The 57,037-nt window shown below is 69.9% G+C and carries 51 protein-coding genes and 2 riboswitches (2 of these 53 cut by a window edge); of the genes, 28 read left to right on the top strand and 23 right to left on the bottom strand.

The window, feature by feature from the left end; all coding sequences use genetic code 11:
• Positions 1–1,339: the 3' portion of a DNA polymerase Y family protein gene (locus ACYVHG_RS05370; protein ID WP_461166386.1), read on the top strand. The gene continues 386 nt to the left of window position 1, outside the view; only the last 1,339 of its 1,725 coding nucleotides appear in the window; its start codon lies off the left edge, out of view; it ends in the stop codon at positions 1,337–1,339.
• Between the two features lie 21 nt (positions 1,340–1,360).
• Here ACYVHG_RS05370 and ACYVHG_RS05365 read toward each other — a convergent pair whose 3' ends face one another.
• The 3 genes from ACYVHG_RS05365 to ACYVHG_RS05355 are packed head-to-tail and all read right to left on the bottom strand — an operon-like array spanning position 1,361 to position 3,975.
• Positions 1,361–2,659 (bottom strand): serpin family protein, encoded by a 1,299-nt coding sequence (locus ACYVHG_RS05365; RefSeq protein WP_461166385.1) that lies wholly within the window; start codon positions 2,657–2,659, stop codon positions 1,361–1,363.
• Positions 2,660–2,683: 24 nt separating this feature from the next.
• Positions 2,684–3,592, bottom strand: a complete 909-nt coding sequence (locus ACYVHG_RS05360; protein WP_461166384.1) for an amidohydrolase family protein — start codon at positions 3,590–3,592, stop codon at positions 2,684–2,686.
• A gap of 53 nt (positions 3,593–3,645) precedes the next feature.
• Positions 3,646–3,975: a YnfA family protein gene (locus ACYVHG_RS05355; RefSeq protein WP_461166383.1), complete on the bottom strand. Its 330-nt coding sequence runs from the start codon at positions 3,973–3,975 to the stop codon at positions 3,646–3,648.
• A 94-nt stretch (positions 3,976–4,069) separates the two neighbouring features.
• Here ACYVHG_RS05355 and ACYVHG_RS05350 point away from each other — a divergent pair, with 94 nt between their 5' ends.
• The 4 genes from ACYVHG_RS05350 (at position 4,070) to metE (ending at position 10,811) form a co-directional block, all read left to right on the top strand.
• Positions 4,070–7,351 carry an error-prone DNA polymerase gene (locus tag ACYVHG_RS05350; RefSeq protein WP_461166382.1) on the top strand — a complete coding sequence of 1,094 codons (3,282 nt, stop codon included), beginning with the start codon at positions 4,070–4,072 and terminating at the stop codon, positions 7,349–7,351.
• Between the two features lie 20 nt (positions 7,352–7,371).
• Positions 7,372–7,782 carry a nuclear transport factor 2 family protein gene (locus ACYVHG_RS05345; RefSeq protein ID WP_461166381.1) on the top strand — a complete coding sequence of 137 codons (411 nt, stop codon included), beginning with the start codon at positions 7,372–7,374 and terminating at the stop codon, positions 7,780–7,782.
• A gap of 80 nt (positions 7,783–7,862) precedes the next feature.
• Positions 7,863–8,096: a DUF167 domain-containing protein gene (locus tag ACYVHG_RS05340; protein ID WP_461166380.1), complete on the top strand. Its 234-nt coding sequence runs from the start codon at positions 7,863–7,865 to the stop codon at positions 8,094–8,096.
• Positions 8,097–8,206: 110 nt separating this feature from the next.
• Positions 8,207–8,365: riboswitch (cobalamin riboswitch) on the top strand.
• 157 nt (positions 8,366–8,522) lie between these two features.
• Positions 8,523–10,811: a 5-methyltetrahydropteroyltriglutamate--homocysteine S-methyltransferase gene (metE, locus tag ACYVHG_RS05335; protein WP_461166379.1), complete on the top strand. Its 2,289-nt coding sequence runs from the start codon at positions 8,523–8,525 to the stop codon at positions 10,809–10,811.
• Between the two features lie 14 nt (positions 10,812–10,825).
• Here metE and ACYVHG_RS05330 read toward each other — a convergent pair whose 3' ends face one another.
• From ACYVHG_RS05330 to prpD, 4 genes are read right to left on the bottom strand one after another with little or no spacing between them, the layout of a single operon-like run.
• Positions 10,826–14,212 carry a pyruvate carboxylase gene (locus tag ACYVHG_RS05330; RefSeq protein ID WP_461166928.1) on the bottom strand — a complete coding sequence of 1,129 codons (3,387 nt, stop codon included), beginning with the start codon at positions 14,210–14,212 and terminating at the stop codon, positions 10,826–10,828.
• A gap of 4 nt (positions 14,213–14,216) precedes the next feature.
• Positions 14,217–15,332 (bottom strand): bifunctional 2-methylcitrate synthase/citrate synthase, encoded by a 1,116-nt coding sequence (locus tag ACYVHG_RS05325; RefSeq protein WP_461166378.1) that lies wholly within the window; start codon positions 15,330–15,332, stop codon positions 14,217–14,219.
• The gene (gene prpB, locus ACYVHG_RS05320) at positions 15,332–16,264 is read right to left on the bottom strand and encodes a methylisocitrate lyase (protein ID WP_461166377.1); all 933 of its coding nucleotides are present in this window, start codon (positions 16,262–16,264) and stop codon (positions 15,332–15,334) included. The genes ACYVHG_RS05325 and prpB overlap by 1 nt, the downstream gene beginning before the upstream one ends.
• The gene (gene prpD, locus ACYVHG_RS05315) at positions 16,264–17,766 is read right to left on the bottom strand and encodes a 2-methylcitrate dehydratase PrpD (RefSeq protein WP_461166376.1); all 1,503 of its coding nucleotides are present in this window, start codon (positions 17,764–17,766) and stop codon (positions 16,264–16,266) included. Before prpD ends, prpB begins: the two co-directional genes overlap by 1 nt.
• Positions 17,767–17,917: 151 nt before the next feature.
• Between prpD and ACYVHG_RS05310 the strand changes: the two genes are divergently transcribed.
• Together ACYVHG_RS05310 and ACYVHG_RS05305 are read left to right on the top strand one after the other, a co-directional pair.
• A complete protein-coding gene (locus tag ACYVHG_RS05310; protein WP_461166375.1) occupies positions 17,918–19,387 on the top strand; it encodes a short-chain fatty acyl-CoA regulator family protein in 1,470 nt (489 codons plus the stop codon).
• Positions 19,384–21,048, top strand: a complete 1,665-nt coding sequence (locus tag ACYVHG_RS05305) for an alpha/beta hydrolase (protein ID WP_461166374.1) — start codon at positions 19,384–19,386, stop codon at positions 21,046–21,048. Before ACYVHG_RS05310 ends, ACYVHG_RS05305 begins: the two co-directional genes overlap by 4 nt.
• Here ACYVHG_RS05305 and ACYVHG_RS05300 read toward each other — a convergent pair.
• Positions 21,045–21,509, bottom strand: a complete 465-nt coding sequence (locus ACYVHG_RS05300) for a tRNA (cytidine(34)-2'-O)-methyltransferase (protein WP_461166373.1) — start codon at positions 21,507–21,509, stop codon at positions 21,045–21,047. The two genes, ACYVHG_RS05305 and ACYVHG_RS05300, sit on opposite strands and share 4 nt — an antisense overlap.
• 94 nt (positions 21,510–21,603) lie before the next feature.
• On the opposite strand from ACYVHG_RS05300, the gene ACYVHG_RS05295 reads away from it, so the two are divergent.
• The 3 genes from ACYVHG_RS05295 (at position 21,604) to ACYVHG_RS05285 (ending at position 24,321) form a co-directional block, all read left to right on the top strand.
• Positions 21,604–22,470 carry a bifunctional methylenetetrahydrofolate dehydrogenase/methenyltetrahydrofolate cyclohydrolase gene (locus ACYVHG_RS05295; RefSeq protein WP_461166372.1) on the top strand — a complete coding sequence of 289 codons (867 nt, stop codon included), beginning with the start codon at positions 21,604–21,606 and terminating at the stop codon, positions 22,468–22,470.
• Positions 22,470–22,784 carry a DUF3017 domain-containing protein gene (locus ACYVHG_RS05290; RefSeq protein WP_461166371.1) on the top strand — a complete coding sequence of 105 codons (315 nt, stop codon included), beginning with the start codon at positions 22,470–22,472 and terminating at the stop codon, positions 22,782–22,784. The genes ACYVHG_RS05295 and ACYVHG_RS05290 overlap by 1 nt, the downstream gene beginning before the upstream one ends.
• 115 nt (positions 22,785–22,899) lie before the next feature.
• Positions 22,900–24,321, top strand: coding sequence for a hypothetical protein (locus ACYVHG_RS05285; protein WP_461166370.1), 1,422 nt, complete (start codon positions 22,900–22,902; stop codon positions 24,319–24,321).
• A gap of 6 nt (positions 24,322–24,327) precedes the next feature.
• On the opposite strand, the gene metX is transcribed toward ACYVHG_RS05285, so the two are convergent.
• Positions 24,328–25,476, bottom strand: coding sequence for a homoserine O-acetyltransferase MetX (metX, locus tag ACYVHG_RS05280; RefSeq protein ID WP_461166369.1), 1,149 nt, complete (start codon positions 25,474–25,476; stop codon positions 24,328–24,330).
• 9 nt (positions 25,477–25,485) lie between these two features.
• A riboswitch (SAM riboswitch) is annotated at positions 25,486–25,601 on the bottom strand.
• Between the two features lie 127 nt (positions 25,602–25,728).
• Between metX and ACYVHG_RS05275 the strand changes: the two genes are divergently transcribed.
• The 6 genes from ACYVHG_RS05275 to ACYVHG_RS05250 all read left to right on the top strand — a co-directional run bounded on the left by ACYVHG_RS05275 (position 25,729) and on the right by ACYVHG_RS05250 (position 30,689).
• The gene (locus ACYVHG_RS05275; RefSeq protein ID WP_461166927.1) at positions 25,729–26,874 is read left to right on the top strand and encodes an MFS transporter; all 1,146 of its coding nucleotides are present in this window, start codon (positions 25,729–25,731) and stop codon (positions 26,872–26,874) included.
• Positions 26,875–26,884: 10 nt separating this feature from the next.
• The gene (locus tag ACYVHG_RS05270; protein ID WP_461166368.1) at positions 26,885–27,346 is read left to right on the top strand and encodes a guanyl-specific ribonuclease; all 462 of its coding nucleotides are present in this window, start codon (positions 26,885–26,887) and stop codon (positions 27,344–27,346) included.
• Entirely contained in the window at positions 27,343–27,771 is a 429-nt protein-coding gene (locus ACYVHG_RS05265) for a barstar family protein (protein WP_461166367.1), read from the top strand. The genes ACYVHG_RS05270 and ACYVHG_RS05265 overlap by 4 nt, the downstream gene beginning before the upstream one ends.
• Positions 27,768–28,574, top strand: coding sequence for an exodeoxyribonuclease III (locus ACYVHG_RS05260; protein WP_461166366.1), 807 nt, complete (start codon positions 27,768–27,770; stop codon positions 28,572–28,574). The genes ACYVHG_RS05265 and ACYVHG_RS05260 overlap by 4 nt, the downstream gene beginning before the upstream one ends.
• Positions 28,575–28,635: 61 nt before the next feature.
• A complete protein-coding gene (trpS, locus tag ACYVHG_RS05255; RefSeq protein WP_461166365.1) occupies positions 28,636–29,661 on the top strand; it encodes a tryptophan--tRNA ligase in 1,026 nt (341 codons plus the stop codon).
• Positions 29,662–29,690: 29 nt separating this feature from the next.
• On the top strand, positions 29,691–30,689 hold the full coding sequence (locus ACYVHG_RS05250; protein WP_461166364.1) for a YhjD/YihY/BrkB family envelope integrity protein: 999 nt from the start codon (positions 29,691–29,693) through the stop codon (positions 30,687–30,689).
• A 4-nt stretch (positions 30,690–30,693) separates the two neighbouring features.
• Here the strand turns inward: ACYVHG_RS05250 and ACYVHG_RS05245 are convergent, their stop codons facing one another.
• Positions 30,694–32,184, bottom strand: a complete 1,491-nt coding sequence (locus tag ACYVHG_RS05245; RefSeq protein ID WP_461166363.1) for an APC family permease — start codon at positions 32,182–32,184, stop codon at positions 30,694–30,696.
• 1 nt (position 32,185) lies between these two features.
• On the bottom strand, positions 32,186–33,565 hold the full coding sequence (locus tag ACYVHG_RS05240; RefSeq protein ID WP_461166362.1) for a D-alanyl-D-alanine carboxypeptidase family protein: 1,380 nt from the start codon (positions 33,563–33,565) through the stop codon (positions 32,186–32,188).
• A gap of 32 nt (positions 33,566–33,597) precedes the next feature.
• Here ACYVHG_RS05240 and ACYVHG_RS05235 point away from each other — a divergent pair, with 32 nt between their 5' ends.
• Both ACYVHG_RS05235 and ACYVHG_RS05230 read left to right on the top strand, forming a co-directional pair.
• The gene (locus tag ACYVHG_RS05235; RefSeq protein WP_461166361.1) at positions 33,598–34,476 is read left to right on the top strand and encodes a sucrase ferredoxin; all 879 of its coding nucleotides are present in this window, start codon (positions 33,598–33,600) and stop codon (positions 34,474–34,476) included.
• A 4-nt stretch (positions 34,477–34,480) separates the two neighbouring features.
• Entirely contained in the window at positions 34,481–36,028 is a 1,548-nt protein-coding gene (locus ACYVHG_RS05230) for a DHA2 family efflux MFS transporter permease subunit (protein WP_461166360.1), read from the top strand.
• Here ACYVHG_RS05230 and ACYVHG_RS05225 read toward each other — a convergent pair whose 3' ends face one another.
• On the bottom strand, positions 36,029–36,601 hold the full coding sequence (locus tag ACYVHG_RS05225; RefSeq protein ID WP_461166359.1) for a TetR/AcrR family transcriptional regulator: 573 nt from the start codon (positions 36,599–36,601) through the stop codon (positions 36,029–36,031).
• Positions 36,602–36,653: 52 nt separating this feature from the next.
• On the opposite strand from ACYVHG_RS05225, the gene ACYVHG_RS05220 reads away from it, so the two are divergent.
• Complete coding sequence (locus ACYVHG_RS05220; RefSeq protein WP_461166358.1) at positions 36,654–37,646, top strand: DUF2867 domain-containing protein; 993 nt, start codon at positions 36,654–36,656, stop codon at positions 37,644–37,646.
• 85 nt (positions 37,647–37,731) lie between these two features.
• Here the strand turns inward: ACYVHG_RS05220 and ACYVHG_RS05215 are convergent, their stop codons facing one another.
• The 4 genes from ACYVHG_RS05215 to sdhC are packed head-to-tail and all read right to left on the bottom strand — an operon-like array spanning position 37,732 to position 41,170.
• Entirely contained in the window at positions 37,732–38,502 is a 771-nt protein-coding gene (locus ACYVHG_RS05215; protein ID WP_461166357.1) for a succinate dehydrogenase iron-sulfur subunit, read from the bottom strand.
• On the bottom strand, positions 38,502–40,253 hold the full coding sequence (gene sdhA, locus ACYVHG_RS05210; protein WP_461166356.1) for a succinate dehydrogenase flavoprotein subunit: 1,752 nt from the start codon (positions 40,251–40,253) through the stop codon (positions 38,502–38,504). The genes ACYVHG_RS05215 and sdhA overlap by 1 nt, the downstream gene beginning before the upstream one ends.
• A gap of 25 nt (positions 40,254–40,278) precedes the next feature.
• The gene (locus tag ACYVHG_RS05205) at positions 40,279–40,746 is read right to left on the bottom strand and encodes a succinate dehydrogenase hydrophobic membrane anchor subunit (protein WP_461166355.1); all 468 of its coding nucleotides are present in this window, start codon (positions 40,744–40,746) and stop codon (positions 40,279–40,281) included.
• A gap of 13 nt (positions 40,747–40,759) precedes the next feature.
• The gene (sdhC, locus tag ACYVHG_RS05200) at positions 40,760–41,170 is read right to left on the bottom strand and encodes a succinate dehydrogenase, cytochrome b556 subunit (protein WP_461166354.1); all 411 of its coding nucleotides are present in this window, start codon (positions 41,168–41,170) and stop codon (positions 40,760–40,762) included.
• A gap of 242 nt (positions 41,171–41,412) precedes the next feature.
• Between sdhC and ACYVHG_RS05195 the strand changes: the two genes are divergently transcribed.
• The 3 genes from ACYVHG_RS05195 to ACYVHG_RS05185 are packed head-to-tail and all read left to right on the top strand — an operon-like array spanning position 41,413 to position 44,346.
• On the top strand, positions 41,413–41,859 hold the full coding sequence (locus ACYVHG_RS05195) for a cytidine deaminase (protein ID WP_461166353.1): 447 nt from the start codon (positions 41,413–41,415) through the stop codon (positions 41,857–41,859).
• Positions 41,860–41,878: 19 nt separating this feature from the next.
• Positions 41,879–43,186, top strand: coding sequence for a thymidine phosphorylase (locus tag ACYVHG_RS05190; protein ID WP_461166352.1), 1,308 nt, complete (start codon positions 41,879–41,881; stop codon positions 43,184–43,186).
• A gap of 32 nt (positions 43,187–43,218) precedes the next feature.
• The gene (locus ACYVHG_RS05185; protein WP_461166351.1) at positions 43,219–44,346 is read left to right on the top strand and encodes an adenosine deaminase; all 1,128 of its coding nucleotides are present in this window, start codon (positions 43,219–43,221) and stop codon (positions 44,344–44,346) included.
• Between the two features lie 29 nt (positions 44,347–44,375).
• Here the strand turns inward: ACYVHG_RS05185 and ACYVHG_RS05180 are convergent, their stop codons facing one another.
• Genes ACYVHG_RS05180 through ACYVHG_RS05170 form a run of 3 tightly spaced genes read right to left on the bottom strand, consistent with a single transcriptional unit; the run spans position 44,376 to position 47,227 of the window.
• A complete protein-coding gene (locus ACYVHG_RS05180) occupies positions 44,376–45,689 on the bottom strand; it encodes a primosomal protein (protein WP_461166350.1) in 1,314 nt (437 codons plus the stop codon).
• 33 nt (positions 45,690–45,722) lie between these two features.
• Positions 45,723–46,913, bottom strand: a complete 1,191-nt coding sequence (locus ACYVHG_RS05175; RefSeq protein WP_461166349.1) for a C40 family peptidase — start codon at positions 46,911–46,913, stop codon at positions 45,723–45,725.
• A complete protein-coding gene (locus ACYVHG_RS05170; protein ID WP_461166348.1) occupies positions 46,910–47,227 on the bottom strand; it encodes a hypothetical protein in 318 nt (105 codons plus the stop codon). The genes ACYVHG_RS05175 and ACYVHG_RS05170 overlap by 4 nt, the downstream gene beginning before the upstream one ends.
• A gap of 64 nt (positions 47,228–47,291) precedes the next feature.
• Here ACYVHG_RS05170 and upp point away from each other — a divergent pair, with 64 nt between their 5' ends.
• Positions 47,292–47,921, top strand: a complete 630-nt coding sequence (gene upp, locus ACYVHG_RS05165) for a uracil phosphoribosyltransferase (RefSeq protein ID WP_461166347.1) — start codon at positions 47,292–47,294, stop codon at positions 47,919–47,921.
• A 27-nt stretch (positions 47,922–47,948) separates the two neighbouring features.
• Here the strand turns inward: upp and ACYVHG_RS05160 are convergent, their stop codons facing one another.
• From ACYVHG_RS05160 to ACYVHG_RS05150, 3 genes are read right to left on the bottom strand one after another with little or no spacing between them, the layout of a single operon-like run.
• Entirely contained in the window at positions 47,949–48,479 is a 531-nt protein-coding gene (locus ACYVHG_RS05160; RefSeq protein WP_461166346.1) for a hypothetical protein, read from the bottom strand.
• Positions 48,476–50,092, bottom strand: a complete 1,617-nt coding sequence (locus ACYVHG_RS05155; RefSeq protein ID WP_461166345.1) for a phospho-sugar mutase — start codon at positions 50,090–50,092, stop codon at positions 48,476–48,478. The genes ACYVHG_RS05160 and ACYVHG_RS05155 overlap by 4 nt, the downstream gene beginning before the upstream one ends.
• Complete coding sequence (locus ACYVHG_RS05150) at positions 50,093–50,929, bottom strand: purine-nucleoside phosphorylase (RefSeq protein WP_461166344.1); 837 nt, start codon at positions 50,927–50,929, stop codon at positions 50,093–50,095.
• A 32-nt stretch (positions 50,930–50,961) separates the two neighbouring features.
• Between ACYVHG_RS05150 and ACYVHG_RS05145 the strand changes: the two genes are divergently transcribed.
• The 3 genes from ACYVHG_RS05145 to ACYVHG_RS05135 are packed head-to-tail and all read left to right on the top strand — an operon-like array spanning position 50,962 to position 54,080.
• A complete protein-coding gene (locus ACYVHG_RS05145) occupies positions 50,962–51,675 on the top strand; it encodes an enoyl-CoA hydratase/isomerase family protein (protein ID WP_461166343.1) in 714 nt (237 codons plus the stop codon).
• Between the two features lie 3 nt (positions 51,676–51,678).
• Positions 51,679–52,881, top strand: coding sequence for an amidohydrolase (locus ACYVHG_RS05140; protein WP_461166342.1), 1,203 nt, complete (start codon positions 51,679–51,681; stop codon positions 52,879–52,881).
• A complete protein-coding gene (locus ACYVHG_RS05135; protein ID WP_461166341.1) occupies positions 52,878–54,080 on the top strand; it encodes an amidohydrolase in 1,203 nt (400 codons plus the stop codon). Before ACYVHG_RS05140 ends, ACYVHG_RS05135 begins: the two co-directional genes overlap by 4 nt.
• A gap of 35 nt (positions 54,081–54,115) precedes the next feature.
• On the opposite strand, the gene ACYVHG_RS05130 is transcribed toward ACYVHG_RS05135, so the two are convergent.
• Positions 54,116–54,610, bottom strand: coding sequence for a gamma-glutamylcyclotransferase (locus tag ACYVHG_RS05130; protein ID WP_461166340.1), 495 nt, complete (start codon positions 54,608–54,610; stop codon positions 54,116–54,118).
• Positions 54,611–54,683: 73 nt separating this feature from the next.
• On the opposite strand from ACYVHG_RS05130, the gene ACYVHG_RS05125 reads away from it, so the two are divergent.
• Both ACYVHG_RS05125 and ACYVHG_RS05120 read left to right on the top strand, forming a co-directional pair.
• A complete protein-coding gene (locus tag ACYVHG_RS05125) occupies positions 54,684–56,087 on the top strand; it encodes an NAD(P)H-quinone dehydrogenase (RefSeq protein ID WP_461166339.1) in 1,404 nt (467 codons plus the stop codon).
• 92 nt (positions 56,088–56,179) lie between these two features.
• A protein-coding gene (locus ACYVHG_RS05120) for a sodium:solute symporter family protein (RefSeq protein ID WP_461166338.1) crosses the window boundary here: on the top strand, positions 56,180–57,037 show its 5' portion. It continues 846 nt past the right edge of the window; 858 of the gene's 1,704 nt are visible here — the first part of the coding sequence; its start codon is at positions 56,180–56,182; its stop codon lies off the right edge, out of view.

Genomic DNA, 57,037 nt, shown 5'->3' with positions numbered 1-57,037 from the left:
CATCGAAGTGCTGCGCCCGGGGCTGATCGTGATCCCCGCCCGCGGAGCCGCGCGGTTCTTCGGCGGTGAGCAGCAGGCCGCGGAACGCCTGGTGGACGCCGCATCGTCGGTGGGTGCGGAATCCCTCGCCGGTATCGCCGACGAGGTCTTCACCGCGGCTCTGGCCGCACGCCGCGGCATCGTCGTACCGCCGGGCGGATCGGCGCAGTTCCTGGCGCCGTTACCGATCGCCGAGCTCGGAGTGGAACCGTCGCTCGCCGCACAGGACCGCACCGCACTGATCGACCTGCTGCGCCGGCTCGGGCTGCGCACCGTCGGCTCCTTCGCCGACCTGCCGGCCACTGATGTGGCCACCCGCTTCGGTGTCGACGCGATCGCCGCGCACCGCCAGGCCCGGGCACTGTCGGACCGCCCACCGTCCACCGCAGCCCTGCCACCCGGACTCGAAGCCGAGCTCCGCCCGGACCCGCCGATCGACCGGGTCGACGCCGCGGCTTTCGCCGGGCGGACACTGGCCACCGAACTGCACGGCAAACTGTCCGCCGCCGGGGTCGCCTGCCTACGACTGGAGGTATCGGCGATCGCGGAGAACGGGGAGCGGCACAGCCGCATCTGGCGCTGTGCGCAGCCACTGACCCCCGAGGGCACCTCCGATCGGGTGCGCTGGCAGATCGACGGCTGGCTCACCGGGGGGCGCGGCGCGGCCGCGGGCCCGGGAGCCCCGATCACCCTGCTGCGTCTCGAACCGGTGGAGGTGGTGGACGCCGGTGAACTGCAGGCGGGCATGTGGGGCGATGAGGGTGATGCCGAGGCCCGGTTCCGCCGGGCACTGATCCGGGTACAGGGCCTGCTCGGCGGGGAGGCGGTGCGGATCGGTGTGCGCAGCGGCGGCCGCGGTCCGGCCGAGCAGGTCACCTGGATCCCGTTCGGTGACGAACCCGCCCCGGCCCGCAACCCGGACGCTCCGTGGCCGGGCCGGATCCCGCAGCCGTCACCGTCGCGCCTGATCGCGGGCGCCGCGGTCACGATGATCGATGCCTCGGGCGATCCGGTTCGGGTCACCGAGCGCGGCGGCTTCACCGGTGAACCGACCCGGCTGGTCTGGGGGGCCCGTGATTGGACGCTCAGCTGGTGGGCCGGGCCGTGGCTGGTGGACGAACGCTGGTGGGAATCGGACACCGGCGGGCCGGGTGAGTGCGAAGGCGGGCGGGGCGGGGGTGGGAGTGAGCCCCGAGCCCGGGCGCAGGTACTGCTCGAACCCGCTTCCGGCCGTGACGACGGCCGGGCGCTGCTGCTGCAGTACGCCGGGGGATGGGAGGTGGAAGGAGTGTACGAGTGAACAGGGCCGGCGCCCGCTCGGTCAGCTCCCGGGCCGGTTCACCGTGCCCATGAGCAGCGGCAGCCCGGTCGCGGTATCGACCACCGAATAGGCGAAGGCGCGATCCACCGCCAGCGGTGCGGGGCCGGGAGCCGGATCCGGGGCCGGCGGGGCCGGCGTCGCGGACGATTCCGCCGGGTTGTCCGACGCGGTGCCCTTCTCGCCCACGGTGAGCACCGCGGCCGCGCGGGCGTCCGCGAGCGTCGGCGATCCGGGTGCGATCCGGGGCAGTCCCGGCCCGGTGAACAGGCCGGTCAGCCCGGCATCTCGCAGTGGCGCCGCCAGCGCGGTCCAGGTGGTGCTGCGCCACTTCGGCAGGCTCACCGCGTGCGGGGCCGGCGGTGTCGCCGCCAGCGCCACCCGCGCGGCGGTGAACCGGGATCCGGTGGCGACGTCACCGAGCGGGACACCGGGGGCGGGTAGCAGTACCTGCAGAGCGAGGGTGGTGCCGTAATCGATCTGCAGGGCGGTGAAGCCGTCTCCGGCGGTGACCCGCGCGGGCACGGTGCCGTGCATCGTCGGCGGGTCGAGCGCTGCACCGTCGGCGGCGGTGAAGGGCGCGGGTTTCGTCCGTGACGGGTCGAACGGGAATCGCCACGCCGCCGCGAGATAGGCAGTGGTGACCGCGGCGAGACGGGTGCTCGCATCCACCCGCAGCGGCGCCGCGGTCAGTGCGCTGCCGGTGTTCACCGCGACCCATTCACCCAGCGGCTCGTTCACCCCGAGCGAGAAGTCCACCGGGTACACGCCGATGCCGTAGGAGGCGGCCAGCGCGTCGAGGAACTCGCGCCGCGCCGTGCCGTCCGGGTTCTGCTGCGGCCGCTTCGCCGTCAGCAGCGCCACCTGTGACTGGAACAGCGGAGCCGCAGGTGGAGAGGTCGACGACACGGTGCCCGGGTCACCCGCCCACTGTGCGGTCTGGCCGGTCAGAGCCGCCATCGCCTTCGGGAGATCCTTCGCGGCGCCGAATCCGGCATCGTCGAGCTGCGCGGCACTCTCCCCGCTCGCGCCGGCCCGGAGCATGCCGAGCAGGGTCAGCACCGACCACGGCGAGACGGCGGTGCCCGCGGCGCGGGGATCGCCCATCGCCAGCCGTGCGCCCAGACCGGTGGCGGTGCCCACCAGGGCGGTCACGTCCGGCCGCGTCTCGTCGATACCGACCTGCTCGAAGGCGGTCTTCGAACGTTCCAGCCCGAGGGTCTTCGGTGCCGACGGTGCCTCGCCGCACGCCGCGAGGGTCGCCGCGGCGAGCAGCGCGACCGCGGCACGTCGGAATTGCATGACGGCCATGGTATCGGCCGCAGGTCACACGCCCGCTCGCTCCAGCAGCGCGCGGCCATTGTGCCAGAGCACCTTGCGCATCCACTCGTCACCGAGACCGAGCCGGGCCAGCCCGAACAGCTGGTGGGCGTACGGGTAGGGGATGTTGGGGAAGTCGCTGCCCAGCACCACCTTGTCGGCGAGGGCGCCGAGCCGCTGCAGGTAACCCGGCGGCATGGGCGCGGAGCGCTCGGTGAAATCGGTCGCCGCCATCGTGGTGTCGAGGTACACGTTCGGGTGAGTCTCGGCGAGGTCGGCGAACCGGTCGTACTCGGGCATCCCCAGGTGTGCGATCACCAGCGTCAGCTCCGGATGGCGTCGCAGCACCTCCGCGACCCGCCCGGGACCGGTGTACGGCCCCTCGATGGGGCCTGATCCGGCGTGGATCACCACGGGGATCCGGGCCTGGGAGAGTGCCGCCCAGGCCGGGTCGAGGAGCGGATCGTCGGGCGCGAAGACACCCACCTGGACGTGCATCTTGAACAGTCGTGCACCACCGGCGATCGCGGCCGCCACGTACTCGCCGACACCGGGTTCGGGGTAGAGGGTGGCGCAGTGGATCGCGTCGGGCACGCGGCGGGCGAAGTCCGCGCACCAGTCGTTGAGCCAGACGGCCATCCCCGGCTTGTGCGGGTAGGTCAGCGCGGGAATCGCACGTACGCCCATACCGCGGATCAGTTCCAGCCGGGTCGGCTCGTCGAACCGGTACGCGATCGGCCACTCCCTGCCGTACTCGGTGCTCGCGCGGTCGAAGAAGTCCCACACCTTGACCAGCATCGGCTCCGGGAGGAAGTGCACGTGGATGTCCGCCAAGCCCGGGATTCCCAGTGCATCGAGGTACGCCGGGATCTGTTCGTCGGAACTCGGACCCGGCGTCGTGATCGGTCCGGCCATGTCCCGAATCTACCCATTCAGTGAGTCGGCGTTCACTGAATCGTGGTGACCGCTCAGCGGGGCGCGTACATGATCACGGCCACGCCGACCAGTGCGGTCAGGGCGCCGATCACGTCCCAGCGGTCCGGGCGGAAGCCGTCGGCCACCATCGCCCACGCCAGTGATCCGGCGATGAAGACTCCGCCGTACGCGGCGAGGATGCGCCCGAAGTTCGCATCCGGCTGCGCAGTGGCGACGGCGCCGTAGAGCCCGAGTGCGGCGACTCCCGCACCGATCCACAGCCAGCCGCGCTGCTCCCGGATTCCCTGCCACATCATCCAGGCGCCGCCGATCTCCAGGAGTGCGGCCGCACCGAACAGCAGGATCGACTTGATTACGGTCACGTGGTCACCCTATCGACTCCACCGGCTCCGAGTACCGTCCGAACAGGGTGTGGTCTCGATGACCTCATCGAACATATGAGCGTATGATGGAGTCGTGGGTTGGGGAAGCGGGCCCCGTAGCTGGGCCGATATGGAGCGCGTGCTCTCGGGGCGCGCTCCGGTGCAGCGCGCGGAACCTCCGGGCGACGGTGGCGACGCGCCCGCCTGGTCCCGTAAACGCGAGCCGTACATCCCCCTCGGAGAGCGCCCCGGGGTCTCCCGTGTGCCGTACGCCGAACTGCACGCGCACACCGCCTTCAGCTTCCTCGACGGTGCGGCGCAGCCGGAGGAGATGGTCGAGCAGGCGCACGCACTGGGGCTGCAGGCCCTCGCGATCACCGACCACAACGGCTTCTACGGTGTGGTCAGATTCGCCGAAGCCGCACTGGAACTGGGAGTTCCCACCGTCTTCGGTGCCGAACTGTCCCTGGAGCATGATGCCGTGCGCACCGGTGGGGAGGATCCCTCCGGTGAGCACCTGCTGGTACTGGCCCGCGGCCAGGAGGGCTACCGGCGGCTCTCCCGTGCGATGGCGCAGGCGCACATGGAGGCGGGGGAGAAGGGGCTGCTGCGTTTCGATTCGGACCGGCTCGCCGAATGGTCGGGTGGTCATTGGCACATCCTCACCGGCTGCCGCAAGGGGGCCGTCCGGCGCGGCCTGGATACCTCCGGTCCCGACGGTGCCACCGCCGCCCTCGCCCGGCTCGTCGATCGGTTCGGCCCGGGCCGGGTGGGTATGGAACTCACCGTGCACGGCACCGCGGAGGACGAGGAGCGCAATCACCTCCTGGCCGGCGTCGCCGCCCGCATGGGCGTGGCCACCGTCGCCACCACCGGCGCGCACTTCGCCCGGCCGGACCAGCGCCGCCTCGCGGCCACCCTCGCGGCGATCCGCGCTCGCCGCAGTCTCGACGAGCTCGACGGCTGGCTGCCCGCGGCCGGCGCGCACCTGCGCTCGGGGGACGAGATGGCGCTGCTGTTGCCCGAGCATCCCGGGGCCATCGCCACCGCTGCCGAGCTCGGCGCGGAATGCGCCTTCAACCTGCGGCTGATCGCGCCGAACCTGCCGCCCTTCGACGTTCCCCCCGGGCACACGGAGGCCACCTGGCTGCGGGAACTCGTGCGGCGCGGTGCCGCACAGCGGTACGGCCCACCGGAGAGGAATCCGAGGGCCTACTCGCAGATCGAGCACGAACTGAACGTGATCGAGACCCTCACCTTCCCCGGCTACTTCCTCATCGTGCACAGCATCGTGAGCTTCTGCCGGGACAACGACATCCTCTGTCAGGGCCGCGGCAGCGCCGCGAACTCGGCGGTCTGCTTCGCGCTCGGCATCACCGCGGTGGATCCAGTGCGCAACAAGCTGCTGTTCGAGCGGTTCCTCGCCCCTGAACGCGACGGCCCTCCCGATATCGACGTCGATATCGAATCCGACCGGCGGGAGGAGGCGATCCAGTTCGTCTACCGCCGGTACGGGCGGGACTACGCCGCGCAGGTCGCGAACGTGATCACCTACCGCGGCCGGTCCGCGGTACGCGATACCGCGCGGGCGCTCGGCTACTCGCAGGGGCAGCAGGACGCCTGGAGCAAGCAGGTCTCCAGCTACGGCTGGCGTGATGATCCAATACCCGATTCGGTGCCGGTACGGGTGCTCCGGATGGCTTCGCAGATCGCGGACCTGCCGCGGCATCTGGGCATCCACTCCGGCGGCATGGTGATCTGCGACCGTCCGATCGCCGATGTGTGCCCCACCGAGTGGGCACGCATGGAGGGCCGCAGTGTGCTGCAGTGGGACAAGGACGACTGCGCCGCCGCAGGACTGGTGAAGTTCGATCTGCTGGGTCTGGGCATGCTCAGCGCCCTGCACTACGCGAAGGACCTACTGGCCGAGCACAAGGGCATCGACGTCGATTTCGCGCAACTGGACCTGTCCGATGAGCGCGTCTACGAGATGCTGTGCCGAGCCGATTCGGTGGGCGTCTTCCAGGTGGAGTCCCGCGCGCAGATGGCAACCCTGCCCCGCCTGAAACCGCGGAACTTCTACGACCTGGTGGTCGAGGTGGCACTGATCCGTCCCGGGCCCATCCAGGGTGGATCGGTGCACCCCTACATCCGGCGCCGCAACGGGCAGGAGGAACCCGCTGTCGAGCACCCCTCGATGTGGAAGTCCCTCGAGCGCACCCTGGGCGTACCCCTGTTTCAGGAGCAGCTCATGCAACTGGCGGTGGACGTGGCCGGTTTCTCCCCGGCGGAGGCCGATCAACTGCGCCGGGCCATGGGCTCGAAGCGCTCCACCGAGAAGATGGAGCGGTTGCGGCAACGCTTCTACGATGGTGCCCGCAGCCGGCACGGCATCGAGGGCGAGCTCGCCGACCGGATCTTCGAGAAACTCGCCGCCTTCGCGAATTTCGGTTTCCCGGAGAGTCATTCGCAGTCGTTCGCGTCACTGGTGTTCTACTCGTCCTGGTTCAAGCACTACCACCCGGCGGCCTTCTGCGCGGCGCTGCTGCGGGCGCAACCGATGGGCTTCTACTCGCCGCAGTCCCTGGTGGCCGATGCCCGCCGGCACGGTGTCACCGTGCACGGGCCGTGCGTGAACACGAGCCTGTCCTGGCCGAACCTGGAGGCCGCTGGGATGCAGGTTCGATTGGGACTCGGTGCCGTCCGCACCATCGGAGGCGACCTCGCCGAACGCATCGTCGCAGACCGCGATGCGCACGGCCGGTACACGAGCCTGACCGATCTCGCCTCGCGGGTGGAGCTGACGGTGGCTCAGTCGGAGGCCCTGGCCACCTCGGGAGCGCTGGACTGCTTCGGCCTGGACCGCCGGCGCGCTCTGTGGGAGGCCGGTGCCGCCGCCCGGGAACGCTCCGGCACCCTTTCCGGCACTGCGACCGCCGGGGCGCCTCCCGCCCTGCCGGGGATGAGTGAGACCGAACTCGCGGCCGCGGACGTGTGGGCCACGTCGGTCACCGTCGGCACGTACCCCACCGAGTTCCTCCGGCCCACCCTGGACCGGCTCGGTGTGGTCGCAGCCGACCGTCTGCTCTCGTTGCCCGACGGTGACCGCGTGCTGGTGGGCGGGGCGGTCACGCACCGGCAGCGTCCGGCGACGGCGGGCGGGGTCACCTTCATCAACCTCGAGGACGAGACCGGCATGGTGAACGTGGTGTGTAGTCAGGGTTTGTGGGCGCGGTACCGGCGGCTGGCGCAATCGGCTCCGGCGCTGCTGGTGCGGGGGCGGTTGCAGAACGCCGAGGGTGCGGTGACGGTGGTCGCCGATGGGTTGCAGCGGATGGACCTGTCGGTGCCCTCCCGCTCTCGGGACTGGCAATAGCCAAGGCTAAACTAATTGCCGTGTACAACGAGATCGAGCGGGAACCGGACCGCACCACGGCGCGCGAATTGCGTGACGTGCTCGCGGATCTGCGGACCCGTGAACCGGTCTTCCACGGGCCGCAGTGGTGTACCCGAGAGGACTTCCTCGCGAGTACCGCCGAGGATTTCTGGGAGATCGGGGCTTCCGGGCAGCGGTACAGCCGTGATTACGTCTGGTCGGTGATCGAACGGCGACTCGCCGATCCGCCGGACGAGTCCGACTGGGAGACCAGTGAGTTCCACGTCCGGTCGCTCGGTTCGTCGACCTATCTGCTCACCTACACGCTGGCCCAGGGCGGACGGATCACCCGCCGGCTCACGGTGTGGAGGCGCCGCGAACACCGTTGGTCGGTGCTCTTCCATCAGGGCACCGTCGTCCCCGACCACTGAGCCGGCAGGCGCGCCGTGCCCGTGCCCGTTCCGCGCGGCCCGTGCGGCCCGTGCGGCCCGTGCAGTGCGATCATGGAGGAATGAGCTCGCGCACCGTGACCTGCACCATCAAGCCGGGTAGCCGCAAGGGGCCGGTCGTGGAAACCGCCGACGACGGCACGCTCACCCTGTTCGTCCGCGAACCCGCGACGGAGGGGAAGGCCAACAAGGCCGCCGTCGTGTTGCTGGCCTCCCATCTGGGGGTGCCGAAGTCACGGGTGCGGCTGATCGCGGGCCAGACCAGCCGGATCAAACGGTTCGCCATCGACGACTGACGACCGACCGCTCGATCGCCCTGCCCGATCGCCGCGCCGGCGGTGATGGCATGCTGGACGGTGCAGCTGGTCTGCCGCCCGAAGCCTCGGCCGCGGCATCGAAGCGCCCCGGTCCGCCGCGGCGTGAAGAGGGAACCCGGTGGGAATCCGGGACTGTCCCGCAGCGGTGAGCAGGAACGAAAGTCGCGATCACGCACTGGGCCACGAGCCTGGGAAGCAGCGACCGGTAGGACAACAACGACAAGAGCCTGCGAGTCCGAATACCTGCCCGCTGTACCGGACGCGCCGCGTCCGGTGGTGTGCCGCCTCGCGGAACGGGCGTGCGACCGCAGGTGAACGAGGCGTCCGATCGGCGTGCTCGTCGATCGTGCGTACGCGCCCTGACGGGTGGCCACCGGCCGTAACGCACGAAAGGACGGTCCCATCGTGACCGCACCGCATTTCACCCGCACTGTGCTGGGGGTTCCCCGCATCGGACCCCGCCGAGAACTCAAGCGCGCCATCGAGGGCTATTGGAAGGGCACCGTCGATCGGTCCTCACTCGAGTCGACCGCCGCCGGACTGCGCCGGGACGAGCGTTCCAGACTCGCCGCCGCCGGCCTGGACTCCGTGCCCACCAACACCTTCAGCTACTACGACCAGATCCTCGACACCGCGGTCATGCTCGGTGCGCTGCCGCCACGGGTGGCCGGTATCGGCGATCGCCTCGACCGGTACTTCGCCGCCGCACGCGGCACCGCGGACGTCACCCCCCTGGAGATGACCAAGTGGTTCGACACCAATTACCACTACCTGGTCCCCGAGATCGGCCCCGATACCGTCTTCGCACTCGATCCGGCCGAGCTGCTCGCCGACCTCGACGAGGCACTGGCACAGGGGGTTCCGGCGCGTCCGGTGATCGTGGGACCGATCACCTTCCTCGCCCTGTCCAAGGAGGTCGACGGTGCCGCGCCCCCGCTCACCCGGCTCGCAGAGCTGGTACCGCTCTACTGTGACCTGCTCTCCCGGCTCGCCGACCGGGGAGCGCAGTGGGTGCAGATCGACGAACCCGTGCTGGTCAGCGAAGCGGGCCTGGACCTCGCGGAGGCGGTGGAACAGGTCTACGGCGAGCTCTCCGCGGCCACCGGCCGGCCGGCGATCGCCGTCGCGACCTACTTCGGTTCGCCCGGTCCGTCGCTCGGTGCGCTCGCCGGTACCGCGGTCGAGGCGATCGCCGTGGACGTGGTCACCGATCCCACCGTGGTCAACGAGATCGCGGCCACGCCGGGGCTACAGGGAAAGCTGCTGCTCGCGGGTGTCGTGGACGGCCGGAACATCTGGCGCACCGACCTCGAAACGGCACTCGCGACCCTGGGCACCCTCGCCGGGAGCGCAGGCGCCCTCGCGGTGAGCACTTCCTGCTCACTGCTGCACGTTCCGTACAGCGTCGCCGCGGAGACCGGCCCCGAGCCGTCCGGCGCCGAGGGAGTGAGGGCGTGGCTCGCCTTCGCCGCGGAGAAGGTCGACGAGGTCGTCGTGCTCGCCCGCGCGCTCACCGAGGGCCGACCGGTGGTGGCCGCTGAGTTCGCCGTCGGTGCCGCCGCCCGCGCGGCACGCGAATCCGATCCGCGGCTGTGCGACAACAGCGTACGGGACCGTCTGGCGGACCTGCGGGACAGCGGAGCCGGACGCGGCGCAGCCGCCGAACGCGCCGCCCTGCAACAGCACCGGCTCGGTCTGCCGCTGCTGCCGACCACCACCATCGGCTCGTACCCGCAGACCGGCGCGATCCGCGTGGCACGTGCGGACCTGCGCGCCGGGCGGATCGACGAGGCCGAGTACGTGCGCCGTATGCAGGCCGAGATCGCCGAGGTGGTCTCGCTGCAGGAGTCGCTGGGAATCGATGTGCTGGTGCACGGCGAGCCCGAACGCAATGACATGGTGCAGTACTTCGCCGAGCGACTGGCCGGCTTCCTCGCCACCGACAACGGTTGGGTGCAGTCCTACGGCACCCGCTGCGTGCGTCCGCCGATCCTCTACGGCGATGTCAGCCGGCCCGAGCCGATGACGGTCTCCTGGATCCGGTACGCGCAGACCCTCACCGAGCGCCCGGTCAAGGGAATGCTCACCGGTCCGGTGACGATCCTGGCGTGGTCCTTCGTCCGCGACGATCAACCTCCCGCCGAGACCGCCTACCAGATCGCGCTCGCCATCCGTGACGAGACCGTGGACCTGGAACAGACAGGGGTACAGATCATCCAGGTCGACGAGCCCGCCCTGCGCGAACTGCTTCCGTTGCGTGCGGTGGACCGTCCGGCGTACCTGGACCGAGCCACCGCGGCGTTCCGCCTGGCCACCGCAGGGGTGCGTGACCACACCCAGATCCACACGCACCTGTGCTACTCCGAGTTCGGCGAGGTGATCGGTGCGATCGCCGATCTGGATGCCGACGTCACCTCGATCGAAGCCGCGCGCTCGCGGATGGAGATCCTCGACGATCTCAACGACGCCGGGTTCGCGGGCCAGGTGGGTCCGGGTGTCTACGACATCCACTCACCGCGGGTACCCGCACAGAGCGAGATCGAGACCTCGCTCCGCGCGGCCCTGGATGCGCTTCCGGCGCAGCGCCTGTGGGTCAACCCCGACTGCGGGCTGAAGACCCGGGGCAACGAGGAGACGATCGCCTCGCTGCGGAACCTGGTCGCCGCGGCACGGGCGGTCCGGGCGGGCCTGTAACCCCGCCCGGCCGGTCAACCGTCGATCACCGCGACCAGATCGCCGCCGTCGACCTGGGTGGGCCCGGCGAGGGCCACCCGGGCGACGGTGCCGGCCACCGGGGCGGTGATCGACGCCTCCATCTTCATCGCCTCGATGGTGGCGATCTGGTCGCCCACCTCGACCGTCGAACCCGCGTGCACCGTCGGCGTGACCACACCGGCGAACGGGGCCGCGACGTGCCCCGGGTTCGACCGGTCGGCCCGCTCGGCGGCCGGAACATCCGCTTCGACGGAGCGGTCCCGCACCGAGACGGTGCGCAACTGTCCGTTGAGCGTGCACACCAGGGTCCGGTTGCCGTGCTCGTCCGGCTCGCCCACACCCTCGAGTCTGATCAGCAGTTCCACGCCGGTCGCCAGTTGGACCCGGTGCTCCTCACCCTGGCGCAGTCCGTAGAGGAACTGGTTGGTCGAGAGTTTAGAGACGTCGCCGAACTCCGCGAGATGTTCGGAGAACTCACGCATCGGCCCGGGGAACAGCAACCGGCTCAGCGCCGCCCGGCGCTGATCGGACGATCCGGCGAGCTCCGCGGCCTCGTCGGCCGGTACGTCGTTGACCGGTGCCGCCGCAGCCCGTCCCTCCAGGGCGCGACTGCGCAGCGGTTCGGGCCAGCCGCCGGGTGGGGTTCCCAGTTCACCTCGCAGGAAACCGATCACCGAATCGGGGATGTCGTACCGGGCCGGATCGGAGGCGAACTCATCCGCTCCGACACCCGAGCCGACCAGTGCCAACGCCAGATCACCGACCACCTTCGACGACGGTGTCACTTTCACCAGCCGTCCCAGCATCCGATCGGCTGCCGCGTATGCGTTCTCGATGTCCTCGAACCGCTCGGCCAGGCCGAGGGCACCGGCCTGTTGACGCAGGTTCGACAACTGCCCGCCGGGGATCTCGTGGTGGTACACCCGTCCCGTCGGCGCTTTGAGACCGGACTCGAACGGTGCGTACGCCCCGCGTACGGCCTCCCAGTACGGCTCCAGTGCGCAGACCGCGGCCAGGTCGATCCCGGTGTCCCGGTCGGTGTGCGCGGTCGCCGCCACGATCGACGAGAGCGAGGGCTGACTGGTGGTGCCGGACAGTGGTGCGGCGGCGCCGTCGACGGCGTCGGCTCCGGCCTGCCAGGCCGCGAGGTAGGTGGCCAACTGCCCGCCCGGGGTGTCGTGCGTGTGCACGTGCACCGGGAGATCGAACTCCTTGCGCAGGGCCGTCACCAGAGCGGTCGCCGCAGCCGGCCGGAGCAGGCCGGCCATGTCCTTGATCGCCAGGACGTGCGCGCCGGCCCGCACGATCTGCTCAGCCACACCCAGGTAGTAGTCCAGCGTGTACAGATCCTCACCCGGGTCGCAGAGGTCACCGGTGTACGAGAGCGCGCCTTCGGCGACCGCGGTCCGGGTGGCCAGCACCGCCTCGATCGCCGGGCGCATCTGCTCGACGTCGTTGAGTGCGTCGAAGATCCGGAAGACGTCGACACCGGTCGCGGCGGCCTCGGCGACGAACGAATCGGTGACCTGTTGCGGGTACGGGGTGTAGCCGACGGTGTTGCGTCCGCGCAGCAGCATCTGCAGGCAGATGTTCGGCATCGACTCCCGCAGCAGTGCCAGCCGCTCCCACGGGTCCTCGTGCAGGAACCGCAGCGCCACATCGTAGGTCGCACCGCCCCAGGCCTCCACCGAGAACAGCTGCGGTACCAGGCGCGCCTGGTACGGGGCGATGGTGGTCAGCGCAGAGGTCCGCACCCGCGTCGCGAGCAGCGACTGGTGCGCATCCCGGAAGGTGGTGTCGGTCACCGCGAGTGCCTTCTGCGCGTGTAGATCCGCTGCGAAGCCTGCTGGACCGAGCCTGGTCAGGCGCTGCTTCGAGCCCTCCGGCGGCGGGGCGCCCAGATCGGCCTGCGGCAGTTTGTCGGTGGCGTACACCCGGGTCGGGCGCACCCCGTGCGGCTTGTTGACGGTGACGTCGGCCAGATAGCGAAGGATCTTCGAGGCGGTGTCCGATGAGCCGCGCGCGGTCAGCAGTTCCGGGCGCTCCTCGATGAACGAGGTGGTGACGTTCCCCGCCACGAAGTCGGGATCGGCCAGAACCGCTTGCAGGTAGGGGATGTTCGTGGCGACACCGCGGATGCGGAACTCCGCCAGTGCGCGCCGGGCCCGCACGATCGCCGTCTCCCGGTCCCGGCCACGGGTGGTGAGCTTGACCAGCATCGAATCGAAGTGGGGGCTGATCTCCGCCCCCACTGAAGTGCCTCCGTCCAGGCGGATACCCGCGCCGCCCGGGGTGCGGTACGCGCTGACCCGGCCGGTATCCGGGCGGAAGCCGTCGGTCGGGTCCTCGGTGGTGATCCGGCACTGCAACGCGGCACCGTTGAGACGGATCACCTCCTGTGTCAGACCCAGTTCCGGCAGTGTCGAACCGGATGCGATCTTCAGCTGCGCGGCCACCAGATCGACGTCGGTGACCTCCTCGGTGACCGTGTGCTCGACCTGGATCCGCGGGTTCATCTCGATGAACACGTGCCGGCCCTGCGGGTCCACCAGGAACTCGACGGTGCCTGCGCAGCTGTAGCCGATCGACTCGGCGAACCGCACCGCATCGCCGCACAACCGCTCACGCAGTTCGTCCGAGATGTTCGGCGCCGGCGCCATCTCGATCACCTTCTGGTGCCGGCGCTGCAGGGAGCAGTCCCGCTCGAACAGGTGGATCACGTTGCCGCTGTTGTCGGCGAGGATCTGCACCTCGATGTGCCGTGGGTCGATCACGGCCTCCTCGAGGAAGACCGTCGGATCACCGAAGGCCGATTCCGCCTCCCGGGAGGCGATCTCGATGGCGTCGCGCAGATCGTCGATCGCGGCGACCCGGCGCATCCCTCGTCCGCCGCCGCCGGCGACGGCCTTGACGAAGACCGGGAAGTGCATGTCCTGGGCCGCGGTCAGCAACTCGTCCACATCGGACGACGGTGGCGTCGAGGTCAGTACCGGCAGGCCCGCGGCCCGGGCCGCGGCGATCGCCCGAGCCTTGTTCCCGGTGAGTTCGAGCACTTCGGCGGACGGACCGACGAAGGTGATCCCCGCCGCTGCGCAGGCTGCCGCCAGGTCCGGGTTCTCGGACAGGAAGCCGTAACCGGGATACACCGCATCGGCCCCGGACTGCTTCGCGATCCGGAGGATCTCGTCGACCGTCAGGTAGGCGCGAACGGGGTGTCCCTCCGCGCCGATCTGGTAGGCCTCGTCCGCCTTCTGACGGTGCGGGGAGTTGCGATCCTCGTACGGATACACGGCCACTGTGCGTGCACCGCTCTCCACCGCTGCGCGGAAACCGCGGATAGCGATCTCTCCACGATTCGCCACTAGGACTTTGTTGAACATCTTCTTACGCCACCACCGGTCGTTGCGGAACTCCGACGTACTCACTGAGCGGTCTGATCAGTGCGTTTGCCTCAGTCTGCTCGATGATATGGGCCGTCCACCCGGTGATGCGCGACATCACGAAGATCGGGGTGAAGACCTCGGTGTCGAAGCCCAACAGGTGGTACGCGGGACCGGTGGGGAAGTCCAGGTTGGGCTTGATCCCGGTGGCCTCGGCCATCGCCTGCTCCAGCACCTCGTACATGCGTACCCATTTGGCCCCGTCGGTGCGGGCGGCGACGTCGAGGAAGGCCCGCTTCATCGCCGGGACCCGGGAGTCGCCGCTGTTGTAGACCCGGTGCCCGAAGCCCATCACCTTCTCCTTGCGGGCGAGCTTGCCGAGGATCCAGTCCTTCGCCAGCGCCGGATCTCCGATCTCGGTCATGTCGTGCATGACCGCCTCATTGGCCCCGCCGTGCAGAGGTCCCTTGAGCGCTCCGATCGCGGCGGTGATCGCGCTGTACATGTCGGACATGGTGGAGGTCACCACCCGCGCCGCGAACGTGGACGCGTTGAAGCTGTGCTCGGCGTAGAGGATCAGTGAGACCTCGAAGGCCTTCACCAGTTCCGGTTCGGGCACCTCGCCGAAGCACATGTTCAGGAAGTTCGCGGCGAAGCCGAGCGTGTGATCGGGGGCTATCGGGTCCAGGCCGCGGCGCCGTCGCTGATCGGCCGCGACCACGGTGGGAAGCACCGCCAGCAACCGCAGTCCCTTGGCCTGCAGGGCTTTCGGATCATGGTTCCATTCGTCCGGGTCCTCGGCACCCAGGTAGCTGACGGCGGTGCGCACCACGTCCATCGGGTGCGAGGCCTCCGGGAGCCGCGCCACCAGGCCCAGGAGTGATCGGTCCGCCCGGCGTAGCGCTCGCTCCTGCTGTGAGAACGCGGCCAGTTGCGCCTCGTCAGGCAGTTCACCGTTCCACAACAGGTACGCGACCTGTTCGAAACCGCAGTTCGCGGCCAGGTCCTGCACCGGGTAGCCGCGGTAGGTCAACGAGTTGGTCTCGGGTACCACCTTCGACACGGCGGTGGTATCGACGACCACCCCGGCGAGGCCCTTGTAGATCTGCTGATCGGTCATCATTGGCTCCTGGAGAGTGTGAAATCGAAGATGCCGGTGTCGAATTCGTTGTAACGCTGGTACTGCAGCAGTTCGTACAGGCGGCTGCGCGGCTGCATCCTCCCGAGCAGGTCGCGCTGCGAGCCGGTCGCGGCGATGGCACGCAGGCCCTCTTCGGCGGCGAACATCGCCAGTCGCAGCGTGCTCACCGGGTAGATCACCGCGTTGTAGCCGATCGACTCGAGCGTGCCCGCGTCGATCAGTTCGGACTTGCCGAACTCGGTCATGTTCGCCAGCAGGGGCACCTCGACCGCGGCGCGGAACCGTTCGAAATCGGCCGGGGTGTGCAGCGCCTCGGTGAAGATCAGGTCGGCGCCCGCATCGGCGTAGGCCCGGGCCCGGTCGACGGCGGCGTCGATGCCCTCGATCCCGGCGGCGTCGGTGCGGGCGCAGATCACGAAGTCCCGGTCGCGGCGGGCCGCCACCGCGGCGCGCAGCCGGCGCACCGCCTCACCGACCGGGATCACCGCCTTGCCGTCGAGGTGACCGCACCGCTTCGGGTTCACCTGATCCTCCAGGTGCAGGCCGGCGAGCCCCGCGTCCTCGAGGACGGTGACGGTGCGGGCCGCACTCATGGGCTCGCCGAAACCGGTGTCGGCGTCCACCAGGGTGGGGAGCTCGCTCACCCGGGCGATCTGCTGGGCGCGGGTCGCCACCTCGGTCAAGGTGGTCAGGCCGATGTCCGGCAGGGCCAGGTCGGCGGCGACCACGGCGCCGGAGACGTACACCCCTTCGAAGCCGATCTCCTCGATCAGCTTGGCGGTCAGTGGGTTGAACGCGCCCGGCAGTCGCGCGATGCTCGTCGAGGCCAGAGCGGCGCGCAGCGCGGTGCGCTTGTCGTGAGCGGAGGCGGTGGCGGCCAGCAGGCCGCCGACACTGGCTGCGGCCGGCATCAGAACAACCCGGGGTGCAGGTTCGGCGTGCGCGCGAGAACGTCCTCGCGCACCGTGAAAGTGAGCCGGTCGAGCTCTCCGGCGGCCAGGGTAGGGGTGAGCTGGGCGGCGTCGAGGAAGCGATCCTGCTCGGCCGGGTCGACGACACCGTCGGCCAGGGTGCGGAACTTCTCGATGTACTGCTCGCGGGCGAACGGCCGGGCCCCGAGCGGATGCGCATCGGCGACCGCCAGCTCGTCGACGATGACCTCCCCGGAGCGGAGAGTGATCTCGGCGCGGGCACCGAAGGCCTTCTGGTTCGGGTCGGTGCTGTGGTAGCGGCGCGTCCACTCCGGATCCTCGGCGGTGGAGATCCTGCGCCACAACTCCACGGTGTCGGGTCGCTGTGCCCGCTCGGGCGCGTAGGAGCGCTCGTGATGCCAGCCGCCGTCCTGCAGGGCCACCGCGAAGATGTACATCACCGAGTGGTCCAGGGTCTCGCGGGAGGCGTGCGGATCGAACTTCTGCGGATCGTTCGAACCGGTGCCGATCACGTAGTGGGTGTGGTGGCTGGTGTGCAGCACGATCTTCTCGATCTGCGCCGTATCGGCGATCCGCTCCCGCATCCGGCGGGCGAGGTCGATCGGGGCCTGGCTCTGATACTCCGCTGAGTGCTCCTTGGTGTACGAATCGGCGATGGCGCGCTTGGCCTCCCCGGGGCCGGGCAGCGGCACCTGGTAGACCGCGTCCGGGCCCCCGAGCAGCCATGCGATCACTCCGTCCTCGCCCTCCCACACCGGCGACGGCGCCCCCTCGCCGCGCATCGCCCGGTCCACCGCCTCGACGGCCATCTTCCCGGCGAACGACGGTGCGTACGCCTTCCAGCTGGAGATCTCACCCTTGCGCGACTGGCGGGTGGCGGTGGTCGTGTGCAACGCCTGTCCGATCGCCTGATGGATGGTCTCGACGGGCAGGCCCAACACGGTGCCGATGCCGGCGGCCGCCGACGGACCCAGGTGCGCGACGTGGTCGATCTTGTGCTGGTGCAGGCAGATCGCGCGGACCAGGTCCATCTGGATCTCGTAACCGGTGGCGAGTCCGCGGATCAGGTCGGCGCCGGTGGCGCCGCGGTGCTGGGCCACCGCGAGGATCGGCGGGATGTTGTCACCGGGATGGCTGTACTCGGCGGCCAGGAAGGTGTCGTGGAAGTCGAGTTCGCGCACCGCGGTGCCGTTCGCCCAGGCCGCCCACTCGGGGGAGAACCGGCCGGGGACGCCGAACACCGTCGACCCCGGACCGTAGGGGTGGGCCAGTGCCTGAGCCCGGGCGTTGGCGACCGGCCGGCGGGTGATCGAGGCGGCGGCGACGGCCGCGTTGTCGATGATCCGGTTGACCACCATCTCGGCGGTCTCCTGCGGGACCGCCACCGGATCGGCGGCGACCTGCGCGATCCGCCACGCGAGCTGTTCCTCGCGGGGGAAGTCCTCGGCCGAGCGGCGGGTTCGCACGGTGTGCGTCTGCAATGTGAGCTCCTCTGGTGAAGGGGACGGCGCTGATTCACACGCTATGCACTACTCGATCAACGCGAAACAGGTTGCAGATGTGGATCTCTGTGAAAACCTATGGGCGGTTCTGCGAAACTTGTGAAAGTGAGCGGTGCTAGATTCTGTAGTCATGCAGAGGCTCTACGCGGGCGCGCGGATCAAGCGACTGCGGGACGAGCGCGGCCTCACTCAGACCGCCCTGGCCAAGGCGCTCGACCTCTCGGTCAGTTACGTCAATCAGCTCGAGAACGACCAGCGGCCGTTGTCGGTGCCGGTGCTGATGCGGTTGAACACCACTTTCGACCTGGACGTGGGCTTCTTCGCTCCCGAATCCGACGCCCGGCTGGTGGCGGATCTGCACGACGCGCTCACCGAGAGCGGCAAGGCGGGCGAGATCGGCGCCGCCGAACTCGACGACATCGTCGCCCGGTCACCCGCCGTGGCCCGCGCAGTGGTGGCGATGCACCGGCAGTTGCGGGGCGCCACCGAACAGGTGGAGAGGCTCTCGATCGGCGTCGCCTGTGGTGCCGGTGGCTCCGCTGCCGGCTCGGTCGGTGCACCCGACGGTGCCGTGGCCACCCCGTACGAGGACGTCCGCGATTTCTTCTACGACCGGCGCAATCACGTTCCGTCGCTGGACCTCGCCGCAGAGGAACTGTTCGAGAGCCGCGGGCTGACCGTCGGTGGTCTGGATCTGCAACTGGCGCGACTGCTGCGCGACGAGTACGAGGTCACCGTCCGGATCCGCGAAGGAGAACCCGATCGGCCCGGACCTCGCCGGCACTTCGATCCGGCCGCCAGGGTGCTGACCCTGGCGCGGCGATTGGACCACGGGCAGCGGGCCTTCCAGATCGCCACCCAGATCGGTTTCCTGTCCCAGTCCGCGGCGATGGACCGGATCATCGCCGATGCCGCCTCGCTGCCGTCTCAGTCCCGCGACCTCGCCCGGGTCGGTTTGGCCAATTACTTCGCCGGCGCTTTGATCCTGCCGTACGAGCGGTTCCTGCGCGCCGCCGAGGAACTGCGCTACGACATCGACCTGCTATGTGCGCGGTTCGAGGTCGGTTTCGAGACGGTCTGCCACCGCCTGTCCACGCTGCAGCGGCCGGGACGGCGCGGTGTGCCCTTCTTCCTAGTGCGCACCGACCGTGCCGGCAACATCTCCAAACGCCAGTCCGCCACCGCCTTCCACTTCTCACGGGTCGGCGGCGGCTGCCCGCTGTGGGTGGTGCACGACGCCTTCGCCACCCCCGGCCGGAACCGGATCCAGGTGGCTCAGATGCCCGACGGCCGCAGCTACCTGTGGATCGCCCGGACCACATCCGATCCGGCCACCGGTGGTCACCTCGGGCAGAGACGCGATTTCGCCGTCGGGCTCGGTTGCGATCTCACGCACGCGCACCGGCTGGTGTACTCGCGCGGCCTGGCCCTCGACGACCCCGACTCGTTCACGCCGATCGGCGCCGGCTGCAAGGTCTGTGATCGTCCGCGGTGCGCCCAGCGTGCCTTCCCTCAGCTGGGACGCCCGATCACCGTGGATCTCGACCGCGCCGAGCCGATCCCGTACACCTTCGCCGCTGCCGAGCAGGTCCGCACGTGAGCGCCCGGTTCGGCGCGTGGTGGCGCGAGCGGTACACGTTCACCGGTACCGCCGTGGGGCTGGTGTTCATCTGGCTGTCCCTGACGCCGTCGCTCCTGCCGCGCGGCCCGCTGTTCCAGAGCCTGATCAGCGGGGGAGCGGGTGCGATCGGGTATCTGATCGGTGTCTTCGCGGTGTGGCTGGTGCGCTACATGCGATCGCGGGAGACCAGCGGGCAGCCGCCGGCCGCCGCCTGGTGGACGCTGCTGGTGGCGGGGGCGGTGGGCACCGGGACCTCGGTCTTCTTCTTCGACCGTTGGCAGGACGAGATCCGCGACATGATGGACACCCCGCGCCTGGGCCCGTGGGCCTACGTGCAGATCGCGCTGCTGTCGGTGGTGGTGCTGTACCTGCTGGTGGAGGTGGGGAAGGGGATCCGCGCCCTGGTGCGCTGGCTGATCGGCAAACTCAACCGCATCTCACCGCCACGGGTCTCGGCGGTGGTGGCGACCGTCCTCGTGGTCTTCCTCGGCATCGAGATCATCAATGGCGTGGTGGTGCGCGTGACGATGGACGCGCTCAACAACAGCTTCGCCACCGTCAACCGAGAGGGCGGTACCGATCTGCCGGAGCCGGTCAGCGACCTCCGTTCCGGTGGCCCCGGATCGCTGGTCACCTGGTCGTCCCTGGGGAAACAGGGGCGGGTCTTCGTCTCCAACGCTCAGACCCCGCAGCGGTTGGCCGCGTTCAACGGCCCCCCCGCTGTGGCACCGATCCGCGCCTACGCCGGATTGGAATCGGTACCGGACGAGGTCCCCAACCGGTACCAGGCGATCGCCGAGATGGCGGCCCGGGAACTCGAGCGCACCGGAGGGCTGCTCCGCTCGGTGGTCGCCGTCGCGACCACCACCGGGACCGGCTGGATAAACGAGGCCGAAGCCGGTGCGCTGGAGTACATGTACAACGGCGATACCGCGATCGTGAGCATGCAGTACTCGTACCTGCCGAGCTGGCTGTCGTTCCTGGTCGACCAGGAGAACGCGCGGCAGGCCGGACAGTTCCTGTTCGAGGCCGTGGATCGCAGGATCAAAGCCCTTCCGGAGGGGCAGCGACCGAGGCTGGTGGTCTTCGGCGAGAGCCTGGGCTCGTTCGGTGGCGAGGCGCCGTTCCTGTCCGCCAACAACATCCTGGCCCGCACCGACGGCGCCCTGTTCTCCGGGCCGACCTTCAACAACACGATGTGGGAACAGGTGACCGCGCAGCGTGATCCCGGCTCCCCGCAGTGGCTGCCGGTGTACCAGCAGGGCGCGAACATCCGGTTCGCCGCCGATGCCGCTGACCTGGCGAACCCGCCGGGGCCCTGGGGGCACCCGCGGGTGGTGTACCTGCAGCACGCATCGGATCCGATCGGCAGGTGGAATCCGGACCTGCTGTTCACAGAGCCGGACTGGCTCAAGGAACCGCGCGGCAGGGATGTACTGGGCGTGGTGAACTGGATCCCGATCGTGACCTTCCTGCAGGTCTCCGCGGACATGGCGGTCGCGGCGCAGGTGCCGGACGGTCACGGGCACAACTACGTCCAGGCCGTGGCGGACGCCTGGGCCGCGATCCTGGAACCGCCGGGCTGGACCCCGGACAAGACCACCCGGCTGCGCCCGCTGCTGAACTCCCAGACCGGCTAACCCGCTCCGCCGAAGCCGTTCTGCCGCCACGCCTCGTACGCCACGACGGCAGCGGAGTTGGCCAGGTTCAGCGATCGCCGCCCGGCCAGCATCGGGATGCGCAGCGCAGCGGTGACGTGCGGATCGGAGAGCACCTCGGCGGGCAGCCCGGTGGGCTCGGGACCGAACAGCAGCACGTCGCCGGGGCGGTAGGAGACCTCGTGGTGCCCTCGGGTGGCGTGCGCGGTGAAGGCGTACACCCGCTGCGGAGCGAGCGCGGTCCACGCGGTCAGCAGATCGCTGTGCACTCGCACGTGTGCCAGATCGTGGTAGTCGAGTCCGGCGCGGCGCAGTTTCGGCTCCGACATGTCGAACCCGAGTGGCTCCACCAGGTGCAGCTCGCAGCCGGTGACCGCGGCGATGCGGATCGCGTTGCCGGTGTTGGGGGCGATCCGGGGCTCGAAGAACAGAATGCGGAACACAGGACGAGATCCTGTCACCCGCGGGCGCGGCCCGTCAGGAGAGGTCCGGGTGGCGGGCGTGGTTCCGCCGCCCGGTGCCGATAGACTCGTCGCCGTGACGGCCCTCGTACTGGACGGTAAAGCGACTCGCGACGAACTCTTCGAGAGCTACCGGGAGCGGGTGAACGCACTGCGTGCCCGAGGCATCGTGCCCGGCCTGGCGACGGTGCTGGTCGGCGACGACCCCGGCTCGCACTCCTACGTCAAGGGCAAGCACGCGGACTGCGCGAAGGTGGGCCTCGAGTCCATCCGTCGCGACCTGCCCGGCGATGTCAGCACGGCCGAGCTGGAGGCGGTGATCGACGAGCTCAACGCCGATCCGGCGTGCACCGGCTACATCGTGCAGCTGCCGCTGCCCAAGCACATCGACGAGAACGCGATCCTGGAGCGGATCGACCCGTCGAAGGACGCCGACGGCCTGCACCCGACGAACCTGGGCCGGCTGGTGCTCGGCGCCGACGGCCCCCTCCCGTGCACCCCGCACGGCATCCTGCACCTCTTGCGGCGCTTCGGGGTGCAGATCGACGGGGCGCACGTGGTGGTCGTCGGTCGTGGCGTCACGGTGGGGCGGCCGATCGGGCTGCTGCTCACCCGTCGCTCGGAGAACGCCACCGTCACCCTGTGCCACACCGGAACCCGTGACCTGGCGGCGGAGGTGCGGCGTGCCGACATCGTGATCGCCGCGGCCGGTGTGCCCGGCCTGATCACCCCGGACATGGTCAAGCCCGGTGCGGCCGTGCTGGACGTGGGGGTCAGTCGCACCGACGACGGGCTGCGTGGCGATGTCTCCGAGGGGGTCTCCGAGGTGGCCGGGTACCTGTCGCCGAACCCCGGCGGCGTGGGACCGCTGACCCGGGCTTTCTTGTTGGGCAACGTGATCGATGCCGCTGAACGGCTCGCCGGGCAGGCGGACCGGGCGTAGTGACCGAGGCCGCCGTCGAGCAGTTGCGCCGGGCCCGCCTGGTGCGGGCGGTGTTCGCCAACGCCGGCTACGTGGCGGTGGCGGCGCTCCTGGCCGTCGGCATGGTCCTGGTGAGTCTGGAGTACTGGCGGCGCGGCCTGTACGTCTTCGGTGCCGGAACCGCCCTGGCGGCCGTGCTGCGGGCCGTGCTGCCGGAGCACCGCCAGGGACTGTTGCGGGTTCGGGGCCGTTGGTTCGATGTGACGGTGCTCGCAGTCGCGGCCACCGTCCTGCTGGTCGTCGCCTGGGGAATCAGCCCACTCGGTACGAAATGACGCCGGACGTTCCGAGAGCGCGAATCGTGAGTTCAGATCGCTGTATGTAACGTTTCGGATTCGGGTACGATGTGAAGTGATAACGGCACGATGAGTGACCCGATCGGAGGTGCGCATGGCGGTCTCGACTTTCGGTGCCTCCGTGGGCCCCGGCCCGGTGCACTGCGTGGTGCTCGATTTCGAGGACGGTCGCGTCGTCGACCAGCAGGTCCGAACGATCGACCCCGGCCCGTACCGCTTCGGGCGCCGCGGCAACATGCTCTCGTCCGGCTTCGACCTGCTCGCCAGCCATAACGAGCGGCCGGTCGCCGCCTCCGCGGTGGCTGTTCGCTCCCGTCGCGACCTGCTCTCGGTGCGACTGGGGAGCCGGGGCGCGGTGCGCGGTGCGGCCGTGGTGCGTGAGCGCGACGCCATCCTGCGCGCCCTGGAGGAACGCGGCGCCATCGCCCGCTATCCGGTCGCCGATATCGTGGACGTCGGCGCAGGTGGGATGCGTATTCTCACGGTCGCCGACGGTGCCGTCACCGAGGAGCGGACCGACCGTGCCGTCACCGTCGACGGACCCGAGCTGCACCCGGGTACCGCGGCAGCAGTCGCGGACGGTGTGCGCAGTGCCGTTGCGGGCGCCGACCGAGCCCCCGGGGCGATCGTGCTGATCGGTGCCGGCGCGCAGCACGCCGCCGTCCGGGACGCCGTTGCCGACGTCGCCCGCTCCGCGGGCGCCGAGACCGTCGAGCTCGACATGCCCGAGGCGCTCGCCGCGACCGGCGCTGCGCTGCTCGCCGCGGACCGCAAGGCCAGCGGCGCCGCACCTGCATCGCTGGTCAGTAGCGGTATCGGGGCGCTCGGAGCCGGCGGTGCAAGGTTGACCTCCGCGGTCCTGCCGCTGGTGGTGCTCGCCGTGCTCACCACCGCTGTGCTCGCGGCCAGCTACGCCACCGGGATCATCGGCCCCACCGGTGAGAGCACCGAGCAGGTGCCCGCCTCGTCGACCAGCGAACTGGTCGACGAGAACGTCGTGCCCAGCACCTACTCCCGAGTGCTCACCCTGAGCTCCACGCTCGCACCGCCGCGCACCTCCGTCGAGGCGCCGCCCGTGGCTCCGCCGCGCCACGAGGTCACCCCCACCATGACGACCTTCGCCCCGCCGCCTGCGGATCCGACCGCCGTGCGCACCCCGGCGACCACGACGGCTACCACGCCGACCACGACGCCGGCGCCGTCGACACCGACCTCGCAGCCCACCACGAGCGCCCCGTCGGCGTCGTCGACGCCGCCCTCGGGCGGATCGTCGAGCCCGGGCGGTCCCGGTGGATCAACCGGCCCCGCGAGCGGTTCGCAGTCGCCGTCCGGTGCGTCGCCCTCGGGCGGTGGATTGGTGCCGGGCAGTGGCCCGATCGTCCGAGACCAGTTGGCCCCGGGAGAACCGGCCAGGCCGGCGGCCCCGGTCGCGGGCAGTCCCGCCTCCGGCGCCCAGCAGGGCGTTACGCTGGCACCGCCGGTCGATTCGCCGACGGTGACCGCACCGGCGCGGTAAGGCCGATCAGCGGCGCGCGAGCTCCAGCGTCTGCCGGAGGAGGTCCGCCACCGCATCCATCTCGGTGAGGAATCCGTCGTGGCCGTCGCGTGAGTGCACCACCACCAGATCACCGCTGTTGGGCAACAACTGCGCCAGTTCCTGCTGCAGCCGCAGCGGGTACAACCGGTCCGAATCGATCCCGCCGACCACGGTGGGCACCGGGCAGGATCGCAGTGCCGCTTCGACGCCGCCGCGGCCGCGGCCCACATCGTGGTGGTTGAGCACCTCGGTGAGCACCACGTAGCTGCCGGCGTCGAACCGGCCGACCAATTTGTCGGCCTGGTGCTCGAGGTACGAGGTGACCGCGTACCGTCCACCGGCTCGCGGATTCTCCTCGCCCTGAGGGTGATTGGCGAAACGGCTGTCCATCTCGATCTCAGTGCGATAGGTCAGGTGCGCGATCCGCCGCGCCACGCCCAGCCCGGCCTCGGGTACCGCGGAGGACTCGTAGTAGTCACCGCCCCGCCAGTTCGGGTCCGCCGTGATCGCTGCGATCTGAGTGGTCTGGGTACCGATCTGATCGGCGCTCGCACGCGCGCCGACCGCCAGGACCAGAGCGCTGCGCACCATGTCCGGATGACCGATCGCCCACTCCAGTGCGCGCGCACCGCCCATCGAGCCGCCCAACACCGAGGCGAGGACCTCCACCCCCAGGATCCGCAGCAGCGCGACCTCGGCCTCGACCTGATCGCGCACCGTGATCGTGGGGAACCGGGAGCCGTAGGCGCGGCCGTCCGGGGCGATCGACCCCGGCCCGGTCGAACCCGAGCAGCCACCGAGCACGTTCGCCGAGAGGACGCACCACTGGTCGGTGTCGACCACGGCGCCCGGGCCGATCAATCCGTCCCACCAGCCGGCCTGGCCGTGCTCGGCGTCCGCGGGACCGGTGACGTGCGAGTCACCGGTCAGCGCGTGCAGAGTCAACAGGATGTTGTCGGCAGCGGCGTTGGGAGTGCCCCACCGCTGGAAGGCGATCGTCACATCGTCGAGGACGGCGCCGGATTCGAGGGGGAGTGCACCGATCGACACCGCCTGCATCGCACCATCGGGTACTCGGGTCCAATCACCCGAACGGCTGTGAGCGGATCGACCTGTGGTGATGCTGATGGTCACTGAACCTCTCCGTCGCGTTTGCCGCCCGGCGCTCCGCCGGGAAACCCGGTCATCACCCGGGGCACCCCACCGCGGCGGAGGGTTGCCGGTCAGCAAGCCGGGGCTGCGCGCTGACACTCATGACCTGGACGCATCATAACCGAACCGAATCCGGTGAACGAGGTCACAGGTGTTGCGGGAAGTGGGGAAGTCCCGGCGGTGTTGCATGGTCGTGTGGACTCATCTACCCGCACCGCGCTCGCCGTCGGTGCCATGGCCCTCGGTGGCTTCGGCATCGGCACCACCGAATTCGCGGCCATGGGACTGCTCCCCGACATCGCCTCCGATCTGAACGTCAGTGAGCCCTCAGCCGGACATGTGATCTCGGCGTACGCCCTCGGCGTGGTGGTCGGCGCACCGCTGATCGCCGCGGTCTTCGCCCGCGTCCCACGCCGGGTGCTGCTGATCGCATTGATGATCGCGTTCACCGTGGGTAACGCGCTCTCGGTACTGGCCCCGAGCTACGGCACGCTGGTCGGGGCCCGGTTCCTGGCCGGCCTGCCGCACGGCGCCTTCTTCGGTGTCGCCGCGCTGGTGGCAGCCCACCTGGCCGGACCGGCCGGGCGCGGGCGCGCCGTCGGACAGGTCCTGATGGGACTGTCGGTCGCGAACGTGGTCGGGGTTCCGCTGGTCACCTGGCTCGGCGGCTCGCTGGGCTGGCGGTACGGGATGGGCGTGGTGGTGGTGATCGGAGCGCTCACGGTGGCCGCGCTGCTGGTCTTCCTGCCCGCCGTGGACATCCCGGTGACCAACCCGCTCACCGAACTCGGTGCGCTCGCCCGCCCACAGGTGTGGTTCGCGGTGCTGACCGGCGTGATCGGCTTCGGCGGCATGTTCGCGGTGTACACCTACATCTCCACCACCCTCACCTCGGTGACCGGCTTGAGTGCCGCCTCGGTGCCGGTGGTGCTCGCCGTGTACGGCGTGGGCATGGTGGTCGGCAACTTCGTCGGAGGGCGTGCCGCCGATCGCTCGGTGGCCCGCTCGATCGCCGGCACGCTGGCGGTCCTGGTGGCGCTGCAGGCCCTGTTCTCGCTGTTCGCGCCGCAGCCGGTCGCCGCGGTGACCCTGTTCTTCCTCATCGGACTCACCGCCTCCGCACTGGTCCCCGCGCTGCAGACCCGGCTGATGGACGTCGCCGGCCAGGCGCAGACCCTGGCCGCAACGCTGAACCACTCGGCGCTCAACATCGCCAATGCGCTCGGCGCCTACCTCGGCGGTGTGGTGATCGCCGCCGGTGCCGGCTACACCGCGCCCGCACTGATGGGCAGCGCGCTCGCCGCAGCCGGCCTGGCGGTATTCCTGTTCGGGATGGCCGCGGCCAAACGCGCCGGAGAACCTGTCGGTGCATCTCGGTAGGGTGCGGGACATGCGAAGGATCCTGGCGCTGTGCGCGATCGCGCTGATCACCGTTCTCGGCCTGGTGGCGTGCGGGAAGTCCGAGACCCCGGCGAACCCGGCCGAGAACGCGGCGAAGAACACTGCCACCTCGGCGGGGGCGAAGCCCTCACCCCGCGGCGGCCCGTCCGCGGCGCCGCCGTCGACCCGGGCGGAGGTACCGCAGCGGGTCGCGGCGACGCTGGCGCGGATCGATGCCGGCACCTGGCCGCCGAAGGACGGATCCGGCACTCAGGGCGGCCGGAACTTCGGCAACTTCGAGGGACGCCTGCCCGAACAGGACTCGAAGGGCAAGCCCGCGAAGTACACCGAGTGGGATGTCAACGTCAAGAAGCCCGGTCGCGGGCGGGACGCCGAACGCATCATCACCGGCGCCGACGGTGGCGCCTGGTTCACCCTCGACCACTACGAGACCTTCACGAGGATCCGATGACAGCACTGAAGCAGTTCCTCTCCGGTGGCGCCGGCGCCGCGCTGACCGGCGCCGATCTCGACGCCCTCAAGACCGGCTCAGCACCCCGGGTGTTCGTGGTCCGGGGCAGTCGCATGCGCAGCAAAGCCGCGCTGCTCGACGAGATCTCCGCCGCGTTGCAGTTCCCCCTGGACTTCGGTGACAACTGGGACGCCCTCGCGGACAGTCTCGGTGACCTCCAGTGGCTCGGCGGTCCCGCACACGTGGTGCTCGCGGTCGCCCAGGCCGAACAGGTGCTCACCGACGAACCGGCCGCTCTGGCGACCTTCGCCGCGGTCCTCGCCGATCGGCAGGTGCACCTGCTGCTCGGCGCCGGCGCCGCAGACGCCGCGGTGGTGCGTGAGCGCTGGTCGAAGGCCGGGCTGACGGTGACGGTGCTCGCGTGATCGTCACCTCGATCAACGTCAACGGCGTCCGCGCCGCGGTCAAGCAGCGCTCGGAGGAGAATCTCGGGATGCTGCCCTGGCTCGAGCGCACCGATGCCGATGTGGTGGCACTGCAGGAGGTGCGCGCCACTCACGCGCAGACCCTCAAAGCGCTGGCCCCGGCGCTGGAACAGGGCTGGCACCTGGCCGCCGCGGAGTCCGCGACCGCCGGGCGCAACGGTGTCGCCGTGCTCTCACGCGTCGAGCCCGATGCAGTGCGGATCGGTTTCGGCAGCGACGAATTCGACGCCTCCGGCCGGTACCTCGAAGCCGATTTCGGCACCCTCACCGTGGCCTCGCTGTACCTGCCCTCGGGAGACGTGGGCACCGAGCGGCAGGACGAGAAGGACCGATTCCGCGCGCAGTTCGGTGAGTACCTCACCGCGCTCGGGCGGCGTCGCCGCGAGGTCGTGGTGTGCGGCGACTGGAACATAGGGCACACCGAACTGGACATAAAGAACTGGAAGGGCAACGTCAAGAACTCGGGGTTCCTGCCCGAGGAACGCGCGTGGATGAGCAGCCTGATCGGCGACGGACGTGCGTTCAAGGACGTCGTCCGGGAACTGCATCCGGGCGTGCCCGGTCCGTACGCCTGGTGGTCCTGGCGGGGTAAGGCGTTCGATAACGACGCCGGCTGGCGCATCGACCTGCAGATCGCCAACAACGCGCTGGCCCGGCGTGCGGTTCGCGCCCACGTCGAGCGGGCGCAGGCCTACAACCTCCGCTGGTCCGATCACGCGCCGGTCACCGTCGAGTACTCCTGACCGCACGCCCGAACGGACTCCGGGGGAGAACCGGTTGCGAGGGTCGATAAACTCGTCAGCCGTGACCGGAACCGCGAGTACCCCCGTTCAGCGGCAGCGCGTGCTGTCGGGCATTCAGCCGACGTCGGACTCGTTCCACCTCGGCAACTACCTGGGTGCGGTCCGGCAGTGGGTGGCGTTGCAGGACGAGTTCGACGCCTTCTACTTCATTCCGAACATGCACGGCATCACCACCCAGCACGACCCGAAGGCTCTGCGTGAGCGCACCGTCTTCGCGGTCGCGCAGTTGCTGGCCCTCGGGGTGGACCCGCAGCGGTCGACCATCTTCGTGCAGTCTCAGGTGCCCGAGCACGCCGAGTTGACCTGGGTGCTCAGCTGCCTCACCGGATTCGGTGAGGCGAGCCGGATGACCCAGTTCAAGGACAAGTCCGCCAAGAACGGCACCGACAGCTCCTCGGTGGGCCTGTTCACCTACCCCATCCTGATGGCCGCCGACATCCTGCTCTACCGCCCGCAACTGGTGCCGGTCGGTGAGGACCAGCGTCAGCACCTGGAACTCACCCGGACCCTCGCGCAGCGGTTCAACACCCGCTTCAAGAAGACCTTCGTGGTCCCCGAGGCGCACATCGTCTCCGACACCGCGAAGATCTACGACCTGCAGAATCCGACCGCGAAGATGAGCAAGTCGGCCGAGTCGGAAGCCGGGTTGATCAGCATCCTCGACGATCCCAAGGTGATCGCCAAGCGGGTGCGCTCGGCCGTCACCGACACCGAACGCGAGATCCGCTTCGATCGCGCCGCCAAGCCGGGGGTCTCGAACCTGCTCACCATCGAATCCGCGCTCACCGGCACTGCGATCGCCGACCTCGAGACCAAGTACCAGGGCAAGGGGTACGGAGACCTCAAGGGTGAGGTCGCCGACGTACTCGTGGAGTTCGCGACGCCGCTGCGGGAGAAGGTCAACGGCTACCTCGACGACCGGGCTGAACTGGACAGGATCCTCGCCGCCGGCCGCGACCGCGCCCGCGAGATCGCCTCTCGGACGCTCGCCGACGTCTATGACAGGGTAGGGTTCCTGGCGCCCTAGCGCACCGCTCAGCAGGAGGACGATCCCCAGTGCTCGACAAGTACCGCGAGAAGTGGCCCTGGTTCGACCACGTGATGGAAGCGGCCGACCGCTACCAGAGCAAGAAGGGCGACTACTACGGCGCCGGGATCACCTACTTCAGTGTGTTCGCACTGTTCCCACTGGCCATGCTGGCCTTCTCCATCGGCGGCTACATCCTGGTCAACAACCAGGACCTGCTGGACAAGGTCAAGCAGCAGATCGCCGATGCGATGTCGAACCCGGAGATGGCCACCACGATCAACCAGCTGCTCGACCAGGCGATCGCGTCCCGCGGCACCGTCGGCCTGATCGGCCTGCTCGGCGGCCTGTGGGCCGGCCTCGGCTGGATCGGCAACGTGCGGGTGGCGCTGACCGAGATGTGGGACAGCGAGCCGCCCGAGCAGAACTTCGTCAAGACCAAGCTCGGTGACCTCGCCGCCCTGATCGGCCTGTTCGCGGCGATCGTGGTGTGCTCGGTGCTGCTCGCCGTCGGGAGCAGTCCGCTGACCAAGACCCTGCTCGAGAAGGTGGGGCTCGAGCACGTTCCCGGGCTGCACCTGCTGATCGCCGCCGTGACGATGCTGGTCACCGTGTTCGCCACTTGGGTGCTGTGGACCTTCGTGATCGCCCGGCTGCCCCGAGTGAGCTTCCCCTGGCGGAACGCCCTGCGCGCCGGCCTGCTGATGGCCGTGGTGTTCACCGCGTTCACACAGGTCGCCACCCTCGTGATCGGCGCGACGCTGCGCAGCCCCGCCGGTGCCACGTTCGGTCCGGTCCTGGGCATCATGCTGTTCATCTTCTTCACCGCCCGGATGCTGCTGTTCGCCACGGCCTGGGCGGCGACGGACCCGCGCAACCAGCGCTACGTGGTTCCGGCGGCACCGGACCCGGTGGTCATCTCCCCGGTGATCCGGCCCGAAGCCGATCCGGGTCGCGCCGCCGTCGCCGGTGCAGCCGGCCTGGTCGCCGGTATCGGCCTGGGCGCGCTCATCCGCCGTCGCCGCTGATCGCTCAGGCGTCCTCGCCGGCAACGCTGCGCGGTAGCGACTCACCGCGGAAGAACGCCGGCCGGGTCGCCGCGCAGGCGATCATCAGTGGAACACCGAGCAGCAGCATCCCCACGCCGATCACGAAGACGCCCCCGATGCCGCCGATCACCGTCTCGCCGTAGTCCGGTGAGACCATGTCGACCGCGCTCTGCCCCAGCGCCCACAGCATCGAGACCCCGCCGAGCACCGGGAAGATCAGGCGCAGGAACAGATTGCGCAGCGACGCTGTCACGGTGCGCCGGAAGTACCATGCGCACGCGAACGCGGTGATCGCGTAGTAGAAGGCCACCGCCAGCCCCAGTGAACTGATCGAATCGGCCAGCGTGTTCCGGCTCAGCAGGGCCAGCGTCAGGTAGAACACCAACGCCGAGACCCCCATCATCACCGTGCCGAAAGACGGTGTCAGATACCGCGGCTGCACCCGCGCGAAGCGCTCCGGCACTGCCCGGTACACCGCCATCGCGAGTGTCCCCCGGGCCGTCGGAAGCACCGTCGACTGGGTGGACGACAGCGCGGACAGCGCCACCGTCAGCACCAGTAGGCCGGACAGCACCGCGCCGCCGACCGGCTCGCCGAGCACCGTCAGCACGTCGTCGTGGTTGGCCGTGTTCCCCAGACCCAGGCCGGTCTCCCCGAAACCGGAGTACGCCTGCACCGCGATCGCCACCAGCACGTAGGTGCTCATCAACACCACGGTGGCCAGTACCGCCGCCCGGCCCGGAGTGCTCGACGAGTCCCGGGTCTCCTCGCCGACGGCCAGGCAGGCGTCCCAGCCCCAGTACAGGAAGATGCACAGGATCACCGCCCCGGCCAATTGCGAGGCGGTGAGTCCGGTGGGGTCGAGCCAGTCCCAGCTCGGCCGGATGGCCTGCGGCCCAGCCGCTCCGGTGTACACCGCCCACAGCGCTGCGGCAGCAGCGACCGCCAGCACCGTGAACTGCACGCCCATCAGTACCGTCTGCATCCGCTCGGAGACCACGATCCCGCGATAGGAGACCCAGGTCATCGCCACGATCAGCAGGCAGCCGAAACCCACCACCACCGCCCGGTCGTCGGCGAGGTCGTGCAGGCCGGCGAACCGCAACAGGTACGTCGCCGAGATCTCCGCGACGTTGGCCAGGCAGATGATCGCCGAGACGGCCAGTCCCCAGCCGCCCATCCACCCGATCCACGGGCCGAAGGCCTTCGCGCCCCAGGTGAACGTGGTCCCGGCGTCGGGGGTATCGGCCGCCAGTTCCCGATAGGCCAAGGCCACCAGCAGCATCGGGACGAAGGCGATCACGAACATCGCCGGTGCCTTGCCCTCCACGTGCCCGACCACGCCGCCGAGGGTGGCGGCGAGACTGTACGCAGGGGCGGTCGACGACAGGCCGATCACCATGTTGCCGGCCAGGCCGAGGCTGCCGCGCCGCAATCCCTTGTCGGGCACCGCCGCGATGGGAGAGGCGACCACGTCAGCGCCCCCGGTTCGCGCGCATCGCCGCGCCCACCAGGGTGGCGATCAGGCCCAGGCCACCGAGGCCGATCAGCAGCCGGGTGCCGTCGCCCAGGGACGACGATTCGCCGCTGCTCGCCGCCGACTGTTCGCCGCCCGACGGTTTTCCGCCCGACTGCGCACCGTCGGGCCGGGGTCCGGCCTCGCCGTCGGCGGCCGCCACACCCGTCCCGTTCGTTCCGTTCGCACCGACCAGGGTGCCGACCGACCTTCCGCGCAGGGCGATGCCGTAGTCGAGCAGCCGGCGGTACTGGTCCCAGTAGGTGTTCCCGGTGTGTGAGAGCCCGAACATCTGCACGATCAGGTAGCGGTGGCCGTCGCGGTCCACGGCGCCGGCGAAGGTCTTCTTCGCGTCGTCTGTGTAACCGTTCTTGCCCGCCACGGCACCGGGGAACTCGGTCATCAGGCGGTTCTCGTTGTGAATCGGGTAGGGCGCCACCGAGGTCGGTGCGGGCGGGGGGCTCTGACCCAGGGGCAGGGGACCGGCAGGCGGTATCGAAGGCGGTGTGGTCGGAACCGGTGGGTGGCCGGGGAAGATGATCTGCTTCTTCGCGGCGATGTCGACGAAACGCTTGTCCTGCAGGGCCGCCCGTAGGATCAATGCCAGATCGTAAGGGCTGGAGCTCATCCCGGGGCCGTCCAGGCCGGACGGCGTCACTGCTCGAGTGTCGCGGGCGCCGAGGGAGACCGCCAACCGGTTCATCTTCTTCAACGTGCTCTCGGTGCCGCCGAGTTGCCGGGACAGGGCATGGGCGGCGTCGTTGCCCGAGATCAGCAGGAGACCTTCGAGCAATTGCTCGACGGTGTACCGGCCGCCCGGAGCGACTCCCGCCGCGTCACCCTCCTGGGCGGCGTCCTCCGCTGTGCCCTCGACCACCGTGTCCAGCTTCAATTCCCGCAGCGCCACCTGCGCCAGGAGCATTTTGATGGTGCTCGCCGGACGGTACCGGCCGTGCGGGTCCTTGGCGGCGATCACCACGCCGTCGGTGATGTCTGCGATCAGCCACCCGGAGGAGTCGATGCCGGGCGGGGCCGGAGGGGCACCGTCGGGAAGAACCAGGCCGCAGCCGCCGAGCCTCTCGCCACCGATCGGCGGGCTCGGCACCGGCAGCGGGGCCGGTGCGCTCTGCCCCGGACGTGGCACCTCGGACTCGTCCACCGGCGGCGGGGTGTTCCGCTTGTGCGGACAGGCATCGGTCACCAGGGTCTGCACGGCCGGGATCGGACCGGGCGAAGGCGACGGTGGCGGCGGGGTCGCTGCGGCAGGTGCGGCGAGCATGCCGAGGAGGCCCGCGGCCATGGCCGTCCGGGCTGCAGTGACGAGGGTGCGCGCGATCATCGCGGCTCATGCTAGTCGGATACGGTGGGACGATGACGGAGCGCTGTTCGAGTTTCCTGGACGAGCCGCTCCCGGGAACCGCGACCACCGAGAACCGGTGGCTGTGCATCGAGCACGACGGCGGATGGGGTCGTGATCCGTTCAGCGGTGAGGCCTTCTCCGCACAGGTCGGCGCGGCCATCGAGCGGTTCGCCGCGCAGCGTGCGATGCGGGTGCTGTTGATCCGACGTCCCGGCCGGGCGGGCGGCTTCCGGGGGCGGATGCGGGTCTTCGTGGCCGATTCGGTGCCCGGGCGCACCGGGCTGCGGATGTTCACCGTGGACGACTACGCGCAGGTCCCGGACCTCCCGATCGACGATCCTGCGGCGGGCGATCCGGTCGCCCCGATCGCGCTGGTGTGCACCAACGGTAAGCGTGACGTGTGCTGCGCGGTGCTGGGCCGGCCGATCGCCGCGTCGCTGGCCGGGTGCTACGCCGACCCGGTGGTGTGGGAGTGCTCGCACACCGGCGGGCACCGGTTCGCGCCCGTCCTGATCGTGCTGCCCGCCGGGTACACCTACGGCCGGGTCACCGGGGAACAGGCGAAAGCGGCACTGGATGCCGCCCGGGACGGACTGGTCTCCACCGCCGGTCTGCGCGGCAGGTCCTCGATCCCGCCCGCTGAGCAGGCCGCCGAGGTCGCGGTCCGGGAGCAGATCCCGCCCGCGGCGCCGGACGCCCTGAGCACCCGTTCCGACGGTGCCGCGGTGACCGTCACGCATCGGGACGGGCGATCGTGGTCGATGACGGTGACCGCCGAGGAACTGCCGGCACGGATCATGTCGTGTGGGAAGAAGCCGTCACCCGGTCAGGCGTGGCGGGTGCACCTGCGCCGACCGCACCCGGATCGTCAGTCGTCGGTGCCAGACTGAGCGCATGGCCCAGAACACCCCGCAGCGGCGGCCCGTCGTAGCAGGCGAGTCCGCCACCACTGACTCCTCGAGCACGGCCCGTTTCGATCCGGGCACGCTGCCGGGGTTGCCGTCCGGCTACCGCCCGTGGCCTGCGCTGTGGGCACTGGTCGTGGGCTTCTTCATGATCCTGGTCGATTCGACGATCGTCTCGGTCGCCACCGATGCGATCTGGATCGAGCTCACCCAGGGGCAGGATCTCGGCGGCGTCATCTGGGTCACCAGCGCCTACTTGCTGGCCTACGTGGTGCCACTGCTGCTCGCCGGGCGGCTGGGCGACATGTTCGGCCCGAAGCGCCTGTACCTGGTGGGCCTGACGATCTTCACCGTGTCGTCGGCCTGGTGCGGGTTGTCCGGGTCGATCGGCATGCTGATCGCCGCACGGGTGGTGCAAGGGCTGGGTGCGGCGCTGATGACACCGCAGACGATGGCCGTGATCACGCGCACCTTCCCGCAGAACAAGCGGGGAACCGCGATGGCGCTGTGGGGTTCGGTGGCAGGTGTGGCGATCCTGGTCGGACCGCTGGCCGGCGGAGTGCTCGTGGACCGGCTCGGCTGGGAATGGGTGTTCTTCGTCAACGTGCCGGTGGGGATCGTGGCGTTCATCGCAGCGGTGATCCTGGTGCCGAACCTGCCCACCCACAAGCACAAGCTGGACCTGCCCGGTATCGCGTTCAGTGCGGTGGGCCTGTTCCTGATCACCTTCGGGCTGCAGGAGGGGCAGCAGCAGGACTGGTCCGGTGAGATCTGGGCGATGATCGGCGGCGGGCTGGTGCTGCTGGCGATCTTCGTGTGGTGGCAGTCGAAGGCCGCTGAACCGCTGATGTCGTTGACACTGTTCCGGGATCGCAATTTCTCCATCGCGAACGCGGCGATCGCCTGCATGGGATTCTCGGTGACCGGAATGTCGATCCCGCTGATGCTGTTCGCACAGAAGTCGATGGGCCTGACGCCCACCAGGTCGGCGCTGCTGTTGATCCCGCTGGCTGTGCTCTCCGGCGCACTCGCCGCACCGGCCGGCAAGCTGGCCGACAGAACGCACCCGCGGTACCTCACCGGATTCGGATTCGCCGCCAATGCGGCGGCTCTGTTCTGGTTGGCCTCGGTCGCGCACAACACCACCCCGGTGATCGGGATCCTCGCCCCGATCGCGTTGATGGGCGTGGCGAACGCGTTCATCTGGGGTCCGCTCGCGGCCTCCGCGAACCGGAACCTGCCGATGCGGCTCGCGGGTGCGGGCTCGGGGGTTTACAACATGACCCGCCAGGTGGGTGCGGTCCTGGGCAGCGCCTCGATCGGTGTCTTCATGCAGCACCAGATCGCGGAGAAGGTGGGTGCAGCGACGGAGCACCAGCAGGGCGGTGGCTCCGCGATGGCCACTGGTGGGCTGCCGGACTTCCTGCGTGGCCCGTTCGCCGATGCCATGGGGACATCGATCCTGCTACCCGCTGCGGCGCTCGTCATCGCCTTCGTGCTGGTGCAGTTCTTCGTGGCGCCCACGCATCAGCGGTAGTCACCGGCGGGGCGCTAGGAGCGCGGCGATGAATGCGATGTGGGACGGCCATTCGCTACGCGAGGGCAGGGTGGCTGGGGCTGCCGCGGAGAGCTGGGCGTAGCCCAGGTACAACGCGACGGCGGCGACGGCGGAGCTCCGGGCCGCAGCGGCGTCCAGGCCGGCGGCGCCGTACAGCCCCGCGACGTGGTCGACCCGGCGCTCGGTGACTCGGGCAACCGCAGCGCCGACGCTCGGATCGTCGACGGCGGCCAGTAGCGCCGACTCCAATGGGTCGCCGACGCTGCTGAAGACCACCTGCAACAGGTCTGCGATCTGTTCGGGCGCGTCGGGTGCGGTGCTGGTGGCCGCGATGACCGCGTCGGTGTGGACAGTCTCCCACGCCTGCATCGTGCGATCCAGCAGGTCCCGGCGGTCGGTGAAGTGCCAGTAGAAGCTGCCCTTGGTCGCGCCGAGTCGCTTCGCGAGCGGTTCTACCGCTGCGGCTGCGAGACCGCCCTCCGCGATCGCAGCGAGAGCGGCGTCGGTCCAATCGTCCGCTGTGAGTCGCCGTCGAGGTCTGGATCCATCCACTTCTGTACGGTACCGTATGGAATACCATACGGTACCGTACGGAGGGTTTCTGGTGATTGTTCGAGTCCACAACATCCACGAGCGGGTGATCGATGCACCTGTGGGAACGGTCGCGCCACTCCTGAGGCGGCTGGGCGGTCCCGATGATCTCCTGTGGCCTTCGCCCTCCTGGGAGCCGATGCTGCTGGACGGTCCCGCTGTCGAGGGAGCTGACGGGGGTCACGGCTCGATCCGGTATCGAGTCGACCGGGCACGACCCGACCGCATCCGCTTCCGGTTCCACTCGATGCCGGGAGTCGACGGTTTCCACGAGATCAGCGTCGTACCGAAGGGCAGTGAGGGGACGCTGATCCGTCACGTGCTCGAGATCCGCGCCTCCAGCTGGATGTGGTTCGTGTGGCGCGTGTACATCGAGCCCTTGCACGACGCGGTGCTCGAAGACCTGCTCGACAACGCTGAACGGGTCGCGACGCGAGTGGTGGCACGCCCGGCGCGCTGGACGCTCCGGGTACGTGTACTCCGCACGGTGGAACGGGTGCGGGTGCGTGCGGTGCCGATCCCGGTCGATGCCGAACTCGCGCACCGCGAGCGTGATGACTGGGCGCGGGTACCGGGGGCGCTGGTGGACGCCTTCCAGGTGCCGCTGTGGCGAGGTCATTCCCGCGATCCGCAGCACTGGGCGGACTCCGTCTTCCGTGATCCGCCTGCATGGGTTCGGGTCGCGTTATCGGTGCGGCAGGCGGTGGCTGAAATGCTCGGGATCGACAAGGGCACTGCGGAATCGTTCGCGACCCTCGACCGCACGGAGTCCGAGGTGCTACTCGGAGAGGACGCGGCGCATCTGCGCTTTCGTGCCTCCGTCCTGGTGTCCGGCGGCTCCGTGACCGTCTCGACGGTCGCGGCGCCTTCGAACGCCAAGGGCAGCGCCTATCTGGCGGTGGTTCGGAGGGTGCATCCGTCGGTGATCCGGGCGATGCTGCGCCGCGCGCACAGCAGTCATCGCCGAAGTGCGGTCATCGGTACCAACGATCGTCGGGACCGATGACCGCACTTGTCGAGGAAGTCCCCGAACGAGTCGAACGCCCCGGACCTCGAGTGAGGTCCGGGGCGTTCTCGGCTGCAGTGCGGGACTAGCGGCTGAACAGGAGGGCGCGCTTGACCTCCTGGATGGCCTTGGTCACCTGGATGCCGCGGGGGCACGCGTCGGTGCAGTTGAATGTGGTGCGGCAGCGCCAGACACCGTCGACTCCGTTGAGGATCTCCAGGCGCTCGGCGGCGCCCTCATCACGGCTGTCGAAGATGAAGCGGTGCGCGTTCACGATCGCGGCCGGCCCGAAGTACGAGCCGTCCATCCAGTACACCGGGCAGCTGGTGGTGCAGCAGGCGCACAGGATGCACTTGGTGGTGTCGTCGAAGCGCTCGCGATCGGTGGCGGATTGGATGCGCTCACGGGTCGGCTCGTTACCCGAGGTGATCAGGTACGGCTTCACCGCGCGGAAGGCGTCGAAGAAGGGTTCCATATCGACGACGAGGTCCTTCTCCACGGGCAACCCGCGGATCGGCTCGACCGTGATGGTGATGTCCTTGTCGCCGTGCAGGAAGTCCTTCATCAGCATCTTGCAGGCGAGGCGGTTGACGCCGTTGATCCGCATGGCGTCCGAGCCGCACACGCCGTGGGCGCACGAGCGGCGGAAGGTGAGGGTGCCGTCCAGGTAGCCCTTGATGTACAGCAGCAGGTTCAGGAACCGGTCCGAGGGGAGCGCGGGCACCTTGTAGCTCTGCCAGCCGGCCGCGTCCGGGTTCTCCGGATCGAACCGGTAGACCTTGATCGTGACCATGGTCGAGCCGGGCGGCACCGGGGGCTGCACGGACGACGACGTGTGTTCAGCGGTGGCGGTCATCAGTACTTACGCTCCATCGGCTCGTAGCGGGTCTGCACGACGGGCTTGGTGTCCAGACGGATCTCGGCAGCCAGGCCCTCGCCCTCCTTGTACGCCATGGTGTGCACCATGAAGTTCTCGTCGTCACGGTCCGGGTAGTCCTCGCGGGCGTGGCCGCCGCGGGTCTCCGTGCGGTTGAGTGCACCGACGACGGTGACCTCGGCCAGCTCCAGCAGGAAGCCCAGCTCGATGGCCTCGAGCAGGTCGCTGTTGAAGCGCTTGCCCTTGTCGGTCACGGTGACGTGCTCGTACCGCTTCTTGAGCGCTCGCACGTCCTGCAATGCCCGGGTCAGAGTCTCCTCGGTCCGGAACACCGCGGCGTTGTCGTTCATGGTCTGCTGCAGCTCGGTGCGGATCGTCATGACGTTCTCGTTGCCGTGATCGCTGAGCATCGCCGCGACCCAGTTCTCGACCAGCTCGGCCGGGTTCTCGGGGAGCGGCACGAAATCGTGCTTCTGTGCGTACTCGGCGGCGGCGATACCGGCGCGGCGTCCGAAGACGTTGATGTCCAGCAGCGAGTTGGTGCCCAGGCGGTTGGCGCCGTGCACCGACACGCACGCGCACTCCCCGGCGGCGTACAGGCCGGGAACCACGTTGTCGTTGTCGCGCAGCACCTCACCGTGGATGTTGGTGGGGATGCCGCCCATCACGTAGTGGCAGGTGGGGTACACCGGCACCAGCTCGGTCACCGGGTCCACACCCAGGTAGGTGCGGGAGAACTCCATGATGTCCGGCAGCTTCGCCATCAGTGTCTCCTCCGGGATGTGCGTGACATCGAGGAGGACGTAATCCTTGTTCGGGCCGGCGCCGCGACCCTCGAGCACCTCGAGCACCATCGACCGCGCGACGATGTCGCGCGGAGCGAGGTCCTTGATGGTGGGGGCGTAGCGCTCCATGAATCGCTCGCCGTCGACGTTGCGGAGGATGCCACCCTCACCGCGCACGCCCTCGGTGATCAGGATGCCCAGACCCGCGAGGCCCGTCGGATGGAACTGGTGGAACTCCATGTCCTCGAGCGGCAGGCCCTTGCGGAAGATGATGCCCATGCCGTCACCGGTGAGGGTGTGGGCATTGGAGGTCACCTTGTACATCCGCCCGGAGCCGCCGGTGGCGAAGACGATCGCCTTGGCGTGGAAGACGTGGATCTCACCGGTCGCGAGCTCATAGGCGACCGCTCCGGTGGCGACCGGGCCGTTCTCGGTCTCGGTCAGTGAGATGTCCAGGACGTAGAACTCGTTGAAGAACTCCACATCGTGCTTGACGCAGTTCTGGTACAGCGTCTGCAGGATCATGTGGCCGGTGCGATCGGCGGCGTAGCACGCCCGGCGGACCGGGGCCTTGCCGTGATCGCGGGTGTGACCGCCGAAGCGGCGCTGATCGATCTTGCCCTCCGGGGTGCGGTTGAAGGGCAGGCCCATCTTCTCCAGGTCGAGGACGGCGTCGATGGCCTCCTTGGCCATGATCTCCGCGGCGTCCTGGTCGACGATGTAGTCGCCGCCCTTGACCGTGTCGAACGTGTGCCACTCCCAGTTGTCCTCCTCGACATTGGCCAGGGAGGCGCACATGCCGCCCTGCGCCGCGCCGGTGTGGGAGCGAGTGGGGTACAGCTTCGTGAGCACCGCGGTGCGGGCCCGGGGGCCGGCCTCGATGGCCGCGCGCATACCGGCGCCACCGGCGCCGATGATCACCACGTCGTAACGATGTTCCTGCATGATGCGGGTGAGTCCTTCCTGGCCGCTACTGGGCGGTGGGCACGGAGGCCGGTTCGAACGTGAGCAGCGCGTACGAGCCGAGGCCGATCACGAGGATCATCGACAGCACGAGCAGGGTCTTGAGCCAGAACCGCGTGCGGTCCTTGCGGGCGTAGTCGTCGATGATCACGCGCATCCCGTTGCCGCCGTGGAGCTGGGCGAGCCAGAGCATCGTGATGTCCCAGACCTGCCAGAACGGGCTGGCCCAGCGCTGCGCGACGAAGGCGGCGCTGATCCGGTGCACGCCCTGACTGTCGAGCGCGAGCATGATGAACACGTGGCCGAACACCAGCACCAGGAGCGCCACCCCGGAGAAGCGCATGAACAGCCAGGCGTACTTCTCGAAGTTGCCGGAGGCCGGACGGTGCGGGGAGCGCGGGTTGTCGAGCGAGGCCGGGCGGTCGTACTGCTTGAGCAGCGTCCGGGCGAGCTTGGGTTCGTTCGCGGTAGTCATGTCCTTCGTCCCCCTAGCCTGCGTGCGAGATCATGATGTAGAGCAGACGCGCGGCCATCGCGGCGCCGGTGACGAGGAACACCGACCACACCACGATCGACATCGCCTTCTGGTACTGGACGCCCTTGCTCCAGAAGTCGACGAGGATCACTCGGACGCCGTTGAGTCCGTGGAACAGAATGGCCATGACCAGGCCGATCTCGAGCAGGCCGATCAATGGCGTCTTGTACGTCTTGATGATCGCGTCGTAGGCCTCGGGATCGATGCGGATCACCGCGGTGTCGAGCACGTGGACGAACAGGAAGAAGAAGATGGTGACGCCGCTGATGCGGTGCAGCACCCAGTTCAACATTCCCGGGTCACCCTTGTAGAGGGAGACGCGGCGCGGCTCCTCGGCGGCCGCCACCTCGGTCGTACTGCTCATCGAGCCCTGCCTTCGACATCGTTGATGGACGCGGCGGGACACGGGAGACCGAGACGGGACATTGAGCCCGCTCGACGACGCCTGTCCCGACGAGTACCTGAACCCACGCCTTGACCTTAAACCCAGGGGAATGTGGAATCGAAACCACGGTCCCGATCCCTTGCGGCCGTAGCGAATTAGTTAGGTTTGCCTCGCCGAAATTGACCTGGAATCAGCAGTGACGCTGGAGGGAGTGATCGACCTTGCCCGAGATCGACTGGGAGGCGTTGCGGCGCACCGCCGTCGAGGCCATGAACCGGGCCTACGCGCCGTATTCGAAGTACCCGGTGGGAGCCGCGGCGCTCGTGGACGTCGGACGAATAGTGTCCGGATGCAATGTGGAGAATGTCTCATATGGGCTGACCCTCTGCGCCGAATGCGGACTCGTCTCAGCGCTGCATTCCACCGGCGGTGGCCGGCTGCTCGCATTCACGTGCACCAATGCCAACGGTGACATCCTGATGCCCTGCGGACGATGCCGCCAGCTGCTCTACGAACACGGCGGCGGCGAATTGCTGATCGACCACCGGGACGGCCCCGTCCCGCTGTCCCGGTTGCTGCCCGATGCCTTCGGTCCGGCAGACCTCGACGAGGTCGCGCAGACCGCCCCGCAGGCCACCCCCGAAGACCACCCCGCACACCACAGCTGATGACTGATTGGATGTAGTCATGACTGCACAGACCGAAGTGTTCGATGCGGTGTCCGTGATCGCCGCCAAGCGCGACGGCAAGGCCCTCACCGACGGCCAGATCGACTGGATGATCGACAACTTCACCACCGGTGCAGTGGCCGACTACCAGATGGCCGCGCTGGCCATGGCCATCTACCTCAACGGCATGGACCGCCGCGAGATCGCCCGCTGGACCGCCGCGATGATCGGGACCGGTGAGCGGATGGACTTCTCGGGCCTGCGCCGTGACGGCCGATCCCTGGCCACCACCGACAAGCACTCCACCGGCGGTGTCGGCGACAAGATCACCCTGCCGCTCACCCCACTGGTCGCCTCCTACGGCGTGGCCGTCCCGCAGCTCTCCGGACGCGGCCTCGGCCACACCGGCGGCACCCTGGACAAGCTGGAGGCGATCCGCGGCTGGCGTGCGGACCTCACCAACGCCGAGATGTTCGACCAGCTGGAACGGGTGGGCGGGGTGATCTGCGCCGCCGGATCGGGCCTGGCGCCGGCGGACAAGAAGCTCTACGCGCTGCGCGATGTGACCAGCACCGTCGAATCCATCCCGCTGATCGCCAGCTCCATCATGAGTAAGAAGATCGCCGAGGGCACCGCGTCCCTGGTGCTCGATGTCAAGGTCGGCAAGGGCGCCTTCATGAAGACCGAGCAGCAGGCCCGCGAGCTCGCCGAGACGATGGTCGCGCTCGGTCACGATTCCGGCGTGAACACCGTCGCCCTGCTCACCGACATGTCCACCCCGCTCGGACGCAGCGCCGGCAACGCCCTCGAGGTCGCCGAATCGCTCGAGGTCTTGTCCGGCGGCGGACCGTCCGACGTGGTGGAGCTGACCCTGGCGCTGGCCCGCGAGATGCTCACCCTGGCCGGGGTGGACGCCGACCCCGCAGAGCACCTCGCCGACGGCAGCGCCATGGACAGCTGGAACGCGATGATCGCCGCCCAGGGCGGTGACCCGGCCGCTCCGCTGCCGGTCGCGCAGCACACCCTGGATGTGCCCGCCGCCGCTTCCGGGGTGTTGACCGGACTCGACGCCATGGGCGTCGGCATCGCCGCCTGGCGCCTGGGCGCCGGCCGGGAACGGCAGGGCGAGCCGGTGCAGGCCGGAGCGGGTGTCACCTGGCACGCCGGACTCGGCGACAGCGTCACCGCGGGGGAGCCGTTGTTCACCCTGCACACCGACACCCCGGAGAAGTTCGACGCCGCGCTCGCCGCCCTCGACGGTGCCGCCACCATCGGGGAGAACCCGCAGCCGCGCGACTCGTTGATCCTCGGCCGGGTGAGTGCCTGATCCGAGCCCCGGCGGGCGGTAGCGTTTGGACCATGGCGAATCCCATTGGTCCGACCCCCATCGATCTCGCGTCGCTCAAGCGCGCCCCCAAGGTGCTGCTGCACGACCATCTCGACGGCGGCCTGCGCCCGCGCACCGTCCTCGAGCTGGCCGAGCAGACCGGGTACCAGAACCTGCCCGCCACCACCGAACCGGAACTGGCTCAGTGGTTCCGTGAGGCCGCCGACTCGGGCTCGTTGGTGACCTACCTGGAGACCTTCGAGCACACCGTCGGTGTGATGCAGACGTCCGAGGCGCTGGCCCGCGTGGCCCGCGAGTGCGCCGAGGATCTGGCCGCTGACGGCGTGGTCTACGCGGAGGTGCGCTTCGCACCCGAACAGCACACCGAGCGGGGCCTGACCCTCGACGAGGTGATGGAGGCGGTGCTCGCCGGTTTCGCCGCGGGGGAGACCGCGGCGCGGGAGGCCGGGCATCCGATCGTGGTGCGCACGCTGGTGACCGCGATGCGGCACGCGGCCCGCTCCCGGGAGATCGCGGAGCTGACCGTGCGCTGGCGCGATCGCGGCGCCGTCGGCTTCGACATCGCCGGTGCCGAGGCCGGGTTCCCGCCCAGCCGCCACCTCGACGCCTTCGAGTACATGCGCGATCATTCCGCGCCGTTCACCATCCACGCCGGCGAGGCCTTCGGACTGCCGTCGATCCACGAGGCGCTGGCCTTCTGCGGCTGCGACCGGCTCGGCCACGGTGTGCGGATCGTCGACGACATCACCCTGCCCGAGGGCGTCGGCCCCGGCGCCACCGACTTCTCCGGCGCCGAGCTGGGCCCGGTGGCCGCGCGGGTGCGCGACGCCCGGATCCCGCTGGAACTGTGCCCCAGCTCGAACGTGCAGACCGGCGCGGTCGCCTCGATGCAGGAGCATCCGTTCAACCTGCTCGCGCAGTTGCGTTTCCGGGTCACCGTCAACACCGACAACCGGCTGATGAGCGGTACCTCGATGAGTCAGGAGATGCTCGCGCTGGTGGAGACCTTCGGCTTCGGCTGGGCGGATCTGCAGCGGTTCACCATCAATGCGATGAAGTCCGCGTTCCTACCCTTCGACGAGCGGCTGGCGATCATCGACGACGTGATCAAGCCCGGCTACGCGGTGCTGATCGGCTAGTGAGTACTCCTCGGCCGCGGGGCCGGGAGTCACTTCTTGGCCAGGCGGTCCTCGAACTCGTGCTCGAGGGCCCGCCAGGCCTCCGCCTCGTTGTCGAAGGGGCCCGACGGCGCCAGTCGGCGCGGCTGCGGATCGAGCGCGTAGGAGACGAAGAAGCCGAGCGGGGTGGTCGGGCGCAGCGCGTCCCGCACCGCCGAGTCGTCGGCGAAATCGGCCGAGTCCAGGAGCAGCTCCACCGCCAGGTCGAGCTGGTCGCGGTCGATCCGGCGCGGGCCGTCGGCGATGTCCTCGCCGATACCTGGCAGCACGTAGACGTTGTCGTCGTAGACCTCGATCTCGAGCGAGCCGTCGGTCGCGGCGACCTGCACCTCCTCGTAGGTGGAGACGGCCGCCAAGTCGGTGTCGTTGTCGTCGGCCAGGTACCGGGCCAACGCGTTCTCCGAATCGAAGACGTAGATGCTCCCCTTGCGGCCGAGGAAGATCGGCTTGTCGTCGAGATAGCAGCGCAGGGTGTAGAACTCGCCGCCCGAGGTGATGATCTTGATCGGGTCGATGCCCACCTGGCCCCAGAACGAGTCGTCCTCGATGAAGTCCTCGTCGTCCTCGTCCGCGTCGTCGCCGAGGCCGGCCGCCGCCGCTGCGTCGTCGGAGTCCAGATCGTCGTCGAGCTCGTCGGCGTCGTCCAGATCGTCGAGGTCGTCGTCGAGGTCCGGATCGGTGGCGGCCAGCGCGGCGGCCTTCTCGGCGGCCACGGTCAGTTCCTGCTCGGCGGTGGCGGCCGCGGACTTCGACACCTCCGGCGTGCTCACCACGCCCTCGATCGCGTCGACCACGTCGTCCCACTTGCGGGCGATGATCTGGCCCACCTTGTGCCACATCTCCGCGCCCTCACGGCCCTCGAAGTTGCGGGTACCGATCCGGACGGTGCCGAGCACCGGGTTCCCGTTGAAGAACTTGGTGACCGCGATCAGCTCGCACACCTCGCCGATCAGGCCGACGATCTCCAGGGTGTCCTCGAGCTCGGCGATCACCTCGGGGGTGGGCTCCTCGGCCGCCAGCTCGGGCACCGAGATCAGGTCGAAACTGCGGTCCTCGCGCGGCACGAAGGCCTCCGCGGGCAGGGTGGTCAGCGCATCCCAGGCCGGGTGATCGTCGAGGTCGTTCGCGGCGCCACCGCGGGCGAAGGCCACCAGCTCGGCCACCGACGAGAAACCGTAGAGATCCTCATCGAGGCCGAGGAAGGCCTCCCATTCGTCTTCCCCGTCCCGCCACCGCGGTGCCCACAGGGTGTACACCGGGCCGTCGGTGAGGCCGAGTTCGATCGGGACGATGTCAGACGCCATGGCGCCCAGACTAGTGCACCGGGCAACCGCCCGTTACCCGGTGGGACGCCAGAATCCGTAGAACGCCTGCCCGATGTTGTCGGTGCGGATCGCCGAGATCTGGACCGGGTCCCCGGCCTCGACCATCCGGCCGTCGCCGATCACCATCGCCACGTGCCCCTCCCACACCGCGAGGTCGCCCGGTTGCAATTGCGAGGCGCTGACCTGCACCCCCACATCCTGCTCGTTCGCCAGGCGCGGCAACTCGATTCCGGCCTGCCGGTACGCCCACTGGGTGAATCCGCTGCAGTCCAATCCGACACCCGGAGTCGTTCCGCCCCACGAGTACGGGACACCGAGCTGGGTCAGTCCAGCTTGCACCGCGGCGGCGGCCTTCGCATTCGGTGCCCGCACCACGGTGCCGTCGGGCAGGCGCACCTGGTACCCGCCGGTGCCGTCGGCGGTCACCGTCGCACCGGTGCCGCGGCCCGTGGCACCGGCCGGGCTCGCACCGCTGCGTGTGCGACCGGCAGTGGATTTCGCCGATCCGGAACGCGCCCCGGAGCCGAGCGTGGACGCGAGACCGCCCAGTGCGGAACCGCCCCCGCCGCTGCCTCCGCCCGCCCCGCCGCCGGTCCCGGCCCCGGATCCACCGGGCGCGGTGCCGGTCGGCAGCGTCGACGCCGAGGTCGAAGCCGGAGTGGTCGCCGCGCCACCGTCGACGGTGCCCGGCGACTGCGGGGTTCCGGCCGCCAGCCCGCTGACCTTCCCGGACTCCCCGTCGAGTTCGCCGCGCACGCGGCAGAGCACATCCAGCGCCCGCTGCAGATGCTCGGCCGCGAGCGAGAGCACGGCGATCAGGCCACCCGGATCGAGCAGCGTCGGGTTCGCGGCCTCCGCCTTGCCGACGAACGAGTCGAGGATCGACGTGAGCTCGGCGTGGCCCTTGTGTACCGTCTCCGCCGCCACCGTCACCGACTCCCGAAGGGCGCCGGTGTGCTGTGACAACGCGCCCGCGGCGATCCCGCCGGAGCCGATGCTGCGCTGCGCGGCGGCCGCATCGACCCCCGTCCACGCCTGCCCGACGGCAACGTTCGTCCCGGCGGTCTGCGAGCCGATCCGCGCCAGCTCGGTCTCCACCGCCCTGATCGCCGCGTCCACTCCAGCGGAGGTCAGATCTCCGGTGCCGAAGGCGTCCAGCAGCGCCCTCAGCGGCGCCGCGAGGGCTTCGACGATGCCGCTCACGGCGTGCCGCCGAGCAGGCCCAGTAGCGACGACGCACCGGCCGCTTCGACGGCCGTCGTCGACGCCACGGTGCGTGCGGCTCCGGCGGACGCCGAGGCGTAGAACGCGGCCAGCCGGGTGAGCTCGGCATCGGTCGCGGCGACCGCGCCGAGCAACTCGCCCAGGTAATCACCGCCGACGATGCCGAACACCGGTGCCAGCGAACCGGCGGACGCCGCCGAGGCCCCCGCGGTCGCGCTCACCGCCGCCGCGAGCGCCCCCAGCTCGCCGCCGGCCGCGGCCACCGATCCCACTGTCATCTCGAACGGTTCCATGCGATCAACCCCCTCACACATTGGACGCCCCAGACCGGTGTGCGGTTCCCGATACGCTTGCCGCATGCAGATCACCGTCGTCGACCATCCCCTCGCCGCCGTCCGCCTGACCGCCCTGCGCAGTGTCGGCACCGACAACGCCTCCTTCCGTGCGGCTCTGAAGGAACTGACTCAGATGCTGGTCTACGAGGCGATGCGCGAGGCGCCCGTCAAGGCTGAGCCGGTGACCACCCCGCTGGAGGTCACCGACGGCGCCGCGCTCGCGGCTCCGCCGTTGCTGGTGCCGGTGCTGCGCGCGGGCCTGGGCATGGTGGACCAGGCGCACGCGATGCTCCCCGAGTCGCAGGTCGGCTTCGTCGGGATGGGCCGCAACGAGCAGACGCACGTGCCCGAGCCCTACTTCGAGTCACTGCCCGCGGACCTGCGGGAGCGCCCGGTCTTCGTGCTCGACCCGATGCTCGCCACCGGCGGCTCGATGGTGCAGACCCTGAGCCTGTTGGCGCAGCGCGGCGCCACCGATGTGACCGCGGTGTGCGTGGTCGCCGCGCCCGAGGGGGTTCGAGCGCTGCAGGAGTGCGGCTACCCGGTCCGGCTGGTCACGGCCACCGTCGACCGGGCGCTCAACGACGACGCCTACATCGTCCCCGGTCTCGGTGACGCCGGGGATCGCCAGTTCGGCCCGCGCTGGACCTGAGCGCGGGCCCGGGCGGCCGACGAGACCTCAGCCCACCCAGGAGGCGGTGGCGGGCTCGGTGAAATCACCGGACCCGGTGCTGATCACCAGCCCGGCGGGCGTGATGTTGACGGTGGCGTCCGGCGCCCGGGCCACCCACCCCGGGCCGGCGGGCAGCACGCCCTCGACCCGGGTGCCGGAGGCGGTGTCCATCCGCCATCCGGCGTAGTACAGCGCACCCGCGCGCTCGCACACCACCGCCTGCGAGACCGCGGTGAGCACGATCATCCGGGGGGTGTCGCCCTCCGCGCAACGGGCCTGCGAGTCGAGGAAACCGAGCCGGTCCGCCCCCGGTACATCCGGTGGCGGGGCCTGTGCCCCCGAAGGCACCGACGGCTGCGGCTCGGCGCTCTGGGACGACGCGGGCGGTGTCGCCGCCACCGGGGCGGCGTCACGGTCCCGGCTGACGAAGGCGGTGGCCCCGGCGGCGGCCGCGATCACGATCAGCACACCCACCACCACCGAACCCACGATCACGCGGCCGCGAGCGGGATCGGTCGGCGCCGACGGGCGGCTCACCCGGCCGCCGCCCAGCCGCGGACGGTCTCGGTCACCGCGGTCAGCGCCCGCCGGGCGCGGTCCTGCGCCGGGGCGGTGCGGCTCGGGTCCGTCACGGGCTCGATCACCTCCAGGTAGAACTTGGCCTTCGGCTCGGTACCGGACGGTCGCACGGTCACCCGCACCCCGTCGCCGCGGAACACCAGCGCGTCCGTCGCGGGCGTGGCCTGCAGGAGATCCTCGCAATCGACCGGGACGCCCGCCACCTCGGCGGGCGGATCGGCGCGCAGGGCGGCCATGATCGCCGCGATCCGGGAGACGTCCTCGACCCGCAGCGAGTACTGGCCGGTCAGGTGCACCCCGAACCGGGTGAACAGGTCCTCCAGCGCCTGCGGGAGACCGCTGCCGCGCTCCCGCAGCTGCGCGGCGTACCAGGAGGCGATCACCGCTGCGGAGATCCCGTCCTTGTCGCGCACCGCCGCCGGGTCGCAGCACAGGCCCAGCGCCTCCTCGTAGGCGAAGACCAGGCCGTCTCCGGCCCGCACCAGGTTCTTGAACCCGGTGAGCGTGCGGGCGTACCGGGCCCCGTCGGCGCGGGCGATCGAACCCAGCAGTTCCGAGCTGACGACGGTGGTCGCCACCAGCGGCTGCTGCGGGGCGCCCGCCAGCGGCTGCTCCAGCAGGTGTGCGCCGAGCAGGGAACCCGCCTCGTCGCCGGTCAGCATCCGCCAGCCGTCGGGGAACCGCGCGCCGAGTGCGCATCGATCCGCGTCCGGGTCCAGCGCGATCGCCAGATCGGCATCCACCCGTCGCGCCAGCTCCAGCAGGAGGTCCGCCGCGCCCGGCTCCTCCGGGTTGGGGAAGGTCACCGTCGGGAACTGGCCGTCCGGGGTGAACTGCTCGGAGACCACGTGCACATCGTCGAAACCACTGCGCCGCAACGCCTGCACCGCGACCTCGCCACCCACCCCGTGCATCGGGGTGAGGGCGATCCGGAGCGGGCCCGCAGGCGGCGGACGCAGCGAGGAGACCCGGTCCAGGTACGCGGCGACCACCTCACCGGCCCGCGGGTGGTCCGGCACGGCCGTGCGGGCGACGGTCTTCGCCGCCGGAGCGGTGGCGATCAGGGCCTCGATCTCGGCGTCCGCGGGGGCGGCGAGCTGGGCGCCGCCGCGCACGTACACCTTGTAGCCGTTGTCGGCCGGCGGATTGTGCGAGGCGGTGATCTGCACGCCCGCCGCGGCCTCCAATTCGCGTGTCGCGAACGCCACCCACGGGGTGGGCCCGGGCTCGGGCAGGGCGACAACCTGGAATCCGAGAGCCGCGAGCACCTCGGTGGCGGCGGCGAAGAAGTCCTCGGAGCCGCGCCGAGCGTCCCGCCCGACCACCACCACCGAGCCGGCGAGGCCCTGCGCGAGTAGCCACTGGCCGAGCGCCCAGGTGGTGCGGGTGACCACCGCCACGTTCATTCCCGACGGTCCGCCCCGCACCGGGCCGCGCAGGCCCGCCGTGCCGAACGTCAGTGGGGCGGCGAACCGCTCCGCCAACTCGTCCGGGGCCAGCCCGGCCAGTTCGGCGCGGGTGGCGGGGTCGGGGTCGGCGTCGATCCAGTCGCGCGCCTGCTGCTCGGACATCTACATCGCCTCGATCACGTCGGCGAGCAGCCCGCCCATCCGGGTGGCCGCGGCGCGGCCGGCCTCCAGGACCTCCGCGTGGTCGAGCGGTTCGCCGGTGATCCCCGCGGCGAGGTTCGTCACCAGCGAGATGCCCAGGACGGCTGCGTCCTGCTCGCGGGCCGCGATGGTCTCGTGCACCGTCGACATGCCGACCAGGTCGGCGCCGAGGGTGCGCAGCATCCGGATCTCGGCGGGGGTCTCGTAGTGCGGGCCGGGCAGGCCCGCGTACACGCCCTCCTGCAGCGAGGGATCCACGCGCTGTGCCAGAGCCCGCAAGTGCGGCGAATAGGCGTCCACCAGGTTCACGAACTGCGCCCCGACCAGCGGCGATCGTGCGGTGAGGTTGAGATGGTCGCTGATCAGCACCGGTTCGCCCACGTACATGCCCTCCCGCAGGCCGCCGGCGGCGTTGGTGAGGATCACCGTGCGGGCACCGGCCGCGCACGCGGTCCGCACCGGATGCACCACCCGTGACAGGTCGTGGCCCTCGTAGGCGTGGGTCCGACCGAGCAGCACCAGCACCCGCTTGCCGCCCACTTCGACGGCGATCGCGGTTCCCTTGTGACCGGCGGCGCTGGGCGGCGCGAAGTGCGGCAGCTCGGCCATCGGCACCGAACCGGCCTGCGTGCCGCGCTCGGTCAGGGCCTGCGCGGCGGGAGCCCAGCCGGAGCCGAGCACCACCGCGACGTCGAAGGGCTCGCCCCCGGTAGCCGCCAGCAGGGTGTCCGCGGCCTGTTGCGCCGCCGCGGAGGGATCGTTGATACCGAAATCTCGTGCCGCCGGATCTTGCTCCATGGCCCCAGATGCTAGCCGCTATCGTTAGCGCCATGCCTTACCTCACACGCACCGACGACGTCTTCACCCTGTACCTGGGCGACGAGGGCGCGGAGCTCTCCGAGACGAACCCGGAGAACCGCTTCTCTCCGGATTGGATCGACGCGGTGCACGCCCGTCTCGACGAGGTACAGGCGCAGGCGGGGGAGGGCCCGGCGGCCCTGGTGGTGACCGCCACCGGCAAGTTCTTCTCCAACGGCCTGGACGTGATGTACGTACTGGCCAACTTCGGTGAGCTGCCGGGTTACCTGGATCGCGCGCACACCGTGTTCAGCCGTCTTCTCACCTTCCCGATGACGACGGTGGCGGCCGTCAACGGACATGCCTTCGGCGCCGGGGCGATGCTCGCGCTGTCCTGTGATTTCGCGGTGATGCGTGAGGACCGCGGCTTCTTCTGCCTGCCCGAGGTCAGCCTGAAGATGGGTTTCACCGAGGGAATGGCCGCCCTGCTGCGCTCCCGGCTGCCCTACCAGAGCGCGCTCGAAGCGATGACCACCGGACGCCGCTACGGCGGCGGTGAGGCCGTGGCCGCGGGGATCGTGGCGGCCACTGCCTCCGAGGCCGAACTGCTGAGCGCCGCGACCGCCCGCGCCGCCGCCAACGCCGCCGCGGACGGACCGACCCTCAACAAGATCAAGAACGATCTGCACGCACCCCTGATCGCGGCGCTGGCGGTACCGACCCCCTCCGACGTCAAGTTCGGCTGATCCGTGACGGGCGCCGTCACCTCCGTCCTCGATCGGCTCACCGCCACCGTCGACCGGGTGCGACCGGACCTGATCTCGGTGAGCCATCGCGTGCATGCGACGCCCGAACTCGCCTTCGAGGAGCACCGCGCCGCCGCCCTGCTGTCGGAAGCGCTGGCCGGTCACGGTTTCACGGTCGAGCGCCGGATCGCCGGACTGGACACCGCCTTCGTCGGCCGGGCCGGTAGCGGACCGCTGCGGATCGCGGTCTTCACCGAGTACGACGCCCTCCCCGGGATCGGGCACGCCTGCGGCCACAACGTGATCGCCGCCGCGGGCCTCGGCGCGGGCATCGCCCTGGCCTCGGTCGCCGACCAGCTGGGGATCACCGTCGAGGTGTACGGAACTCCCGCCGAGGAGTCCGGTGGGGGCAAGGTGATCATGTTGCAGCGCGGCGCCTTCGACGGCGTGGCCTGCGCCGGAATGGTCCATCCCGCCCCGTTCGACGTGGTGCGCACCCGCACCCTGGCGCTGGCCGACCTGGCGATCCGGTACGCCGGCCGGGAGGCGCACGCCTCCGCCGCACCGTGGGCCGGCCGCAACGCCGGTGACGCGGTCACCGTCGCCCAGGTCGCTCTGGGCCTGTTGCGCCAGCACCTCGAACCGGGACAGCAATTGCACGGCATCGTCAGCGCCGGCGGCAGCGTCCCGAACGTGGTGCCGGCCGCATCCGAGCTGCTCTACTACGTGCGCGCGGACGATGCGCAGGCGCTGGATCGGCTCCTCGCCCGCGCTCAGGACTGCTTCGCCGCGGGCGCTCTGGCCACCGGCTGCTCGCACACCGTCACCGAGGTCTCACCGGCGTACACCGAGTTGCGCACCGACGACGGACTGGCCGCCGCCTACCGGGCCGCGGCGGTGGCGATCGGCCGCGAGCCGGTGGCGCCCGAGTACGAGGGGGCGGTGCCCTTGGGGAGTACCGACATGGGCAATGTGAGTCACGCGGTACCGTCGATCCATCCGTTGATCGGCCTCGAGACCGGCGGCGCTGTGACCCACCAGGCGGAGTTCACGGCTGCGGCAGCGTCCGAGTCCGCCGATCGGGCCGTGCGCGACGGTGCGCTGGCGTTGGCCGCGGCGTTCGCCGCGGTCGCGGAGAACGAGGACGAACGCGCGCGACTGATGACCGGGGCCGCGCACAGTGGTGAAGACGGAGGCGGACGGTGAACGGCAGTGGCAGTGCGGCGAGCGATGTGGTCGCGGCCCGCGCACACGTCGACCGGTGGTTGCGGGACAACGGCGAGTGGCTCCGCGCCTTCCGCCGTGATCTGCACGCACATCCGGAACTGTCGTGGCGTGAGGAGCGCACCACCACCGTCGTCTTCGACACGCTGACCGAGGCCGGGCTCGCGCCGCGCAAGCTCTCGACCACCGGCCTGATCTGCGATCTCGGCCCTACCGGCGGGCGGCAGGTGGCACTGCGCGCCGATATGGACGCGTTGCCGATCCACGAGGCCACCGGCCTCGACTACGGCTCCACCACCGCCGGGGTCTCGCACGCCTGCGGTCACGACGCGCACACCACCATCCTGCTCGGCACCGCACTCGCCCTGGCCGAACTCGATCGCGCAGGCGGACTGCCGGTGGGGGTGCGGTTGATCTTCCAGCCCGCCGAGGAGGTCATGCCCGGCGGTGCGCTCTCGGCCGTGCGGGACGGGGCGATGGACGCGGTGGAGCGGATCTACGCGCTGCACTGCGACCCCCGGATCGAGGTGGGACGGATCGGCGTGCGCTCCGGTGCGATCACCTCCGCCGCCGATCACGTGGAGGTGATCCTGCACTCGCCCGGCGGTCACACCTCACGGCCACACCTGACCAGTGACCTGATCTACGCCATGGGCACCGTCATCACCGGGCTGCCGGGGGTGCTCTCGCGCCGGGTGGACCCGCGCTCGGGAACGATCATGGTGTGGGGCGCCGCGAACGGCGGATCAGCGCCGAACGCGATCCCGCAGATCGGGGCCCTGCACGGCACCGTTCGCACCGGTGAGCACCACATCTGGGAGTCGCTGGAACCGCTGGTCCGCGAGGTGGTCGGTGAGCTGCTGGCCCCGTTGCGGATCAAGCACGAGGTCGACTACACCCGCGGAGTGCCGCCGGTGATCAACGATCACCTGGCCGCCACCCGCCTGGCCGAGGCGGCTCGGCTCGTCTCTCCCGACGGCGTGGTCGACACCCCCCAGTCCGGTGGTGGTGAGGACTTCTCCTGGTACCTGGAGGAGTCGCCCGGGGCGATGGCGCGCCTGGGCGTGTGGTCCGGCCGGGGCCGCCAGTACGACCTGCACCAGCCCGATTTCGAACTCGACGAGCGGGCCCTGGACATGGGTGTGCGGGTGTTCACGAACGTGGTTCTCGGCTCCGCGTAGCCGGGGGCCGGCCTCGCGTGTGGTTCCCGGGGCCGTCAGGCCGGGCCGTCCGCAGCGGCACCCGGGCCGGGACCGACGTTGCGGCACTCGCGGGTGCGCAGGTCGAGCACGTACTCCTCGGGAGCGCCGGCGATGTACGCGGCGTCGGCCATCACCCCGAGGTAGCGGGCCGAGGGCAGTCCGCCCTCGAAGGCGTCCACCACGTACAGCCAGGCCAGGGTCGAGCCTCCGCCGATCAGATCGACCCGGGCCTTGACCTTGACGTGGATGCCCAGCTCCGAGCCCTCCCAGCGGTCCAGTGACTGCTCGTCGTCACCGGTCACGTCGTAGAGCACCACGAAGACTCCGGCCTCGGGATCGGACGGGTCCTCGGTGACGGTGGCCAGGGCGCCCTCCCAGCCGATGTCCTCACCGGAGAAGGTCAGACGCCAGCCGCGCAGCCACCCGGTCCCCGCCATCGGCGAGTGCGGGGCACGCTCGGCCATCTGGTCGGGGTGCATGTTGGAGCCGTAGGCGGCGTAGATCGGCACAGCTGAACTCTAGCGCGCGCCGACGAGCCCCTGAGGGGTACGTCGATCGCGGAGGGGCGCTAGCGTTGCAGGTATGACGAACATCGTGATCATCGGCGGCGGTCCGGCGGGGTACGAGGCGGCGCTGGTTGCGGTCGCCCACGGCGGGGACGTGACGGTGATCGAGGCCGACGGGGTCGGCGGCGCGTGCGTGCTCTACGACTGCGTGCCGTCGAAGACCTTCATCGCCTCGACCGGCGTGCGCACCGAGACCCGGCGCGCCGTCGACCTGGGCATCGAGTTGTCCTTCGAGCGGGTCGAGATCGACTTGGAGCGGATCAACGGCCGGGTCAAGGACCTCGCCTCCGCGCAGTCGGCGGACATCCGCGCACGGCTGATCGGCGAGGGTGTGCGGATCATCCGCGGCAGCGCCTCGCTGGCACCGTCGAGTCCCGGTATGGCGCAGCACGTGGTGAACGTGGTCACCCCCTCCGGCGGCGAGCAGACCCTCGAGGCCGACGTGGTCCTGGTCGCCACCGGAGCCTCCCCGCGGGTGCTGGAGTCCGCCGAGCCCGACGGCGAGCGGATCCTCACCTGGCGCCAGCTCTACGACCTGGCCGAGTTGCCCACGCACCTGGTGGTCGTCGGATCGGGTGTGACCGGCGCGGAGTTCGTGCACGCCTACACCGAACTCGGTATCAAGGTGACGCTGGTCAGCTCCCGGGACCGGGTGCTGCCGCACGAGGACGAGGACGCGGCCCTGGTGCTGGAGGACGCCCTGGTCGATCGCGGCGTCTCGTTGGTCAAGCGGGCCTATGCGGACAAGGTCGAACGCACCGACGACGGTGTAGTGGTGCACCTGACCGATGGGCGCTCCGTCACCGGCTCGCACTGCCTGATGACCGTCGGCTCGATCCCGAACACCGCGGGAATCGGCCTGGAGGACGTCGGTATCGAGTTGAGCAAGGGCGGTTTCATCCCGGTGGACCGGGTCTCGCGGACCAAGGTGCCGGGCATCTACGCCGCCGGTGACTGCACCGGTGTCCTGCCGCTGGCCTCGGTGGCCGCGATGCAGGGGCGGATCGCGATGTATCACGCGCTGGGGGAGGGGGTCTCGCCGATCAAGCTGAAGACGGTCTCCTCGGCGATCTTCACCCGCCCCGAGATCGCGACGGTGGGCGTCTCCCAGGAGTCGATCGACGAGGGCACCTACCAGGCGCGCACGGTGATGCTGCCGCTGGCGACCAATCCGCGGGCCAAGATGTCCGGGGTGCGGCGCGGTTTCGTGAAGGTCTTCTGCCGGCCGAACACCGGCTTGGTGATCGGCGGGGTCGTGGTGGCGCCGAACGCCTCCGAACTGATCCTCCCGCTCACCCTCGCGGTGCAGAACGGTCTCACCGTCGACGACGTGGCGCAGACCTTCTCGGTGTACCCGTCGCTGGCCGGTTCGGTCACCGAGGCGGCGCGGCAGTTGATGCGGCAGGACGACCTGGCGTAGTTCCTGGGCGCGGATGTGCGAATCCGTGTCATCCGGTTGTGCGGAGCTGTTATATTCCGTGAGAAATTGTTCTGGATGACCTTGGAGGCGCGATGCTCCTCGCCGACGGTGCGCTCCGACTGAACGTCGGGCTGCTCGACTACACACTGGTCGCGATCTACTTCGTCTTCGTGCTGGGCATCGGGTACCTCGCCCGCCGGCAGGTGGCGTCGAGTCTCGACTTCTTCCTCTCCGGCCGGCGGCTTCCCGCCTGGGTCACCGGTATCGCGTTCGTCTCGGCGAACCTGGGAGCGGTCGAGATCATGGGCATGTCCGCCAACGGTGCCCAGATCGGCATGGCGACGATGCACTACTACTGGATCGGCGCGATCCCGGCGATGGTCTTCCTCGGCCTGGTGATGATGCCGTTCTACTACGGATCGAAGGTGCGCAGCGTCCCCGAGTTCATGCGGCGCCGCTTCGGACCGGGTGCGCACCTGGTGAATTCGCTGAGTTTCGCACTGGCCCAGGTGCTGATCGCCGGTGTCAACCTGTTCCTCCTGGCCACCGTCGTCAACGCGGTCCTGGGCTGGCCGCGCTGGGTGTCGCTGATCGTCGCCGCCGCCGTGGTGCTCACCTACACCGCGCTCGGCGGGCTGTCCGCGGCGATCTACAACGAGGTGCTGCAGTTCTTCGTCATCCTCGCCGCACTGGTTCCGCTGACGGTGATCGGCCTGATCAAGGTGGGCGGCTGGAGCGGCCTCAAGGAGAAGGTCATCGACACCACCCGACCGGACGGCACCGTCACCGCCACCGTCGGCGAGCAACTGTCCACGTGGCCCGGCCAGGCCCTGAGCGGATTCTCCTCCCCGGTGTGGTCGGTGGTGGGAATCGTCTTCGGCCTCGGATTCGTGCTCTCCTTCGGCTACTGGACCACCAACTTCGTCGAGGTGCAGCGGGCGATGGCGTCG

It is taken from the genome of Tsukamurella serpentis, assembly GCF_054780975.1.
Note: the sequence above shows the minus strand (reverse complement) of the source record. Positions and strands in the feature narration are given on the sequence as shown.

What these genes read in the sequence shown, in the direction of transcription:
- ACYVHG_RS05365 (WP_461166385.1), bottom strand. Translation starts at nt 2,659, where the DNA reads ATGCAATTCCGACGTGCCGCGGTCGCGCTGCTCGCCGCGGCGACCCTC.
- ACYVHG_RS05360 (WP_461166384.1), bottom strand. Translation starts at nt 3,592, where the DNA reads ATGGCCGGACCGATCACGACGCCGGGTCCGAGTTCCGACGAACAGATC.
- ACYVHG_RS05340 (WP_461166380.1), top strand. Translation starts at nt 7,863, where the DNA reads ATGAGCTCGCGCACCGTGACCTGCACCATCAAGCCGGGTAGCCGCAAG.
- ACYVHG_RS05330 (WP_461166928.1), bottom strand. Translation starts at nt 14,212, where the DNA reads ATGTTCAACAAAGTCCTAGTGGCGAATCGTGGAGAGATCGCTATCCGC.
- ACYVHG_RS05325 (WP_461166378.1), bottom strand. Translation starts at nt 15,332, where the DNA reads ATGACCGATCAGCAGATCTACAAGGGCCTCGCCGGGGTGGTCGTCGAT.
- prpB (WP_461166377.1), bottom strand. Translation starts at nt 16,264, where the DNA reads ATGCCGGCCGCAGCCAGTGTCGGCGGCCTGCTGGCCGCCACCGCCTCC.
- ACYVHG_RS05310 (WP_461166375.1), top strand. Translation starts at nt 17,918, where the DNA reads ATGCAGAGGCTCTACGCGGGCGCGCGGATCAAGCGACTGCGGGACGAG.
- ACYVHG_RS05285 (WP_461166370.1), top strand. Translation starts at nt 22,900, where the DNA reads ATGGCGGTCTCGACTTTCGGTGCCTCCGTGGGCCCCGGCCCGGTGCAC.
- ACYVHG_RS05275 (WP_461166927.1), top strand. Translation starts at nt 25,729, where the DNA reads ATGGCCCTCGGTGGCTTCGGCATCGGCACCACCGAATTCGCGGCCATG.
- ACYVHG_RS05270 (WP_461166368.1), top strand. Translation starts at nt 26,885, where the DNA reads ATGCGAAGGATCCTGGCGCTGTGCGCGATCGCGCTGATCACCGTTCTC.
- ACYVHG_RS05265 (WP_461166367.1), top strand. Translation starts at nt 27,343, where the DNA reads ATGACAGCACTGAAGCAGTTCCTCTCCGGTGGCGCCGGCGCCGCGCTG.
- ACYVHG_RS05240 (WP_461166362.1), bottom strand. Translation starts at nt 33,565, where the DNA reads ATGATCGCGCGCACCCTCGTCACTGCAGCCCGGACGGCCATGGCCGCG.
- ACYVHG_RS05235 (WP_461166361.1), top strand. Translation starts at nt 33,598, where the DNA reads ATGACGGAGCGCTGTTCGAGTTTCCTGGACGAGCCGCTCCCGGGAACC.
- ACYVHG_RS05230 (WP_461166360.1), top strand. Translation starts at nt 34,481, where the DNA reads ATGGCCCAGAACACCCCGCAGCGGCGGCCCGTCGTAGCAGGCGAGTCC.
- ACYVHG_RS05215 (WP_461166357.1), bottom strand. Translation starts at nt 38,502, where the DNA reads ATGACCGCCACCGCTGAACACACGTCGTCGTCCGTGCAGCCCCCGGTG.
- sdhA (WP_461166356.1), bottom strand. Translation starts at nt 40,253, where the DNA reads ATGCAGGAACATCGTTACGACGTGGTGATCATCGGCGCCGGTGGCGCC.
- ACYVHG_RS05205 (WP_461166355.1), bottom strand. Translation starts at nt 40,746, where the DNA reads ATGACTACCGCGAACGAACCCAAGCTCGCCCGGACGCTGCTCAAGCAG.
- sdhC (WP_461166354.1), bottom strand. Translation starts at nt 41,170, where the DNA reads ATGAGCAGTACGACCGAGGTGGCGGCCGCCGAGGAGCCGCGCCGCGTC.
- ACYVHG_RS05190 (WP_461166352.1), top strand. Translation starts at nt 41,879, where the DNA reads ATGACTGCACAGACCGAAGTGTTCGATGCGGTGTCCGTGATCGCCGCC.
- ACYVHG_RS05185 (WP_461166351.1), top strand. Translation starts at nt 43,219, where the DNA reads ATGGCGAATCCCATTGGTCCGACCCCCATCGATCTCGCGTCGCTCAAG.
- ACYVHG_RS05180 (WP_461166350.1), bottom strand. Translation starts at nt 45,689, where the DNA reads ATGGCGTCTGACATCGTCCCGATCGAACTCGGCCTCACCGACGGCCCG.
- ACYVHG_RS05170 (WP_461166348.1), bottom strand. Translation starts at nt 47,227, where the DNA reads ATGGAACCGTTCGAGATGACAGTGGGATCGGTGGCCGCGGCCGGCGGC.
- upp (WP_461166347.1), top strand. Translation starts at nt 47,292, where the DNA reads ATGCAGATCACCGTCGTCGACCATCCCCTCGCCGCCGTCCGCCTGACC.
- ACYVHG_RS05155 (WP_461166345.1), bottom strand. Translation starts at nt 50,092, where the DNA reads ATGTCCGAGCAGCAGGCGCGCGACTGGATCGACGCCGACCCCGACCCC.
- ACYVHG_RS05150 (WP_461166344.1), bottom strand. Translation starts at nt 50,929, where the DNA reads ATGGAGCAAGATCCGGCGGCACGAGATTTCGGTATCAACGATCCCTCC.
- ACYVHG_RS05145 (WP_461166343.1), top strand. Translation starts at nt 50,962, where the DNA reads ATGCCTTACCTCACACGCACCGACGACGTCTTCACCCTGTACCTGGGC.
- ACYVHG_RS05125 (WP_461166339.1), top strand. Translation starts at nt 54,684, where the DNA reads ATGACGAACATCGTGATCATCGGCGGCGGTCCGGCGGGGTACGAGGCG.